Genomic DNA, 57671 nt, shown 5'->3' on the forward strand with positions numbered 1-57671 from the left:
CATGCTGGCTCGCCTGGAGCGCAGACTCGGCGTCGAACTGTTCGACCGCAAGGGGCGGCGCATCACGCTCAATGCTTTCGGGCGCGTCTACTACGACCATGTACGGCGAGCGCAGGCCGAATTAGACGTCGCTGAAAGAGAATTGGCGATGATGGCGCACCCGGCGGGTGGTGCGGTGCGTCTGGCCTTCGGGCATTCTTTCGGAAGTTGGCCGGTACCGCAGCTGATCGCCGACTTCCAGCGCACGGCGGGACGGATCAGCTTCACTCTGCAGCAGGGATCAGCGGAGGACATCACCGCGCTGGTCATCGAGCACGACGCGGACTTGGCGATCGTCTCGCCGCGCCCGGTCACGCCGGGTCTGGGCTGGCGTCCGTTGGCGTGGCAGCGGCTCGCACTGGCTGTCGCGCCGCAACATCGGCTGGCCGGGCGTAGGCAGGTGCGCCTATCGGAGTTGGCCGGGTCGGAGTTCGTGGCCCTTCATCCAGGATTCGGTATGCGTCGAATCTTCGACGAGTTGTGCGCCGCAGCGGATTTCCGGCCGCACATCGCTTTCGAGGTCGGTGAGCTGGACACGATGGCGGCCCTGGTCGCGGCGGGCCTCGGCATCGCGGTGCTGCCTTACGGCGGCGCGCCCGGATGCGCCACGGTGTCACCGCCACTGGTCATGGTCCCCCTGGCCGATGAGGGGGTGGTTCGTGAGGTCGGCATCGTGTGGGCGGCAACGGCGGTGCCCTCGGGCGCGGCTCTTCGGTTCCGGGATTTCGCGGCCGAGTGGGCGGGGCACATCGCGGGGATATCTACACAACCGCCCCAGGATTGAGGATGCCGTTCGGGTCGATGGCTTCTTTGATGCGGCGGGTCAGCCCCATCACCTCGGGGCCGACCTGGTTGGGCAGCCAGGCCTTCTTCAACCGGCCGACGCCGTGCTCACCGGTGATGGTGCCGCCGAGACTGATCGCGAGATCCATGATCTCGCCGAAAGCCTGGTTGGCGCGCGCGGTTTCGTCGGGGTTGTTCGGGTCGTGGACGATGAGTGGGTGCGTGTTGCCGTCGCCCGCGTGCGCGATGACCGAGACCAGCACCCGGCGTCGGGCGGCGATGGCGGCGATGCCGGTGACGAGATCACCCAATCGTGGCAGCGGGACACCGACATCCTCGAGCAGCAGCGGACCTTTGCGTTCGACGGCGGGGATGGCGAATCGCCGTGCCGCGCAGAAGGCTTCGCCCTCGTCGGGGTCGTCGGTGCGGAAAGCCTCGGTGGCTCCGGCTATTTCGCAGGCGGCGAGCATGAGGTCGGCCTCGTGGCCTGCGTGTTCGCCCGGGGCGTCGGATCTGGCGACCAGGAGTCCGGCGGCATCGCGATCCAGACCCATGCGCAGTTCGTCCTCCACGGCGTTGATGGCGACGGCGTCCATGAATTCGAGCATGGACGGCCGCAGGGTCCCGGTGATGGCGAGGATGGCCTCGGTAGCGGCGGCGAGGGTGGAAAAGGTGGCGACCACGGTGGATTGCGGTGGCTGCGCGGGCAGCAGCCGCAAGGTGAGTTCGGTGATGACGCCGAGGGTGCCTTCGCTGCCGACGAACAGTTTGGTCAGTGACAGTCCGGCAGAGTCCTTCAGACGTGGTCCGCCCAGCCTTGCGATGGTGCCGTCGGCGAGGACGACCTCCATGCCGAGCACATAGTCGCCGGTGACGCCGTACTTTACGCAGCACAGCCCGCCCGCGTTGGTGGCGGCGTTGCCGCCGATGGAGCAGATCTCGAACGAGGACGGGTCCGGTGGGTACCAGAGCCCCTGTTCGGAGGCGGCACGTTTGACTTCGGCGTTGAGCAATCCCGGCTGGACGACGGCGGTGCGGGTGACCGGATCGACGGTGATCTCGCGCATGCGCTCGGTGCTCAGCAGCAGGGCCCCGTTCTGCGCGGTCGCCCCGCCGGAGAGCCCTGTTCCGGCGCCGCGCGGTACTACCGGCACCCGATTCTCGTGCGCCCACTTCAGAACTGTCGCAACTTGTTCGGTCGCGGTCGGGCGGACGAGCGCGAGCGCGATTCCGGCATCGGGATCCAGTGCCCGGTCCTGTCGATAGCCGCCGAGTATATCGGGATCGGTCACGACAATGCCGTCGGGCAATTGGGCGCGGAGCGAGTCGAGATTCACACGGCTTCTCTTTCACAAGATTCTACGAGGATCAGGTTCGTGCCAGCGGCGTTACGCCGTCAGTCGTGATACCCGGCGTTCGGCCGTGGTGACGAAATCGGGGTCGAGACTCACACCCCAGCCCGGCCCGGTCGGTGCGGCGACCCTGCCGTCGACGACTGTTGGTAGTGGGTGATAAATGTTCCGCGACCATGGAGTTTCTTCGATGCTCCACTCCTGAGCCTGGCTGCAGGCGGGCATCGCGACCGCCAGATGGAGTGTGAATACCTGGAGCAGCGAGTCGTTGGCACAGTGCGGTGTGCACGGAATGCCGGCTGCCTCCGCGAGCACGGCAACCTTGCGGGCACGGGAAATACCGCCGAGGTAGCCGATGTCGGGCTGGACGATATCGACTACCCGCCCAGCGATCATGCGATTGAATTGGGACAGCGAGTTGTCCTGTTCGCCACCGGATACCGCGATATCGAGAGCGGCTGTCACCTGCGCCGTCTGCTCGAGCTGCGCGTAGGGACAGGGTTCCTCGAAATGGTGATAGGCGTAGTCCTCCAGCATCCTGCCGACGCGGATGGCCCGTGCGGCGGTGAAGCCGCCGTTGGCATCGGCCGAGATGGCGATGTTCTCGCCGAGCTTGTCTCTGACGCGGGCGATGATGCGCTCGGTTCGCCGCACTGCGACGTCGCGGTCACGCCCCATGGCCGAACCGACGCGGATCTTCACGGCCTCGAATCCGTCGGTCTCGATGTGTTCGAGGAGTCGAGCAGCCTCCTCGTCGGGACCGATGTCGCGCCGCATACTCGAGGCGTACACCGGGATCGAGTCCCTGACGTGACCTCCCAGCAGTTTGCTCACCGGCTGACCGGTGGCGCGCCCCAGGATGTCCCACACAGCTGTATCGAGGCCCGCCAGCGCTCGATACAGGAAGGTGCTGGGAAACTTGTAGTAGGTCTGGAGGCAGTTCTCGACCAGGGTTTCGACGTCCCAGGGATCGCGACCGAGAAAGAAGCGCGCGACCATGCTGTGCAGGACCTGCGACGTCATCTCGGCTGCGTAGGGCGCGGTCTGGCCGATACCCTCCACGCCGTCGTCGGTACGAACCCGGACAACTGCGACCGGCTCGCGGACCAGTGTCTCGATGGAAACGATCTTCACAGGGAGCCTCGCAGGGTTCGGATCGGAGGTTGTGCAGGGCCACGGCCGGGCATCGAGTCCGCCGGTCGCAGGTGCATGCCAGCGAAACAGTTGGGTGGCGTCGCGAGCAAACGGTTGCGATCAGTTGCCTCACCGGCGCCCCACCGGCGGCGGCAGCTCACTGTCGGGCCGGTCGTTCGGCGCCGATCACGAAATACGGCTGATTCGCGAGGGTCTCGTCGAAGCCGGGCACGATCCAGGCCGCTCGGCTTTCGGTATCCCGGGCGAGCAGGAAGAACTGGATATCGTAGGGGCTCGCGGTGTAGTCAGCCGGTAGCTGGGCCGTGTAGTGGTCACCGGCGGACGACCGCAGGGGGATCACCGAATACCGGTCGGACTGATCGAGGTGACGCGCGTGAAGGGTCAGTTCGATATTCGCCGGAGCTTCCGCCTGGATGGTGAGTGGGCGCCCCGGGGTGAAATCCTGTGGGGGAGTGCATCGTATCTCGGCAGTCGGCGAGTGTGGAGCACGCTGCGGCAGGTGCACTGGCACAGCGCTTTCCGTCGCATTCGCACTCGCCACTTCGCGCGTGAGCTCGGCGAGGTCGGCGTCGACCTGCTGCAACCGGTCGGACCAATGTCCGTGTTCGGTCGGGCGCTTACCGAACCCCAGATCCGAGACATAGACGTTGCTGGTAATCGCGATCAAGTCCGCCAAAGCCTCCCGCCCTCGGCGGTATCGGTCGATGCCGTCGAGGAGGTACTGTGGGTCATCGGTGAGCTGGAACAGCGCGTATCCCACACCGGCGCTGAACTTCCCGGCGAAGAACCGGCCGAGCAGAGCTTGCGCCCGGACATCCACTTCGATCCGCCGGAACGCGGGTGCGTCGCGATCTGGCGTCGTATCGCGCGCGGCCGCGAGCGCGGCGTCGGCACGGTCGGCGAGCCGGAGTAGCCAGGAAGCGACCTGTTCGGGCGTATACCGCCCGCTGGGCCGACCGTCCAGCAGTCCCCGCGCGTAGTCGTCGGCGGACTCGAACAGCGCGGGGTCGAGCGGGCTCATGGTGCCCCAGGTGCGCGGGGGAACGAGATCCCACGCGTATGCCTTGGCCATCGCCCCGTGCGCGATGGGATGATCGGTGAAAACTTCTGGCCAGAAGAAATTGTTGGACGCACTGGCTGATCCCGTGATGGTTACCAACGGCAGAATTTTCCCGGCGGCACCGAGAGCCTGCTCGACGTACTCGGCCGCGGTATCGAAATGCGCTCGGAGGAACCGCAGCCAGGATTCACGGTCGGCATCCGGATCGAATAGCAGCCGCCCCCACAGCCGATACGTGTAGGCGTATTTCTCCCAATCGCCGAGACCGAGGGTGAGTCGCGGATCGGCGTAGAGATCCCGGGCGTCACCAGTGTTCCCGCTGTCCTTACGACCGCGGAAGGTCAGTGGTTCGCACAGTTCCACCCCGACCGCGCCGCCGATCGTGCTCATTCGCCCGTAGCCTGCGAAGAGCTCCGGGTCCGCCCACAACAGAAAACGTTGAGTGCCGGGCCAGATCCGGAAGAGCAGATCGAATTCGCGGTCGGCGCGCAGGAAGTCGGCGTACCCGTAGCGCGTGAATCTGCGCGCGTTCTGAGTGACTCCACGCAATTCGTCGCCGGCGTCCGCGCGCGCGGACTCGTGTGGTCGAATCGCGGCCTGGTGGTAGGGCAGACCCTGGTGCTCGGCCCAGTACTTCGCCGAGACGATGACGCGGCCGCCGGTTTCCGTAGCTGTCTCGACCAATTCCTGGTCGACGCCTTTGGCGTGCATATCGATCTCGAGTTCGCGGTCGATACCGCGCAGGCCACCCATCACCGTGCGCCAGAAGTCGGCCCGCCCCGCCTCGGGTATTCCGCCCTCGTAGTGGACGCGGAAGGTCAGGCCCGCGATGGCGGGGCATTCCCGCAGCAGCACACCGAGTGCGGCGGAGCTGTATTCGGCGGCGTCGCACTCGGCCAATCCGGTGATGCGGTAGCGCAGGTTCGGGCTGTCCTCGAGTTCCGGGCGCACGGCATGATTCCAGAGCCCGAGCTGGAAATGGATGCCGCGGCGCGCGGCTTCCTCGCTGGCGAATCTCAGCGCCGCAAGATTGGCCGAGCGTTGGGTGGCGGAAAGACCGGCGACAGCGACGTTGTCCCACTGCGGGACGTCCACGAGAAAGGGGTAGGCGAAACACAGGTAGTTGTCGCGCACATCGGTATCGTGCGAGAAGTTGTACTGCATGCCGAACGCGAGGTGCAGCCGGTTGATCCGCTGGGTGGCCAATTCGTCGAGGTAGGCGGTCCAGAAATCGCGGTCGAGTAGCCACGGGAGATCGAGGACATCGCTGGAGAAGGAGCGCAGCACACCCCGAATCGGCACCGCGGGAGACCGCGGCTCGGCGCGGGCGGAGCGGATCGTGTCGATCGGATCGCCGCCGTACCGGACCCGGTCGGCGAGCTCGGACAATCCATAGGCCACGCCGCGTGCGTCGGCACCCCGGACCACCACCTCATCAATGCTCCTTCCCGCCTCGATCAAGAAGGTCTCAGCACTGCCGAGGGTGTCGTCGACCCGCAGACGAACTACGGTGATCTCCGACGAGATCGCGTCGACGGTGCCGGTATCGGTCCGTACACCGCGCCGGCGCAGTTCCTGCGTCAGTTTCGAGATCGCCCATGGCACGGGAGTTCCGAAATACTCAGGGAGAGCGATGAATACAGTCGACATGGGGGAAAGCATCGGTTCCGCTCTTGCTGTGTTCGAGTTCGTCCTCCCGATCATCGTGGGCGATCGGCGAGTAGCGGCGTGAGGTTGCCGAGGTCGGCATCGAGTTCGGCCAGCACCTCGCGAACCACCGCGACATCCTTGGTGAGGAAATCGTCGACCGCGGTGACGAATTCGGTGACGGATCCGCGGGCTGCCGCGCCGGTGAGAGCTCGGCTGGTCGCGCTCCCGTGCGGCAGCGCGCGCAACAGGGTGGATTCCTCGATGCCCAATTGGTTTGCGAGGCGCATGGTCTCGGCGAGAACGCCGATCTGGGCCGCGAAAGCGGCGTTGTTGAGCAACTTCACTCGTTGGCCGTTACCGAGTGGGCCGACGGGCAGAATCGGGTCGGCGTAGCTGGCCAGTACCGGGCTAACACGATCCACCGCAGCATCGGCGCCGCCGACGAAGAGAGTGAGTCGCCCGTCGGCGATATCGTGCGGTCCGCCGCTGACCGCGGCGTCGACGACCTCGACACCGCGTGCGGCCGCGTGTTCGGCGACGGCTTCGACCGTCCGAGGGCTGCCGGTGGTATGGACGACGAGGGTGGCACCCGGTGACATGGCCGGAATCAGGTACGTACCGAGGCACACCCGGCGGACCTGCTCGTCGGTGAGGACACACACGATCACGACATCCGCGCCGACACCGGTCTCGGCGATGCTCGGCAACGGGTATGCGCCGGATTCGGCCAGTGCGCGGCGTTTGTCACCGGTTCGTCCGAGTGCGTGGACTCGGTGGCCGGCGGCGACCAACCGCCGAACCATGGGGCCACCCATGCGTCCGGCGCCGATGAAGCCGATATTGCTCGGATCGTTCATCGCTCGAGCAGCCGGTCCATGGTGGCCAAGGTGGTCACGGCGGCGTCGAACACCACGCCGTCGCCCGCGTCTACCTGGTTCGCGAGATCGGCCGCGAGGTGGACGTCCTTGCGCAAGAGGCCACCGGCGTGCGTGGCGATACTCTGTAGCGTCCCGCCCGCGGCGACCATCCGGCCGAGGGCGAAACTGGCGGCGCTGCCGTTGTTGAGCAACTCGGCGAGGCGGACCGGATCCAACCCCAGGTCTCGACCGAGGGACAGGGCGCTGTCGGCGGTGGCGAGGTTCGCGGTGAACAGCAGATTGTTGAGAATCTTGGCGACCTGACCCGAACCGACCGGGCCGAGGTGGAAAACCTGCGCGGCATAGGTATCGAATACCGGTCGGCAGCTTTGCAGGGTCGGCGCCGCGCCGCCCGCGAGCACCGTCAGGTGCCCTGCGGCGGCGGCCGGTCCACCACCGGTGACAGGCGCATCCACGAGCAAAATACCCTGACGGGCAACATCATCGGCTAGTTCTCGGCAGGTGCGGGGATGCACGGTGCTGTGTACGGCGACGATACCGCCCGGCCGCAGGCCTGCCAGTACGCCCTCGGGCCCGGTGAGTACCTCGCGCACATCGGCATCGGAGACCACACACAGGCAGACCAGGTCACTGGCCGCGGCGAGTTCGGCGGGCGAATCGGCGAATACCGCGCCGGTGTCGGCGAATTCCCGCAGCGCTTCGGGACGGCGTGCCCACAGGGTCGTGGGGAAACCGGCGGCCGCGATCCGACGCGCCATCGGGCCGCCCTGGATACCGAGTCCGATGAAACCGACGCGCATCAGTGCGCCTCCACTTGTTCGCACTCCTGGCGGTCGGCTTCGCGCCGCAGGCACACAGCGAGCAGCCCTCCGGTGCAGACCACGGCGACGACGAGAGCCGTTGCGCCACCGGCCCATCCGGTGACTGTGATACCGGCCGCATGGTCGACGGAGAACGCACCCGGCCCGAGCATCGCCGCAGCGAGCGAGACCACCGCGAGGACGAGCGCGTACTCGTATCCGTCCCGGAAGACGAAGAATCCGTTCGGTCGGTGCGCGAGCAGCGCGGCGACCAGCATGACCGAGACGACCGCTGCGCACGCCAGCGGTGTGAACAGGCCGAGGACCAGCGCGAGACCGGCCCCGATCTCGGTGACCACGCTGACCCACGCCTGGACGGTGGGGAAACGCAGACCCAATCCCGCGAACCAGCGGGCTGTCCCCGGGATCTTGCCGCCCCCGATCCAGTGGTTCACCCCGTGCGCGATCATGGTGCCACCAAGGACAACGCGTATCAGCAGCAGTGCGACGTCAGTAGCCTGCATTGCCTCACCTCCTGTGCCGAGCCGGCGCGGGGCCGTTCGATTGTTGTGTCAGAGAACGGCCCTGCGCGTGGGCGAGGACGCATTCTTCGGCGAAGGCGAGAACGCGCAGATGGTAGGCCGCCGCGGAGTATCCGATGCTCAGGCCGTGACCGCCGGCGGGCAGCTGTTCGGCGATCACGCGTGGCGCCGCGGTGAACAGTGCGGCGATCTGGGCCAGTGATTCGGTGTCGTTGCGCCACACGTTCTCGTATTCGCCCGCACTGAAGTGCACCGGAACACGCACGCGGGCGGCGAGCTCGGGGAAGTCGCGGTCCGGCCACCGCCGTAGCACCGTTCCCTCGTACCGTGGGGTCCTGGCCGCGATCGGGGTGCCGCCCAGCATCTCCGGCGGATAGAGCCACGACGGCTGCCACAGGAGTTCGCGCACAGCGTCGGCGTCGGCGCGTTCTTGCGTGCCGAGCACCGCCGCGGCGGTCGCATGGTGTTCGCGCCCGGTGCCCGCCAGTTCGAGGCCGAGCAGGTTGGCGCCGTGTTGGCCTGCCGCGAATCGGACGGCGTGTGGGCAGCCCGCCGAGTGCGCCATGAGGAACACCCCCGCCCCACGTTCTCGCCCGTCCAGGTGTGCGTCGAGCGCACCCTGGATCAGGTCGATGACCCGGTCGGGCTCGGTCAGTTCGCTCGCACGGTCATGTGACGCGCCGTAACCGGGCCGATCCAGTGCCAGGACGGTGAAACCCAGCCGCGGCGCGAGGCGCAGCAGTGACAGCCGGGGATGGCCCGGACAGTCGAAGTACGCCGACGTGGTCGCGCCGCCGTGGAGCGCGAGGATGACGGCGCGTGGTTTCGGCGCTTCGGCGAGGCGCGCCGAGATCGCAAAGCCGTCCACCTCGGCGACGAGTTCGCTGACCCGTGGTCGGCCTGCGGGCGAGTTCGCCATGGCGAAGTCGAGTTCGGTGATGGTCATCTCTCGGTCCTCAGCAGTAGCGCGCCACTCGGGGTGAGCCCGCCGCTGGTGGCGACGGCGACGCGGGCATCGGGGATCTGGCGAGCCCCGGCCTCGCCCCGCAACTGGACGATGGCCTCGTGGAGTAGACCCATGCCGTGGGTGCGTCCGTGCGAAAGTTGTCCGCCATGAGTGTTGAGGGGTAGCAGGCCGTCGCGGGCGATGTTCGTGCCGCCATCGAGGAAGTCCTTGGCCTCGCCGATCTCGCAGAAGCCCAAACCCTCCAGCCAGGACAGACAATTGAAGGTGAAACCGTCGTAGAGCTGTGCCACGTCGACGTCGCTCGGGCGCAACGAAGTGCGTGACCAGAGGTGGGCGGATTGGCCGAGCACCTGCGGTTCGTGGGTGAGGGTGCTCTGATCCCACTCGATGCGCTCGAGGATCTGGGTGCCCACCGCCTCGACCCGGATGGGTGGTTTGGCGAGATCGTGGGCGGTATCGAGGGCGGAGACGATCACGGCTACCGCGCCGTCGCACGGGACGTCGCAGTCGTAGAGGCCGAACGGGGTGGTGATCGGCCGCGCGGACAGATAGTCGTCCATGGTCAGTGGCTCGCGGTAGATGGCGGTCGGGGTGAGCGCGGCATTGGCCCGCTGGTTCAGCGCGATCCAGCCGAGGGTCTCGCGGGTGGTGCCGTAGCGGTGGAAGTGTCGCTGCGCGTTCTGCGCCAGCGTGTGCGCCGCCGACACCGCCCCGAACGGCGTCATCCAGCTCGCGGTACGGCCGCCGGGCGGGGTGATGCGGCCTTGTTTGAGCATTTCGTTGTAGGTGGACTCCCACACGGTGCGAAAGCACAGCACGTGGCGAGCCAAGCCGCTCGCGACGGCGAGCATCGCGGCGATGACCGATCCGCCGGGACCGAAGGTCTCGATTCCGCCGTTGTGCCACGTGGGTCGCAGGCCCATGGCCGCTTCGACCGCGGTGACGCCGCCGCCTTCGCCGAATCCACCGACATTGCCGGCACCCGGGTAGCTGGACAGGCCGTCGATATCGGCGGCGGTGAGGCCGGCGTCGGCGATGGCGCGTTCACAGGCCTGAATCGTCAGTGACAGTGGTGACTTCATCAATCGGCGGCCCAGATCCGACACGCCGGTCCCGGTGAGCGCGACCCGGTCTTCGAACTTGTCCCGCGTGGCCATCGGCCGCACGTGCCGGTGATAGTCGGCGGGCTCGATCTCGTCGGTGTGCAGCGGCGCGGGTTCGGGCTGTTCGGCGGTGGGCCGGAACAGCGGCAGCCAGACGTCGTCGAATTGTTCGAAGACGACCTCGACGCGCATACCGAGCGTCAGTTCGCCGGGGTCGCACTCGATGATGTTGGTGGTCAATCGGATTCGCTGATCCTCGACCAGCGCGACCTGCCCCACCACATACGGCGCGGGCAGGCCCGGCAACCCGAATCGGTGGTTGACGGTGAATCCGATGAGAATGGCGACGCCGGACACGACCCGCGTCCCCAGCTGTTGGCCGTGGCAATAGCGGCACACCGGCTGCGGTGGGTGGATCAGTGCCGCGCAGGCTGTGCACTCCTGCACACGCAGCAGCCCTTCGGCGCCCGATGCCCAGAAGAACTCATTGTCCGGGGTGATCATCGGTAGGGGACGGCCCGGTACTTCGGCCACATCGCCTCCTCGTTCGACACGGAACCGCGCGCGGACGCTCGTCGCGAACGGCCGGGCGCAGTAACTACTGTGGGCTCGACTACGTCAGTCGTCGATTCGTGCCTGTTCCTTGTTGACCGTCACCGATTCGGCGAGCTGCTGCTCGTCACAGATCCGTTGGAGCTTGTCGAGCGTCTCGTCGAGTCCGGCCCCGAGCCGCGGCCCCGGCGTGAAGGTCGCCGGAAGATGGCGCATGCCCTGGATGACGCCGATGGAGTCGTAATGCACCGTGCCCTCGGGATCGCACTGGTAGTCCGGCATGCGGTCGAGCACGGCGACCAGCATGCGCTTGAACACCATGCGTGCCATGTTCGAGCCGATGCAGCGGTGGATGCCGAGTCCGAAGCTGAAGTGCCGGTTGCCTTTACGGTCCAGCACGACGGTATCGGGATCGGCGAAGACCTGCGGATCCCGATTGGCCATCGCCCACGACAGCCACAATCGGTCGCCCTCTGCGAACTGGGCGCCCACGGTTTCGTTGTCCTCGGAGATCGTTCGGCCGTCGCCCGGCGCGGGGGTGAAGAAGCGCAGGAATTCTTCGGTGGCTGGGTTCAGCAGCAGATCCCGATCCTCGCTGAGGGTTCGGCGCTCACCGGGATTCTGAGCCAGCCATTCGAGCGAGTGCGCGGTGAGCGCGGTGGTGGTGTCGAAACCGCCGCCGATGAGTAGGCTGAGAATGCCGAGTAGTTCGAGGTCGCCGACCTTTTCGCCGTCGTACTCGAGATCGGCTACGGCGTTGATCAAGCCCGGCCTTGGATTCTGGCGGATTTCCGCGAGGTTTGTCAGCAGGTCCAGGCCCATCGCTCGGTGCAGTTCCCCGACCCGCGCGATGTCCGGGGAATCCGGCGGCGTGTACACGGCGGCGTGCACGGGCTCGTTGTAGACCTCCCATTTCGCGATCGGGATGCCGAGCATCGCCAGCGTCAGCACCGCCGGGACGATATTGGCCAGCTCGTCGACGAAATCGATGCGCCCGCTTTCGATCTTCTCGTCGAGACAGGCGCGCACCACCTCGTCGACGAACGGGATCCATCGGTTCACCGCGGCGGGGGACAGGTAGGGATTGAGGACGCCGCGGAAGAACCGGTGCTCGGGTTCGTCCATCTCGAGGATGCCGCCGCGGATGCCCGTCGCGCGTTGGGCGGTGGGGATGTTGATGCCCTTGTACCCCTTACGGGTACCGCTGACATCGTGGTCGTTGGAGACGTGTGGGCAGCGGGAGAGAGCGAAGACCTCGTTGGCCCCCGCGGCGACCCAGTGCCCGCCGTGGGTGTCGGACCACGCGATCGGGCACTTCTCGTGCATCTCGTGCGTGATCGAGTCGAACTGTTCGCGGTATTGCGGTGCGTGACGGTCGAAATGAAAATTGGGTTGCTTGCGCTCGTCCGTCTCGACGTTGTCGGCGCTCATGATTCCTCTGTCGTTCGGGCGGTCAGCGGATGGTGATAGCACGTTCCGGGCAGGAGTGCGCCGCTTCGCGGACCTGCTCCTGATGCTCGGCGGGCACGTCCTCGTCGACCGGGGCGGAGTGGCCGTCGATGTCGCTCAATTCGAACGACTGCGGTGCGATCATTGCGCAGAGCGTGTGACCCTGGCAGCGTTGTGAATCAACCTGGACCTTCACTGTCGATATCTTCCTGTCGCGGTGGTGTTTTCGGTGATTCAGACCTTGAAGTCGTACCACTTGAGGTAGCCGCCGCCGTCGATCCGCAGCTGCGCGCCGGTGATGTAGCGGGACTCGTCGGAAGCGAGGAAGAGCACGGCATTGCTGATATCGAGCGGCTCGACGAACGGGATCGGCATCGCCTGCTGAACGAAGAACGCCGGCTCGGCGTCGGCGCGGGTCGGGCTTTCCAGATCCGGCCGGAACGAGCGATACATCGGGTCGCTCTGCAGCATGTCGGTATCGCAGTTGGTGGGGTGTACGACATTGGCACGGATATTGCGGGGCGCGATATGGGTCGCGAGGAAGTGGATGTATTGCGAGAGCGCACGTTTGGCGAAGACATAGGCGACGCCGCCGAGGTCCTTGCCGGGCGTGACATCGACCTTCTCCAGGTTCATCAGGGCGGCCGTGGAGCCGGTGGCGATGATGGAAGCGCCCTCGCTCAGATGCGGGAGCGCGGCCTGGACCGTATTGATCACGCCGACCAGGTTGGTATCGACGACATCACTCCACGCCTGGATCGGCGGCTCGCCCTTCATACCGGCGATGCCAGCGTTGGCGACCACGATATCGAGGCGGCCGAGCTCCGCGATGCCGTGCTCGAGCGCGGCCTGCAACCCGGCGTTGTCGCGCACGTCGGCCTGTGCGGTGATGATGCGTCGACCGGTCTTCTCGACGAGTCGCGCGGTTTCGTCGAGATCCGCGGCCCTGGACATCGGATAGCCGATCGAGGTGATGTCCTCGCACAGATCGACGGCGATGATGTCGGCGCCCTCTTCGGCCAGGCGTATCGCGTGACTGCGGCCCTGGCCGCGCGCGGCACCGGTGATGAAGGCGACTTTGCCTTGCACGCGTCCCATAACGTTGTCCTGCTCTCTCTGCTGTGTTGCTGTGCTCGTCCGCGGTGCGGAACTAGGTGTTGCGTCCACCGTTGACCCCGATGATCTGGCCGGTGACGTACCCGGCTTCCTCGGAGATGAGGAATGCGCACATGGCCGCGATGTCATCGGGGCGGCCTACTCGCCGCACGGGGGTGCGTTGGATGTGTTCCTCGACCGTTCCGCCGAGCCGCCGGTTGGTCTCGGCGGAACGCAGCATCGGTGTGTCGATGAACCCCGGTGGCACGGCGTTGACGGTGATGCCGTTCGGTCCGAGTTCCAGGGCAAGGGCTTTGGTCAGACCGTTGACCGCGGATTTGGCTGCGACGTAGTGCGCCATGAACGGCTGACCGGAATGCGCGCTGGACGAGGAGATATTGACGATGCGGCCCCACCCGGCGTCGAGCATCCCCGGCAGCACTGCCTGGACGCAGTGGTAGATGCCGTGGAGGTTGACGTCGATGACCTTGCGCCACTCGTCGAAGTCGATATTGATGAATCTCTTGAAGCCGTCGAGTCCGGCGGCGTTCACCAGAATGGTTGCCGGGCCCATCGTTTCGCGAATCCCGGCCAGCGCCGCCGCGATCTGGACAGGATCGGTGACATCGGCGGCGTAGGAGTCCTCAGCGTCGCCGGGGCGCAGGTCGAGGGCGGCGACGCGATACCCATCGGCCCGTAGCCGGTCTACAACAGCTTTGCCGATACCGGATCCGCCACCGGTCACTACAGCGGTCTTCACGTCCACGTCTCCTCGGCGCTGTGGGTGGTGTGGTGCGTTGGCTCAACCGGGCTGTGGCTGATCACTCGCGACTCACTCACAAGAATCTCCCTTCCTGCTTGTGAGAACCGTACTCTCACGCGGGAGCTACGGCAAGGCTTTCGCGGCTACCGCAGGCGGAGATCCATTTTCACGCGGAGATGTGGTGAATTTCGGGTCCATTGCGGGGTTCTACCGAGGCGGATTCCTGATACAGTCACCCGTTGACGACCATATGATTCTCGTTGGGGGAGAATCATATTTTCATCTCGACGAGGAGACACGATGCAATCTCAGGGCCACGCGCCAGTGGATGTCGACACCGAGCGTCCCGGCACCACGCCGCCGGACAGGCGGTTGCTGATCGACGGGCAGTTGGTCGCCACCTCGGGGAGTTTCCCTTCGGTGAATCCGGCGACCACCGCTGTCATCGGTCACGCACCGGACGCGACCGTCGCCGATGCCGAAGCCGCCGTCGCCGCCGCCCGCCGCGCTTTCGACGACAGCGACTGGTCGACGAATGTGGACTTGCGCGTCCGATGCCTGGAGCAGCTGCACCGAGCGCTCGACGAGCACCGTGAAGAGCTGCGCGAGCTGACCATCGCCGAGGTGGGTGCCACCAGGACGCTCACCTTCGGCAATCAGCTCGACATCCCGATCGGCATCGTGGCGTACTACGCCGATCTGCTGAAGAACTATTCGATGACCGAGGAACTGCCGGAGATCGAATCACGCGGCCAGCGGCACCGTCGCTGGATCGACAAGGAGCCGGCAGGCGTCGTCGCCGCCATCGTCGCCTACAACTACCCTCATCAGCTCGCGCTGGCCAAGCTCGCTCCGGCACTCGCCGCCGGCTGCACCGTCGTACTCAAAGGCGCGCCGGACACGCCGCTGGTCACCCAGGCGCTCGGTGAACTGATCGCCGAACATACCGACATCCCCGCCGGTGTCGTGAACGTGCTGTCCTCGTCCGAGGTGGCGGTCGGCGAGGTGCTGAGCACTCATCCCGACGTGGACGTCATCACTTTCACCGGTTCGACGATGGTCGGGCGCCGCATCATGGCCGCCGCCAGTGACAGCCTCAAGCGAGTGTTCCTGGAACTCGGCGGCAAGTCCGCGATGATCCTGCTCGACGACTCCGACTTCACCACCGCGGCCATGTTCGCCGCCTTCAGCATCTGCACCCATGCGGGCCAGGGGTGCGCGCTGACTTCGCGGCTGCTGGTGCCCCGCGCCCACCACGACGAGATCGTCGCGCAGGTGGCCGCCAATATGGCCAGGGTGAGCATCGGTGACCCCGGTGACCCCAAAACCTATATGGGACCGCTCATCAGCGAACGCCAGCGCGAGAAGGTCGACGGCATGGTGCAGCGCGCTGTCGCGGCAGGGGCAACGCTGGTCACCGGCGGCGAGCGGGTCGATCCCGGCTTCTTCTATCGGCCGACCCTGCTCGCGAACGTCGCACCGGACAGCGAGATCGCGCAGGAAGAGGTCTTCGGCCCGGTGCTCGCGGTGATCCCCTTCGATGATGACGACGACGCGGTGCGCATTGCCAACAATTCGATCTATGGTCTTTCCGGCGGCGTGTTCAGCGCGAGCGAGGAGCGCGCGCTCGCGGTGGCGCGGCGCATTCGCACCGGAACCATGAGCATCAACGGCGGCAACTACTTCGCTGCCGACGCACCGTTCGGCGGGTACAAGCAATCCGGTATCGGCCGTGAATCCGGTGTGGCCGGACTCGAGGAGTTCTTGGAGCGCAAGACCTACGCCGCGGTGATCTCGTGAAGCCGCTCGAGGGAATCCGGATCCTCGAGGTCGCCATGTACGGATTCGTGCCCTCGGCGGGCGCGGTTCTGAGCGACTGGGGCGCGGACGTGGTCAAGGTGGAGCACGCCGTGACCGGGGATCCGCAGCGCGGTCTTCGGCAGACCGGCACCTTCAAGGTCGAGGGCGACCCGAATCCCAATGTGGAGCACGCCAATCGGGGCAAGCGCAGCATCGGGCTGGATATGTCCACCCCCGAGGGGCGGGAAGTGCTCTACGACCTCGTTCGGCGAGCCGATGTCTTTCTGACCAGCTTTCTGCCGTCGGCGCGCGCGAAATTCGGCATCGACGTCGACGACATCCGCGCGGTCAATCCCTCGATCGTCTACGCCCGCGGCAGCGCGCTCGGCCCCCGTGGTCAGGAGGCAGAGAAGGGCGGATACGACATGACCGCGTTCTGGGCGCGTGCCGGGATCGCCGCCACGCTCACCCCGGCGGGGGTGGAGGGGATGATCAGCCCGCCGGGGCCTGCCTTCGGTGACACGATCTCGGGAACCAATCTGGCGGGCGGGATCGCGGCGGCGCTACTGAAACGTGAACGGACGGGCGAATCCTCGGTCGTCGACGTCTCACTGCTCGGCAGCGGACTGTGGTCCATGGGGCACACCGTGGCACTGTCACTGCATCTGGACAAGCCGATGCTCGCGGGTCCGGCCGGGGCGCACGGTTCGCCGACCAATCCGCTGTCGGGGCTGTACGCCACCGCCGACGGCCGCTACCTGGCCTTCGTCATGTTGCAGCCGGGCAAGTTCTGGGCCGATGTATGTCGCCATATCGACCGACCGGAGCTGGCAGAGGACCCCCGATTCGCCACCGGTGAACTGATCGCCGCCAATACCCCCGCAGCCGTGGAGATCCTGAAGCAGGTCATGGCTACGCGGACGCTGGCCGAGTGGACACAGCGATTCGCCACCCTCGCAGGACCCTGGGCCCCGGTGCAGGATTCGCGACAAGCGGGCGACGACCCGCAGATCCGCGCCAACGAGTACGTGGTGCGCGCGGGCCAGCTGGAACTGGTGGCCAATCCGGTGCAATTCGATGTCGCCGCACCGCAATTGCGGGCGGCACCCGAGTTCGCTGCGCAGACCGAGGAAATCCTGTTGGAGCTAGGACTGGACTGGGATCGCATCATCGCGCTCAAGTCCGCAGGCGCGATCACCTAGATCGGAAGGAGTGGAGATGCCATATATCGCTTCGATCGGCACGTATCTGCCGTGCTGGGGTAGTGCCGAGCGGCGGGTGATCGGCAGTGACGAGGACGCGATCACCCTCGCTGTCGAAGCCGGGCGCGCGGCCCTGAGCACTGGCGTCTCCGTGGAGTACGTGATCCTGGTCAGCCGGGATCTGCCGTTGCTCGAGGGTGGCAATGCCGCGGTGCTGCTCGCCGGACTCGGGCTCGATCCCGAAGTCGAGGTGGTCGAGCGGCTCGGCGGTGCCCCGGCGGCGCTGGACGCACTGAGTTCGGCGCGGCCGCGGGCATTGATCATCGGGGTGGACATCGCGCCTGCCGGTGCGGCCGCTGTGGTCACGGCGGTGAGCGGACTGCAGGTCCGCACAGCGGCCCGGGTGACGCGCAGTTTGCCGGTGCGTACTCGCAGCGCCACCGGCGAGGTGCACGACTACGGTGATCCCCGGCTGCTGCGCGAACGCGGTGTGCTCGCATCGCTGGCGGCCGCCTGGGTGGACAACCCGGTCGCGGTCGCCGGTGTCGACGACGAGCGAGTGGCCGAGCTCTGCGCGGGTACTCCACCACGCTTGCCGACACTGGGCGCCAGTTCCGGGCTGTTCGCGCTCGGCGCTCTCGCGGAAGCGGGCAGGACCGGGCGGATCATCGGCATGGAGCAGGCGAGCCTGTCCGGGGTCACCGTGGCCGATGGCTCCGCCGCCGTGGTCCGGTGTGAACTCCCTCCGCACGCTCCGGCGGATCACACGCTGCCGACGGACGGCGAAATCCCGATCTCCCTGGCCGCCTACGAGCGGGCGTTCGAAGCCAAGGTGCGCTGGGAGGCCGGAAGATTCCCCGGAACTCTGGAGCTGGACTTCCCGCCGCGCTACCGCGTGGCCGAGGACGGGACGCTGAGCACGGCCTATGAACTCGTGCCACTCCCGCGCACCGGAACCGTCTACACCGAGACCACCGTGCATCTTCCGGTGCCGGGGCTGGAGACACCGTACTCGCTGGTCATCGTGCAACTCGACGACGTCGGGGTACGGGCGTTGGCGCGGGTGACCGGGGCCGACCCCGGCGCGGTGCGCATCGGCGCGCGCGGCCGAATGGTGCTGCGCCGGATAGCTGTCCGCTCCGGGGTGCCGGACTACGGCTACGCATTCGAACCTGAGATGGAGGACGCGGTATGAGAAGGGTTGCCATCGTCGGGGCCGGAATGACCCCGTTCGCGGAACATTTCGCCCTCGGCATCAAGGATCTACTGCCGATGGCGTACGCCGACTGCGCGGGCAGCGTCGACAAGGGTCTGCCGAAGGCGGACCTGCAGGCCGCGTGGTTCGGGGAGCTGGGTACGACCGACGGATTTCCCTCCGGCATCCTCGCCGATGCGCTCGGACTGACCGACATCCCTGTGACCCGTGTCGAAAATGCCTGTGCGGCAGGCCATGATGCCATTCGCAACGCGATGTACGCGATCGCCTCCGGTGCGATCGACGTGGCGCTGGTGGTGGGTGCGGACAAGTTACGAGAATCCGCGTCCAAGGGCATGGTGTGGGAGTGGGAGGCGATGACCCGGGATATGGCCTGGGACTATCCGCTCGGACTGGTCGCGCCCGCGGGCTTTGCGCTCCACGTCGCCCGATACCTGCACGAATCCCCGGCCACTCGCGAGCACATGGCCATGGTGGCCGTGAAGAATCACCGGCACGGCATGACCAATCCCAAAGCGCGACTGCGTTTTCCGATTACCCTCGAGCAGGCACTGGAGGCGCCGACGGTGGTGACGCCCTTCGGTCTTTACGACTGTGCCCCGCAGAGCGACGGCGCGGCAGCCGTCGTGCTGGCCGCCGAGGAGGTGGTGGACCGCTACACCGATCGCCCCGTCTGGATTCGAGGCGTCGGCCTCGGGCTGGATTCGGTGATGCATCAGCACAAACGAGACATGACCACGTTTCCGGCCACTACTCGCGCGGCGGCGCAGGCGTTCGGCATGGCGGGTCTGACTCCCGGCGACGTGGATGTGGCCGAGGTGTACGACTTCTTCACCGGTGTCGAGTTGATCAGCTACGAGGACCTCGGTTTCGCCGAACGGTTCCAGGCGCACAAACTCGTCGAAGCCGAGATCACCAGTGTCGGTGGAGCGTTACCGGTGAATCCGAGTGGTGGCTTGAAATCCAAGGGCCATCCGCCAGGGGCGACCGGCGTCGCGCAGTGCGTGGAATTGTTCGAGCAGTTGCGCGGCAACGCCGTCAACCAAGTGGACGGCGCGCGGATAGGTCTGGCGCACGTCGTCGGCGGCCCGACCGCGGTCGCGGCGGTGACGCTGCTGGAAGGCCCGGCGCGATAACTCGCGGACCCGGTGGTGCCGGGGCGCCGGCCGCCGTCCGTCAGGTAAGCATTCCCGGTCCGATTGGATCGGGAACGCTTACATACCAACGTATTTCCGCTAGGCGCGGAGTTCGGCGCCGCACCCCTTCGCCTGTCGGCGGCGGCGGTACAGGATCGGTTCGGTGTAGCCGTTGGGCTGATCGGCGCCATCGATCACGAGTTCCCTGGCGGCCTGGAAGGCGATGCTGGACGCGAAGTCCGGGGCCATCGGGCGGTAGCCGGGATCGCCGGCATTCTGGCTGTCGACGACCGCGGCCATGCGTTCGAGCGAGGCGATGACCTCATCGTGGGAGACGACGCCGTGGTGCAGCCAGTTGGCCATCGACTGGGAGGAGATGCGCAGGGTGGCACGGTCTTCCATGAGACCGACGTCGTTGATGTCAGGGACTTTGGAACAGCCGATGCCCTGATCGATCCAGCGCACGACATAGCCGAGGATGCTCTGGGAGTTGTTGTCGAGTTGGTGTCGCTTTTCCTCGGCGGTCCAGTCGGTGTTCGGGGCCAGCGGAATCTCGAGGATGTCGTCGAGGGTGGCGCGTGGGCCGCCGTCGGCGATTTCGGCCTGCCGCATGCCCACGTCCACCAGGTGGTAGTGAGTGGCGTGCAGGGTGGCCGCGGTCGGAGACGGCACCCACGCGGTCGCGGCACCGGCCTTCGGATGAACTGACTTCTGCTCGAGCATGGCGGCCATCAGATCAGGCATGGGCCACATGCCCTTGCCGATCTGGGCCTTGCCGGGCAGACCTGCGGCCAGGCCGTGGTCGACATTCCAATCCTCATAGGAGAGAAACCACCGCAGGCCTTTCATCTGTGCTTTGTCGACCATCGGGCCGGCCTCCATGGAGGTGTGGATCTCGTCGCCGGTGCGATCCAGAAAGCCGGTGTTGACGAAGACCACGCGATCAGCGGCGGCACGCAGGCACGCCTTCAGGTTCACTGTGGTGCGACGTTCCTCGTCCATCAGCCCGATCTTCAGCGTATTGCGGGGGAGCTCGAGGACATCCTCGATGCGGCCGAAAAGTTCATTCGTGAAGGCCACCTCGTCGGGACCGTGCATTTTCGGCTTCACGATATAGACGGAGCCGGTGCGGGAGTTGCGCACCGGCGACGGCCCGCCACTCGACGGCGTATCGGCGCGCAGCGAATGTTTGGCGATGAGGGCGGTGACGAGTCCGTCCATAATGCCCTCGGGGATCTCGTTGCCGTTGGAGTCGAGGATGGCGTCGGAAGTCATCAAATGGCCGACATTGCGCACGAACAACAGTGAACGACCGTGTAGCACCAGGTCGCTGTTGTCGAGCGCGGTGTAGACGCGGTCGGGGTTCATGGTGCGAGTGAAGGTAGTGCCGCCCTTGGTCACCGTTTCGGCCAGATCGCCTTTCATCAGGCCCAACCAGTTGCGATAGCAGAGGGTCTTGTCCTCGGCGTCCACGGCCGCGACCGAATCCTCGAAGTCCACGATGGTGGTGACGGCGGACTCCAGGATCAGGTCCTTGACGCCCGCGGTGTCGGTGGAGCCGACCGGGGACTCCGGATCGATCTGGATCTCGATGTGTAGACCGTTGTGCTGGAGCAGGATCGACGTCGGGTCGCCGGGGTCGCCCCGGTAGCCGACGAGGGCCGAGGTATCGACCGGGCCGGTGCGGGTGCCGTCGCCGAGACCGACCTCGAGCGCGCCGTCCACGATCTTGTAGCTGGTCGTGCCGACGTGCGATCCGGTGATCAGCGGTACGGCGTTGTCGAGGAACCCCCGGGTCCACTCGATCACCCGGTCGCCGCGGACCTTGTTGTAGATTCGGCCTTTCTCCGCGCCACCGGTCTCGGCGATGGCATCGGTGCCGTACAGCGCGTCGTAGAGCGAACCCCAGCGCGCGTTCGCGGCATTGATGGCGAAGCGGGCGTTCATGACCGGCACCACGAGCTGTGGGCCCGCCTGCGCGGCGATCTCGGTGTCCACGTTCTGCGTACCGATCGTGAAATCCGCCGGTTCGGGGCGCAGATAGCCGATCTCGGTCAGGAACTGCTTGTAGGCAGCTTTGTCGTAGCCCGGTCCGCGGTGGGCGCGGTGCCACTGGTCGATTCTGTCCCCGATATCGGCGCGTTCCGCGAGCAGAGCCCTGTTGCGGGGAGCGAGGCTGTCGATAACGGCCTCGGCGCCCGACCAGAACACAGCGGGGTTCACACCGGTTCCGGGAATGGCCTCGTTCTCGACGAAATCATGGAGAATACGTGCGACGTGGAGGCCGCCGACCTGAATTCGCTCTGTCATCCGCTGCCTCATTTCTCTTCGGCTACCGCCGATTCGGCATTCTGGCCGCGACGCGGACACTGCGGCAATCGTTTGTCATGAGTTGCCGCGGGCACCTGGAAGGCAGTGGCCGATTATGAGACTCTGATCCGGCACCTTTGTCCCGACAGTTTGCTCGTGGTCTGCGGTGCGGACAGCGACCGGCAAGGAAGAACGTGACAGTAATCGTCGTGATGGGCGTGGCAGGTTCGGGTAAAACCACCGTCGGCACTCTCTTGGCCGAACGCCTGGGATGGGAGTACGCAGAAGCGGATTCCTTTCATTCGCCGGCGAATATCGACAAGATGGCCTCGGGTATCCCACTCGGCGACGCGGACCGAGCGCCATGGCTGCGGGCCATCGCGGGCTGGATCGGTGAGCACGCCGACGGCGCAGTGGTGTCGTCGTCCGCGCTCAAGCGGCGCTACCGAGACATTCTGCGGACCGGCGGGCCGGTCTGGTATCTGCACCTGCACGGGTCGCGTGAACTCATCGCCGCCAGGATGTCGACGCGCTCCGGCCATTTCATGCCGACCTCGCTATTGGACTCTCAATTCGCCGACCTGGAGCCGCTGTCCGGCGAAGAAGCAGGCTTGGTGGCCGATGTGGCCGACCCGGTGGAACGGATTGTCGAGGTCGCGGTGCGTGCCTTCGCGAGTTCGAACCAGGGGAGCGAAGGATGAGAGTGGCCTGGATCGATGCCTCGGCCGGTGTGGCTGGGGACATGCTGCTCGGCGCCCTGGTGGATGCCGGGGCGCCGCTCGAGGTGCTACAGGCCGCCGTCGATGCCGTTGTCCCCGGCGCGGTGGAGTTGGTCCGCACCGAGGTGATGCGATGCGGGATGCGGGCATGCAAGATGGACCCGGCTGTCCGCACCGATGATCTGCCGCACCGGCACTGGTCCGACATTCGGAGCATGCTGGCGGACGCGGCGCTGCCCGACGCTGTCCGGACCCGTGCCCTGCGGGTGTTCGGCCGGCTGGCGGAGGCGGAGGCAGGCGTTCACGGCGTCGACGTCGACGAGGTGCACTTCCACGAGGTCGGCGCACTGGATTCGATCGCCGACGTGGTGGGAGCGTGTGCGGCACTGCATCATCTTGCTGTCGACCGGGTCGTGGCGAGCCCTATTGCCCTCGGCTCGGGGACGGTCGAGGGGGCGCACGGCACCATTCCCGTTCCCGTTCCCGCCGTGCTGTCCATGACCGGTGGCTGGCAGGTACTCGCAGGCGGTATCGGCGAACGGGCGACGCCGACCGGGGTGGCGTGGGTGACCGCGTTGGCCGATGAGTGTTCGGCACTGCCGCAGATGCGCCTCGACTGTGTGGGAATCGGTGCCGGTACCAAGGATTTCCGTGATCGAGCCAACGTTGTTCGGGTGGTGATCGGTACGAGCGAAGAGCTGGTGTCGAGCGCTGAGGATGTGGTCGTGGAGGCCAATGTCGATGATCTCGACCCCCGGGTGTGGCCACATGTTCTGCGCAGTCTGCTCGATTCCGGGGCCGACGACGCCTGGCTGACTCCGATCCTCATGAAGAAGGGCCGCCCCGCGCACACCGTGCACGCGCTTGCCCACGCGCGCTACGCGGATTCGGTGTCGTCGGTTCTGCTGGCCGAGACCAGCACCATCGGCCTGCGCCGGATCGCGGTGCACAAGACAGCGCTGCCACGCACCTGGATCGAGGTCGCGGTGGGCAGTGGCCGGGTTCGGATCAAAGTCGCGCTCCAGAACGACCGAATCGCCCAAGCCACCCCGGAATTCGAGGATGTCGCCGAGCTGGCCCGGTCGACCGGACGCCCACTGCGTGCCGTACTGAGCGAGGCCGCGGCCGCGGCCGTCGCCCACGGTTTGGTGGTGGGTGCACCGCTGCGGGCTCCGAGCTGAGCACAGCACGGCGCCGCCGATCAGGGGAACGGCGCGGCGATCTGCGCCGCGAGATGGCCCGCACCGTAACCATTGTCGATATTGACCACCGACACCCCGGGCGCGCAGGAATTGAGCATCGACAGCAGCGGCGCGAGCCCACCGAATGCCGCCCCGTAGCCCACGGAGGTGGGTACGGCCACCACGGGAGCGCTGATCAGCCCGGCGACCACGCTGGGTAGCGCGCCGTCCATACCTGCGACAACCACAACGACCCGGGCGGAGCGGAGCAGTTCGAGATGTCCCAGGACGCGATGCAGCCCCGCCACACCGACATCGCTCACCAGTTCACAGCTGCGACCGAGATGAGTCGCCGTCGTCCACGCTTCTCGCGCTACCGGCAGATCCGTGGTCCCGGCCGTGACGACGACGATCCGGCCGCCCCTGGGTGCGGGTGGATCCGGCGGCCAGACAACCATCCGCGCAACGGCATCGTAGCGAGCATCGGGCAGCACCCGTGCAATGGCCGCGGCCTGACCGGGTTCGACGCGGGTGAACAGGGTGACCGCCTCGCGCGCACGCATCTCGGCGGCGATCGACTGCAACTGCTCGGTGGTCTTGCCCTGGCAGAAGATCGCCTCGGGATACCCGCGCCGGGCGGTGCGATCGTGGTCGAGTTCGGTGAAAACCGCAGGTTCGGTCCATGATTCGGTCATCGCACCGACACCAGCGGTAGCGTGAAGGCGCCGGACTGTAGACCGGCCAGATCGAGGGCGACGAACCGGAAACCGGCTGCCCGCACCGCCGCCTGGATCTGCTCGCGCAGCGGGGCGACGGCCGCCCGCGCGATGTCGGCGTCGGCCACTTCGATGCGGGCCACCTCACCGTGATGACGGACGCGAAACTCACCCAATCCCATACTCCGCAAGGCGTTCTCGGCGCGTTCGATCTGGCTCAGCTTCTCCGGGGTCACCTCGGAGAAATGCGGTATCCGCGATGCCAGGCAGGGTGCGGCGGGCTTGTCGGCATTGGGCAGCGCCAGCGCGCGGGCGATGCGGCGGACCATGGCCTTGTCGATGCCCGCGTCGGCCAGCGGACGCAACACCGCGAACTCGGTCGCCGCTCGGGCGCCGGGCCGGTCGCGCCGTTGGGCATCGTCGGCATTCTCACCGTAGGCGATCGAGGACAAACCCTCGCGCTCGAGCAGATCCCGCGAAATACCCTCGAACAGTGCGTGTTTGCAGTGGTAGCAGCGGTCCGGGCCATTGGCGCGGTAGTCGGCGCGCTCACCCTCCCCGGTTGTCAGCTCCACCACCCGCACACCGATCGCGGCGGCCACCTCGTGGGCGGCTCGCAGCTCGGACTCGGGCAAGCTGGGAGAGATGCCGATAATGGCGCACACTCGATCGGAGCCGAGGGCGCGCGCGGCGAGGGCGAGCACGACCGAGGAATCCACGCCACCGGAGAAGGCGACCCCCAGCGGTGCGTGATCACGCACGAGTTCCGCGACTTGGCCTGCCGCGCGTTCGAGTTCACCGGATAGCGGCGTCGTCTCGATGCCAGTCATTGACGTACTCCTGTCGTGCGGCGATCGGTGATCCGGTCGCCTCGGTGTGTCGTAACGTGCGGTCGGCGGCTCATCGCACGCCTGTGACCCGGAACCGGATCACGAAGCCGCCGAGCAGTACCAGCGATCCGGCGAGCAGATAGAGCAGGGTGTAGTTGTCGCCGCCGCCGACGGCCAGGACCAGCGGCGCGATCAGCGGCGCGGTCGACCTGGACACCGTGTGCGCCAGCCCCGCGATGGCCATGAATCGACCCGCTTCCCGCAGATCCGGCAGAATGTCGAGGGTCATGGCCTGGTCGACGGCGGCGAAGGCGCCGATGCCGAAATTGCACAGGCACGCTGCCGCCATGAACATCGCGAGATTCGGCGCGAAGGCGTACGTCGTCGCACCGCAGGCATAGACGATCACCGCGACCAGGATGAACACCCGCCGACTGCCGAGGCGGTCGGAGAGGTATCCGGCGCCGATGGACCCGAACGTCGCCGCTGTCACTCCGGTCAGGCTGATCCACGCGACAGTGTGGGCAACCTCGACCACTTCCAGCTCGAGGCGGTGTGCGAGGAAGAAGGTTTGAAAGGTGGTGGCGAGCGCCAATCCGCTGTAGAAGCAGAACTTTCCGAGCCATTGCCAGGAGAAGTCGGGATAGCGCCGAGGGTTGTACCGATACTTGCGCGCGATTGTTCGCATCGACAGTGGATCGTCGAATACCGCTGAGCGCGTGTCGGTCTCGGCGGCGAACAGCACCAGTGGCAACAACAGCACCAGCCCGATCAAGCCCGGTACCAGGGTGAGTAGTACACCGTGATGAGCCAAGAGCCCGGCGACCACCACGCCGAGCACCGGAGCGCCCTGCTGGGCGAATCCGGTGAAGCCGGCGACGGTGCCACGTTGGTTGCCCGGCAGCTTGTCGGCCTGTAGGGCCGTGATGGAGCTCATCGCGGCGCTCCAGCCGAGGACGGTCAGCACCCATCCGGCCGCCAGCACACCGAGATTCGGTGCCAGGCCGACCACTGCCAACGCCGCAGTGCCGACCACCGCGCCGGTGACCAATACCGGGCGGCGGCGCCCGAACCGAGTCCGCACCCGGTCACTGATCACGCCGACCACCGGCCCTGAGATCAGCGACACCGCGCCGCCCAGACCTGCCAGGTAGCCGAGGTATTCGGGGCGGTCGGGCGCGAGCGCGTCGACCCGAACAGCCAGCGAGAAGGCCAGCACGGTGATGTAGGCCATGAAGGCTCCGCAGCCGCCGAGCATGAGCATGGCGATGTAGCCCGCTCCGACCTTGGGCCTGTCCGTCACGGCAGTCGGAGGGTGCGCTGCGGGCTCGGTCTTCGGCTGCACTGATCTCCTCTCCGCCCGCGACAGCTGCGGGGTCGTTCACCGACCATTCAGCTGATCGGGCGCACCCGACGGCAAGCGGTTGCCGTCACTTGCCCACGGAAGTGGCAAACGGTTGCCAAGTAGCCGACCGGTGGCTAATCTCGCGGCCACGATGAATGAAGTTCCACGCGCGCCCACCATCTACGACGTCGCCGAGGCGGCGGGTGTGGCGCCGTCGACAGTCTCGCGCGCCTTCTCTCGGCCAGGACGGGTGCGCGCGGAGACCGCGACCCGTATCCACGAGGTCGCCGCCGAGCTGGGGTATCGAGCGAATCCGCTCGCCCGAGCACTACAGAACGGCAGAACGTCCACCATCGCGCTGGTGGTTTCCGATGTGACGAATCCGGTCTTCTTCGGCATCATCCGTGGCGTCGAAGCGGCGGCAGCGGGTGCGGGGTATGCCATGTTGCTGGCCGATACCCAGGAATCGGAGACCCTGGAGCGGACGCTGCTCGACCGACTACTCCAAGGAGTCGACGGAGTGGTCCTGGCCAGTTCACGGCTGTCGGACCGAACCATCCGCACGGTGGCCACGCAGCGCCCCGTGGTGGTGCTGAATCGGATCGTGCCGGGGACTCGGTGTGTCATCCCCGATACCGAGTCCGGGGTAACCGCCGCGCTCCGGCACCTGTCGGACTTCGGCCACCGCTCGGTGACCTACCTTGCGGGCCCCGAGGCATCCTGGGCCGATGGCATCCGCTGGCGTTCGGTGCTCGACACCGCCGGTGAGATCGGCCTGAAGGCCAACCGTCTCGGCCCCTATGTACCGACGATGGCCGCCGGTGTCGCGGCCGCGGACGAAGTATTGCGGCAGGCGCCGACAGCCGTGCTCGCCTACAACGATCTGCTCGCCATCGGTCTCATCCGTGGCCTCGGCCAACTGGGGGTGAGCGTACCCGACCAGGTGAACGTCATCGGGTTCGACAATGTCTTCGGTTCGGATTTCTGCACCCCGCCGTTGACGACCGTGGCCGCGCCGTTGCGCGGTATGGGCACCACCGCGTTCCGGGAACTGCACCGGGCGATCCGCGGCGAGCCGATCCGCACGCAGGCGATCGTGTCGCTGAGTACTCAACTCGTCGTGCGTGGCTCGACGGGGCCGCGTAAGCGAAAGAGCACTTCGCCGGCATCGGGGACGACGAGGGTCGCCGGGTCGGCACGCCAGGCGTCGACATCGATTGTCGCGGGGTCGAGATAATCCAGTCCGGCCGCACGTACTCGGTGCTCGGGTATTCCGGTGGCGAGCGTGACGGTGACCCGGGGATGTTCGCCGGTCACCTCGTCGAAGGTGCCCGCCCCGCGCAGGTGGGTCGAATGGGCCAGTACTCCCCAGTGCAGGTGGCTGAATCGGTCCCACTGGCGGACGAAATAGTCGCGGGTGTGGTAGCCGATGTCTTCGATTTCGGGGTGCATCTCGGAGATCGAGGTGATGTTCGGTGCGTAGATGACCACCTGGCCGCCGTCGGCGGTGATCGGTTCCACCTTGTAGAAGCCCTTCGCCGCGGTCCACATGTCGTCGTACTTGGCGGGCATGAGCGAGAGCACCCGCCTGACCGGGGCGTCGAGGTATCTGACGTGCACCTGGGCCGACACCGCTGCGGCCGCCGCCCATGCCGAAATCGGATCCCCGAAAGCGGCGCTGTGCAAGGCGTCGCTGCCCGATCGCACCACCAGGCACAGGGCGTGGCGCTCGCCGGGGACCAGCGTCGCGGCCTCGTGGATGAGCGCGCGCACCGGAGTGATGCCGGTGGTCCCGATGATGTCGCGGCTGGTGAGGAGCGCGCCCAGCCAGTGGGATACATCGATGACTTCGGGACCGGACAGGCCGGGGAACAGGTACTTGTTTCCCCCGGAGAAGCCCACCACCTCGTGCGGGAAAACCGGGCCGATGATAATCGTCACGTCGTGCTCGACGACCGCACGGTTGACGCGCACGTCGACACCGGTGGTCAAGAGTCCATCCGACAGTTCGGCGATCCGATCACCCGTAATCCGACCCGCCATGAAATACGTTGCCGGATCCGACCATTCGTGATTGAGCACAGTCAGATCCGGATACTTCTCGCCCAGTTCGCCGGGGGGATAGCCCAGCCAGTGCGCCAGTCGGTCCTCGCTCATCGCGGCGTGGGTGCCCAGCGCGATGAGGACCGTCATCCGGGTGGCGCGGCCGTGCAGTTCCCCGTGCAGGATCGACAGCAGCAGCGGCAGCGGACAGCTGCGGGTGGCATCGGGGACGACCAGACAGACGCTGCGCCCGTCCAGATCGAGGGACCCCAACTGTTCGGCGACGAAGGCACGCAGTCGGTGCGCGCTCAATTCCTCGTCCGGGCCACCGATGATGGCGGCACGCGGTTCCGGCATGGTCGTCTCCCTCCGCACGTATCACCGAACCATGGCGTCGGTGCGATCGAGTCGGCAAGGCCCGATGACAACTCGGGGCAACCGATTGCCGATACTCCGGGCAACCGCAGAGCATGACGGGTATGTCTACCGTTTCCGCGCCGTACCCGGCACCCCACCCCGACCGGCTGTTCCCGGCCGATCCCGGGGTGCGGTCCGTCGCGCAGCGTATTCACCGCACAGTGCGCGACGAGCGGATCATCTCGCCGCACGGTCACGTCGACGCGCGCGTGCTGGCTGACGACGAGGCGTTCCCGGACCCGGTCGGCCTGTTGGTCACCCCGGACCATTACGTGACCCGGCTGCTGCACGCCAATGGCATCGGCTTGGACCAGCTCGGTATCGGCCGGTGCGAGCTGTCGGAGGTCGAGGCGCGTTCGGTGTGGCGGGTCGTCTGCGCGAACTGGGACGTCTTCCGTGGCACGCCGGTGCGGTACTGGTTCGACGTGGAACTGGCCGGCATCTTCGGCATCACCGAGCAGCCAAGCGTGGACAACGCCGACGCGCTCTACGACCGGATCGCGGACTGCCTGAGCCGCCACGAATTCCGCCCTCGCCGCCTGTACGAGCGCTTCGGGATCGATGTGCTCGCGACTACCGACGACCCCTGCGACGATCTGAGCGCCCACGCGCGCCTCGCCGCGGACCCGTCGTGGTCCGGCCGGGTGGTGCCGACATTTCGGCCCGACCGGTACCTGGAACCCGCATTGCCGGGATGGCGGCAGGCCGTCGACCGGCTGGCGGTCGCATCCGACATCGATACCGGTGACTACGAGGGGTTCCTGCGGGCACTGCGCGAGCGCCGCCGGTATTTCGTCGACCACGGCGCGACGGCAGCCGATCACAGCCACGAAGATGTCGGCACCCACCCGCTCGATGCGGACGAGGCGCGGCGCATCTATCGCGCCGCCCTGGCCGGGTCGGCGACGCCGTCGGAGGCAGTGGCGTTCCGTCGGCACATGCTGTTCGAGATGGCGCGGATGTCCACCGACGACGGGCTGGTGATGATGCTGCACCCGGCCATTCGGCGCAACCACCACCGGCCGACCGAGACCGCCTTCGGACCCGACACCGGGCACGACCTACCGCTGCGCGTGGAATTCACCGACGCCCTGCGCCCGCTCCTGGAGAACTTCGGCACTCATCCGAACCTCAATCTCGTGCTGTTCACCGTCGACGAGACGACCTACTCCCGCGACATCGCCCCACTCGCTGGTTTCTACCCCACGGTGTACGTCGGTGCGCCGTGGTGGTTCCTGGACGCACCCGACGCCATCCGCCGCTTCCACGGCGCGGTCACCGAAACCGCGGGCTATCGCAAGCTCGCCGGATTCGTCGACGACACCCGGGGGTTCTGCTCGATTCCGGCGCGTCACGATATGGCGCGACGCCTGGACGCGGCCGGGCTCGCCCACCTCGTGGCCGAACATCGCCTCACCGAGGACGAAGCCGTGGTCATCGCCCGCGAACTCGTCTGTGACCAGCCGCGCCGGGTGTTCAAGCTGTAGCCGCCCGCGGACGAGCAGTTCATGAATGTGCCTGGTGAACAACGCGATGCAGCACCTGACGTAGATCCCGGAGGATTGTATGCAGCCCGATGAGCCCGCACCCGTGCAACGACTGTCACGGGTGCAGGACGGACCGGCGACAGCGATGATCGACGCGCCCTCGGTGACCAAGAGGAGCGATCTCGCGCCGGTCGGTCGCGGCTTCATCACACGGCTGGTGCTGGCGATCGTCGGAACCGGGGTCGCCTACATCGCTGCGATGGCGTACTCGCTGGCGCTGCGGGTGGATCAACTCGCGCCAGGCCACGAAGAGTACCTCGGATATCTCACCGCCCTCGGCGGCGTGTTGTCGATAGCGCTGCAACCGATTCTCGGTGTGTTCAGTGACCGCACTCGATCCCGCTTCGGTCGTCGTCGGCCGTACCTCGCGGGTGGTGCGCTGGTCGGGACGCTGGGGCTGCTGATCCTCGCGACCGCGCCCGATATGGCTGTGCTGACGGTCGGATGGCTGGTCACGGTTCTCGGTTGGTCGATGGCAGCGCAGACAGCGACGGGCAGTCTGCAGGCCGATCTCGTTCCGGAGGAGCAGCGTGGCCGTATCGCCGGTCTGGCCGGTTTCGCGACGCTCGTGGCTCCGGCGCTGGGTGTCGGTATCGCCTCGCTCGGCACCGGCAATTCGATGGCCCTGCTGTTGGGCCCTGGGTTGATCGGTGCGCTGCTGGTCCTCCCGCTCGTGCTCATGGGGAACGAGGACAAGCCCGCCGCCGAACCGCCCGAGCCGATGCCTCTGCGCGCGTTGTTCGCCAAGCTGCTGTTCGACCCTCGCCGTTTTCCGGACTTCTCGTGGAACTGGCTGGGTCGCTTCCTGTTCTTCGTCGGACTCACGTTCAACACCACCTTCACGACCTTCCTGTTCGCCCAGCGCCTCGGCAAGACCGTGAGCGAGGTCGGCGCGCTGGTGACCATGGTCGCCGGCGCAGGCATCATCGCCACCACCATCGGCGCGCTGGGCGGCGGATTTTTGTCCGACCGGTTGCGTCGTCGTCGCGTGCTCGTGCTGATCGCCGGGTGCGTCTTCGCCCTCGGCGCCGTCGTCATGGCACTGTCCGGCGGTATGGCGGGTCTGATCGTGGGTGCTGCTCTGTCCAACCTGGGAATGGGCGCGTTCTCCGCCGTGGATCAAGCGGTGCTGCTGGATGTACTGCCGGACCGTCGAGAGGCGGGGCGGTTTCTCGGAATCATGAACTACGCGACCCAGATTCCGCACGGCATCGCGCCCTTGGCGGCCTCGGTGCTGCTCGCGCTCGGCGCGTCCGGGGAGAAGAACTACACGGCCCTCTACCTGGCCGGTGGTGTGTGCACCGTGCTCGGCGGAGCCGTGATTCACCTGCGGGTCAAAGGCAGTCGCTGACGGCTGTTCGCCGACCGACTCGAAAACCTCGAAACAAGGATTCCTATGACGACCGAACTCCCCTCCGGATTCCTGTGGGGCGCCTCGACCGCCGCCCACCAGATCGAGGGCAACAACGTCAACAGCGATTGGTGGCAGCGCGAACACGCCTCGCCACACCTGCAGCACAGCGGTGACGCGGTGGACAGCTACCACCGCTATCCGGAGGACATGCGCCTGCTCGCCGAAGCCGGGCTCATTGCCTACCGGTTCAGCATCGAATGGGCGCGGATCGAACCGGCGGAAGCCCACATTTCGCGCGCCGAACTGGCCCACTACCGCCGAATGATCGACACCGCGCGCGATCTCGGCCTGGAGCCGGTTGTCACCCTCCAGCACTTCACTGTCCCGCGCTGGTTCGCCGAGGACGGCGGCTGGATGGACGATCGCGCGATCGCGCGATTCGGGCGCTATGTCGAAGCGGCCGCGACCATCCTCGGTGATGTCGCCTGGGTGTGCACGATCAACGAGCCCAACATGCTGTCGATGATGATCGCCCTGCAGCAGGCGACGAGGGATGCCGGGGACGGTCCGACAATGGAACGGCGTCGCGCTCGTCGTCTGCCCGATCCGGATCCGCGGGCAGGTGAGCGGTTGGCGCAGGCGCACCACACCGCGAGGGCGATTCTGAAGCGGCACACCGATGCCGCGGTCGGCTGGACTGTCGCCGCCGGGGCGCTCACCGCGGCCCCGGGCAACGAGGAGACGTTGCGTGCGATCCGCCACGTCCGCGAGGACCAGTACTGGGAAGCCGCTCGCGGCGACGACTTCGTCGGCGTGCAGTCGTATTCGAGCCAGGCCGTGGACGAGAACGGAGTGGTCGCGCATCCGGACAGTCCCGACAACACACTGACCGGAGCCGCCTACCGGCCCGACGCGTTGGGTATGGCGGTCCGCCACGCGTGGGAGGTGACCGGCGGGGTCCCGATTCTGGTCACCGAGAACGGCATCCCCACCGCCGACGACCAGCGTCGCATCGCCTACACCGAGGCAGCGCTGCGTGGCCTGTTCGCCGCCGTGGACGCGGGCGTCGATGTCCGGGGCTACCTGCACTGGTCGGCCATCGACAGTTTCGAATGGGGTCACTGGGAGCCGACTTTCGGCCTCATCGCGGTGAATCGGGAAACCTTCGAGCGCACTCCGAAGCCGAGCCTGGCATGGCTGGGCGCGACCGCACGCAGAGGTGGCCTCGGTTGAGCGGCGATCACATCCGGACAGCTGTCACTGCCATGCCCTTCGACGATTCCGGATTTCACGCGGTCGGTCGATTGCCCATGCACGGACTGCGGCGCGAACCAGAATTCGTCATGGACGGTGCGTGGGACTTCCAGCTGCTGGAGACGCCGACGCAGCCACTGGGCGACCAGTGGAAGCAGGTGACGGTGCCCGAGCTGTGGACCATGCGCGAGGACTCGGATCGCCCGCACTACACCAATATTCCGATGCCCTTCGAGGACATGCCGCCGCGGATTCCGGACCGCAATCCGACCGGGGTCTACCGTCGCGAGGTCGACTTGCCCGCGCTCGACGATCGGCGGGTGATTCTGCACGTCGGTGCGGCCGAGGGTCTCCTCCGCGCGTTCGTCAACGATCAGCCCGTCGGGGTGAGCACCGATTCGCATCTGGCGGCGGAGTTCGACATCACCGACGCCACTGTGCGCGGAGCCAACACGGTGGTACTGGTGGTGTCGAAATGGTCGTCGATGTCCTATCTCGAGGACCAGGACCAGTGGTGGCAGTCGGGTCTGAGCCGCCCGGTGTACCTGTACACCGTGCCCCGCCGACGGATCGCTGATCTGCGCGTACGCGCCGACTACGTGCCCGCGACCGGACACGGTGCGCTGCACGCCGAAATCACCACGGCGGGGCTGGACCATCTCGTTGAATCCGAATGGACCGTCGAGGTCCAGGTGCTGGGCCGGACCGAAACAGTGCCGGTCGCGCCACGGCGCCCGGCCCCCGCCCTGCCCGCGCCGGTCGAAGATCGCGCGACCCGGCCTCAGCCGAGCCTTCCCGCGGACATGCTGGATCTGCTGTCACTGCGGGCGGCGGACGCGCCGATTCCGGAGCGGCTGGCCCCCTTCGCCCCCCGGTTCGGCAGCTCACTCGAGCCCGTGACGGCCGCCGGAAATGCGGTAGTCGAGTACGACGATCTGCAAGTGCGGGCGTGGACCGCCGAGACGCCACGACTCTACGATCTTCAGGTCCGATTGCGCGCACCGGATGGGACAGTCGTCGACAGTACTTCGATCCGGATCGGATTCCGGCGGGTGGAGATTCAGGGCCGCGATCTGCTCGTGAACGGGCAACGCATTCTCATCCAAGGCGTGAACCGCCACGATGTGGATCCCCGGACCGGCCGCGTGATCACTCGGGCCGATCTGCTGGCGGAGCTGTCGCTGCTGAAAAGATGCAATGTCAACGCGATTCGCACCGCGCACTACCCGAACTCGCCGGATTTCACACAGCTGTGCGACGAACTCGGCTTCTATGTCGTGGCCGAGGCCGATATCGAGGGCCACGCCTTCGCTGCCACGCTCTGCGACGATCCGCGCTACCTGCCCGCCTTCGTCGAGCGGGTCTCCCGGATGGTGCTGCGCGACCGCAACCACCCGTCGGTGATCATGTGGTCGCTGGGTAACGAAACCGGCTACGGAGCCAACCACGACGCCTCGGCGGCCTGGCTGCGCCGCTTCGACTCCAGGCCGGTGCACTACGAGGGCGCGATCGCCCTCGACTGGCACGGCGGGCACGCCGCGACCGATGTGGTGTGCCCGATGTATCCGTCCTTCGACGCGGTGCGCGCCTACGCGAACGACCCGCGTGCCGATCGCCCGTTCATCATGTGCGAATACGCGTACTCCCAGGGCAATGCCACCGGCGGCCTGGCCGAGTACTGGCGGATGATCGAGACACTGCCCGGCTTACAGGGCGGCTTCATCTGGGGATTCAAGGATCATGCCCTCGACCCCGACGGTGACGGAAAGTACCGCTACGGCGGCGATTTCGGCGACGGCCCGAACAGCGGACCCGTACTGCTGTATGGCATCGTCTACGCCGACGGTACGCCCAAACCGGCCTGGTACGAGGCTCGCGGGCTGTTCGCCCCGGTGCGCGTCGTCTCCACCGCGGATCAGGCGCTGGCCGGTGCGCTCACGTTGCGCAATCGGCACAGCTTCGCGGATCTGAGTCGCTACCTGGTCGAGGTTCAGGTCGAGACCGACGAAGGCCCCGTCGGTGCTACCTCGCTCGATGTGGGCGCGCTGGCGGCCGGGGCGGAGACGACCGTCGAGCTGCCGGCAGGCATCCGCGCACTCTTGACCGGGCGCCCACTGGCGTTGACGGTGACCGTGCGGACGAGGGACGCGGCGGTATGGGCCCCAGCAGGAACAGTTCTCGCGCACGAACAGGTGCGGTTCGCGCGGCCCGAGGTGACATTCCCCGCCACCGGGGCGACTGTCGAGGTCGATGCGGACGGTGCGCTGTGGCACCCGCTGTTGCGTCGAGCACCGCGGCTGTGTCTGTGGCGTGCTCTCACCGATACCGACCGCGCCGTGAAGATGGACCAGCGATTCGTTCGTTCCGGATTCTTCCAGCTCACCCCGAAGACCGTCGAGATCGAGCGCGCGGACGACGCGGTGACAATTCGAACGAGGTTCCTCACCGCATTCGGCGACGAGGTACAACACACGCGAACGGTGCGCGCGGTCGCCGTCGCCGACTACGTCATCACCGAAGCGGTCCAGTTGCCCGAGGGAACCCGGGACGGCTTGCGGGTGGGCGTCGAATTGGAGCTCGTCGACGGTTTCACCGACGCGCACTGGGTGGGGCTCGGTCCGTGGGAGAACTACCCGGACCGCCGCAGTTCGGCTCAGCTGGGCAGCTGGCACAGCGTTGTCGACGACCTGTCGGAGCCGTACCTGCGCCCCCAGGAGAACGGCGGCCGCGGCGAGGTGACCGAGCTGGTCCTCACCGGCCCGGCCGGGACGGTCAGTACGACCCATCAGCCGTTGCACATGACCGTCGGCCGGTATACGACGGAGCAGTTGGAAGCGGCGGCGCACTGGTGGGAACTACCGCCCTCGGATGCCACCGTCGTCCACCTCGATGTCGCGCATCGTGGGCTCGGGGAGATTCTCGGACCGGATACCTTGCCCGAGTTCCGGCTGGACCGTACCGACTACACGTGGCAGTGGCGGCTGCGGCTGGAGTCGGGGATATCGTGAGGAACACCTTGTTTCGCAGTCGACCGGCTCCGCCGGTACGCATCCTGCACCTCGGTCTCGGCAACTTCTTCCGCGCCCATCAGGCGTGGTACACCGCGCACGCCTGCGACGCGGACGCCTGGGGCATCGCGGCATTCACCGGCCGTGGCCCCATCATGGCCGATACCCTGAGCGCGCAGGATGGCCTGTACACCCTCGTCACTCGGGCTCGCGAGGGGGACGAGTTCGAAACCGTCCCGGTGCTGAGCGAGGGTCACAGCGCCGGTGACCATGGCGTCTGGCTGGGCCGTTTCGCCTCCCCGGAGGTAGCGATGGCGACACTGACGATCACCGAGGCCGGGTACACCCGCACCGGCGACGGTGCGCTGGATCTCGAGAATCGCACTGTGGCAGAAGATCTCGTCGCACTGCGCGCTGATGCGCGAGCGGTCGGCGTGACCGCGGTGGCGCGCTTGGTGGCGGGACTCGCCGCCCGGCAGGCCGCCGGGGCAGGCCCGATCGCGCTCGTACCCTGCGACAACCTGCCCGACAACGGCGCCGTCCTTTCCCGAATCGTCCGAGAGTTTGCCGACTCCGCACTTCCGGCGCTGGGTGGGTGGATCGACTCCCATGTCAGCTTCGTCACCTCGGCCGTGGACCGCATCACGCCCGCCACCACCGCCGATGATGTGGCGGCTGTCGAAAGCGCGCTCGGCTACCGGGACGCGGCTCCGGTGGTCACCGAGCCGTTCCGCGAATGGGTGCTGTGCGGTGATTTTCCCGCGGGCCGCCCGCGGTGGGAGACAGCGGGTGCCGTGTTCACCGGCGACATCACGCCCTACGAACAGCGAAAACTGTGGCTGCTCAACGGGGCTCATTCGATGCTGGCCTACACCGCCCCGCTGCGGGGGCACCGCACCGTAGGAGAGGCGGTCCAGGATCCGGTGTGCCGGGACTGGCTGGAGCAATGGTGGCGGGAAGCGGGCCGGTACATCGGCCTGCCCGCCGTGGAGCTCAGCGCATATCAGCGAGCACTGATGGACCGGTTCTCGAATCGCCGCATGCACCATCAGCTGGCACAGATCGCGATGGACGGTTCACAGAAACTTCCGGTGCGCGTGCTGCCGGTCCTGAAAGGCGAACGCGCGGCCGGGCGGATACCCCGGGCGGCCGTCCGAACGATCGCCGGATGGGTCTGTCATCTGACCGGTAGCGGTGTACCCGTCGTTGATTCGCGCGCCACCGGTGTGCGTGATGCGGACTCGGCGCTGGCACTGCTCGACTCGACGCTCGTGACAGACCGGGAACTGCGCGTGGCAGTCGACGAACAAGCGCGGCTGCTCCTGCGGCAATGAGCGAATGCGCCCAGCAGCGAACAGCGGGAAACCCCGCCCGGGATGAGGGGGTCAAGAACCGGGCGGGGTTTCGGGACTGGAGACTTCCGCTCAGCCGAGGCTGAAGGGCCGCCCCCAGAGTGTGACGTCCTCGATCGCGTTCTCGGTCTCGATTTCCACCCGCACGAACGCGCGAGCTTGAGCGTAACCGGCGCAACCGGACAGACCGATGGTCGAGTTCTTCCAGGTAACTCCGCCCTTACCGCTTCGGAAGGGATTGAAATTGGTGTGGCTGCTGTTTCCGAACGGGTCTTCGCGCTCTTGATCGAGGATGTAGAACGACTGAGCCTGGCCGGGACCCAGGCTCAGGTTGCCACCGGCGTTACTGCTCGGGTTGGGCCGGTTGCCCTCCCAATCGGAGCTGTACCCGGCACCGCCGCTGACGCCACCGCCGTCGATGTTGACCTGGCAGCCCACGACGTAGCCGGGCCGAATCTTACCCAACTTGAGGGGGTTTCCGGTCGCCACCACCTCAGCGGTGCCCGACACCCACGCATTGCGATGCAGTGGTGTCGAGCCCATCGACGGACTGATATTCGCCGATTCACCGACCAGCTTGACGTTGACGACGGTGCCGTCGCCCAGGGTTTCGGTGATCTCTCCGCCGGGGAGCGGGACGAAAGTGTCGCCACTGGCGGTCCCGGTTGTCAGCAGCCCCATGGCGGTGGCTGCGGCAACGCACAAGCCGGCGGCCCGTGCGAACTTGTTGTGGTCAGTCATTATCTCAGAACCTCTTCGGGTTGGAAGTCGCCTCGGCGAGAAAGGGATCGGCATTTCCGGACCGCATCAGCCGATGCTGAAAGGTTGCCCATAGAGGGTGGCCTTGGAGTGATGCTCGCCGATGATTTCGATGACGGTGTACGAGCGCGCCTGCGCGTAGCCTGCGCAACCCTGAATTTCGATTTCGAAATCTCGGTATCCGACGGAGTAATGCCCTGGCTTGAGGATGTCCTTGCCGCTGACGCCAACGAATTCCACATCGCCGGGCCCGAGTTTCACGCCGCCGGTGGCATTGACTCCGAATCCGCTTGCGCTGACGTTCGCGGACAGGCCGGCCGAAATGGCATTGTCGGCGATATTGACCTGGCAACCGACGATGTACCCGGTATTGATCCGGGAAGCGCCGTGCGTGTAGGAGTTGTCCGAACCGGGTCGGTTGCTGGGCGCCGTGCCCGGCCCTGCCTTCTCGACGATTCGTGTTTCGGTCACCTCCGCGGTGATATTCGCCGACACCCACACCACGCGGCCAACTCCGTTGGCGGCCATGGACGACGACACCACCGCGTGTTCACCGGTACGGGCGATCGACGCGCCGTTCGTCGACTCTGCGCCATCAGGAAGTGGAACGAAGACGTCCGCGCTGGCAGCGCCGGTGGACAGCAAGCCGAAGACCGCTACTGCGGCGCAGCCCAGTCCGGCCAGACGGGCTGCGGTGACCGCCCCGGTGGCGACCGGATTAGTTGAATTCATCAGGTTGACCCTCATCTCGATCGAAATAGTGCAGGCATTCGGAAATGCCCTCCCGTGCGGTCGGAGAACTCGCCGGAAGTTTTCGGAGGTCGGCGTTCTGCGCGCTTTGTCGGAAGCGCGTTCTGTGAAAGCCGTGTGTGGCTGTCGACCTTGAGCGCATTGCCAGTGATCGACCCGGGAGGTTGACAGTGGCCCCGATCACACGGTGTGGTCATACTTTATTACCGAACAAATTGTCCGCAACCTGTTGCCATGAGTTGCCGTTGTCGGCGAAATCTCGATTCCAGGATGGACAAAAGGGGCATCGGGTCGGTTGCTTCCGTCTGGGTGCCCGGCAGTCCCGGGCGCCGCCCGCTGGTGGGTCTCGCTGAGGTGGGTGTAATGCCACGCCGGGGAGGCCTGTCGGTCGAACGGGGAGATCTCGCGGAGAAGGCATGGTCGAAGTGCTCCTGTCGGCGGCTCGGCGCTGGGCGGTTACCCGCCACCGATGGGCCTTGTGCAATGCGGAAATAGCGTTATCGTGTAGGAGAATAGCATTTTCATCTGTGACGGATCCTCGATTCGGGAGTTGCCATGAGCGAGAACATCCTCGATGAGATCGACACCGCCCAGCCCCTGGTGGGCCGTTTCCGGCGAGGGTTCGACACCCCTGTGCGTCTGAGATGGGAACTGACCCGCGCGGTGGACCTGGCTGCGCGCAGTCCGTCGAGACCGGCACCGCGCGACCCTGGGGAACTGAGCGCCGTCGAGTGCCTTGCCCTCATCGACGAGTTCGAGCGGATACCCGTTTCCCACGTCGAGATCGGCGGCGGGGAACCGACGGTGCGCGACGACTTCTGGGACCTGCTGGACTACGCCACCGGCAGGCACCTGTCGGTCGAATTCCGCACCAGCGGCGCTCGGATCACTCCTGCCGCAGCATCCAGAATCGCCACGAACGGCCATGTGAACGTGCAGATCTCGCTGGACGGTGCCACCGAGGCCGTGAACGACGCGGTGCGCGGACGAGGCTCGTACCGGACCGCGGTGCGGGCGATGGAGCTACTGGCCTCATCGGGGGTCTACGACTTCGAGATCTCGGTGGGGGTGACGCGGCACAATGTCGCGCAACTCGACGGCTTCCTGGTGATCGCCGATCTCTTCGGTGCGCAACTACGGCTGAATCTCTCGCACTGGTCCGGACGCGGCACGGTCGCGAAGGGCGACCCGCACGTGCGGCCGCCGCAGGAACCCGACCTCTACCGCTGGTTGCGCGAACATGCCGAGCAGGTACGCACCGATGACTCGTTCCTCCCGTCGGTGGGAGACAGCGAGACACCGCCCGGCTCGATCATGGGCGATATGGGCGGGGCGGTCTGTCTGGTCGACTCGATCGGCGACGTGTACGCCCGTCGACTTGTCGGCTACGACGACTCCAGTGCGGGAAACATCCGTGCGCCAGGCGGTTTCGAACGAATCTGGCGAAGCTCGGGCCTGCTCACCGGGCCACCGGGAGGCCAGGTCGTGGTAGCGGCCGACCATGGTGGTGCCCTGCGATCGCCGGTGGATCACTCCCGCCGGGTGTACGCCGCGACGACCATCTCCGCGCGTGCTCAGCACGAGACGCCGCGTGCCGACTTCACTGCACCCGAGAGGAACGCGTGATGCGCAGATCGCGTCGACTGGCCGACCTTTCCTGGACCGATGCCCGTGACCTGGCACTGTCCGGCGCGATGCTCGCCGTCCCGTTGGGTTCGACCGAACAGCACGGCCTGCATCTGCCGCTGTCCACCGACACCGACGTGGCCGTGGCGCTGTGCAACGAACTCGCCTACACTCGCTCCGACTTGGTGGTGGCGCCGGCGGTGACCTACGGGTCCAGCGGAGCGCACGCCGGATTCGCTGGCACCCTGTCCATCAGCCAGGAAGCGATCGAGCTGCTGGTCACCGAGTTGGGACGATCTGCCTGCCGGACTTTCGACCATGTGCTGTTCGTGTCTGCCCACGGCGGCAACGCGGACCCGGTCGGCCGGGCGATCAGCCGACTGTGCGCGGAATCGTTGGACGCGCGTGCATTCACGCCGCGCTGGGTCGGCGAATCCCACGCCGGTCATACCGAAACCGCTCTGATGCTGGCCATTCGGCCGGTGTCCGTGCGGATGCACCGCGCTGTTACCAGCAGTGCCGAACCGGTGCGCGCGCCCAGGCGTGAACTGCGGTGCAGCAGTGTCGCGGCGGTGAGCGAGACAGGAATTCTCGGTGATCCCGTCGGCGCCACCGGACTGCACGGCGGCCTGCTGATGGACTGCATGGTCACCGAACTGACCATGCAGGTGGCGCAGTGGCGCGGCGAACGTGCGGCGTGAGGATTCACCGATCTGTGTGTGCCCCGGATCAGTGAGCGCGACGGTATCGATGTCTGCCACCGAAACCGAGCACGACGCTTTCGCCGAACGGGAGGCGATTCCCGTCCAGTCGGTGCTCGGTGAGCCGCGCCGCTACCGAGCCGGTGAGGCGGCCGCCGCGGCCGGGATCTCGCTGACCCGGGCACGACGGTATTGGCGGGCACTCGGGTACCCGACGGTCGCCGACGGGACTGTCGAGTACACCGCTTCCGATGTCGACATTCTGCGCTTCATGGCTCGTTTCGTCACCGACGGAGTGGTGGACGAGACGGAATCCCTGCGCTTGATCCGGGTGCTCAGCAGCTGTATCGCGAGTCTGGTGCAGGTGCAGGTGGAAATCGTCACCGGCCGGTCCGAGGGCGTGGCCGATGTGACCCTGGATGGTCTGGCCAACCGGGTGCCGGAGATCCAGCAGCTGTTCGGTCAGATCTGGCGTCGTCAACTGGACGGAGTGATGTACACAACCGCACCGGCGAGTGCCCGCGACGAGCGTGCCCCGACCGGCGTAGGTTTCGTCGACATCGTCGGCTTCACCGAACTGAGTCGACACCGCTCCGATCTCGAGTTGAGCCGTATCGTCGCCCGCTTCGAATACCGCACGACCGCCGTGGTGGCCGAATGCGGTGGCGCGGTGGTGAAGACGCTCGGTGACGAGGTGCTGTTCACCGCCGACGGCGCGGCCCCGTTAGCCGATATCGCGACCCGGTTGCTGGCCGGTTTCGACGGCGACCCCGATATCCGCGGTCTGCGAGTGGGATTGGCACTGGGTCCGGTCGTCCGGCAGCTCGGCGACGTCTTCGGCACGACGGTCAACCTCGCCAGCCGGCTCACCCGGCTGGCCGAGCCGAACACGATCGTGGCCGATCCCGCCATGGCCGAGTCCCTCGCCGGACACCCGAATTTCGGTCTCCAGACGCTCCCGGACACCGACATCCGTGGCATCGGTCGTATCGTCCCGGTACTGCTGCGGCGGTGCTGAAGGCCGTGACGGTCATCTCGCGCGATAGACGCATTCGCCGTCGACGATCGTGGCCGCGACCAGCTCCGCGCTCGGTGTGCCTGCGACATCGGCGGGTGGCACCGACAGCAGTGTGAGATCGGCGAGTTCTCCCCGATCCACTGTGCGCGCCTGCGCCGGTCGGTCGGGTCGGCCGCAGAACAGGGAGATCGCGGTTGGCAGGTCGACGCTCTCGGACCGGCTCCGTCGATCGGCGCCGACGAACTGCCCCGTGGCGGCACGAATCACCGACCAGGGGTCCGAACTCCCGAATGGTGCGTCGGTGCCTGCCGCCACGTCGACGCCCGCCGCGAGCAGTGAACCGAGCCGCCACAGGTCAGCGTGATCCGCTCTCGAGACCTCCTGTGTGTACTGCTCGGCGCGTTCGACGGCGAAGTGCGGTTGGGTCACGACGGTAATCCCTCGCTCCCGCAACCACTCTCGCGCCCGCGCAGGAATGATCGCACCGTGTTCGATGCGATCCCCGGTGAACCTGCCCGCCTGATCCATCGCCGCCATGGTGAGCGCCAGCTGTACCCGGGTGACGCAATGGACCGCGACGGCGCGCCCTGCGGCGTGCGCGTCCCGGATGCGGTCGACGAAGGTGTCGAACGTGGGCAGCGTGTGGTCGTCGAGCAGAATCTTGGTCGGCCCGCCGGTGAATCGCCGCACCGGCGGTGCGGTGACCCAGGGCGGCGTCATGCAGTGCACCCGCTGCGCAATTCGCCCCGCGGCGACCTCGCGTGCCAGTTCGTCGACCTCGCGTTGCGTCAGGTCCGGTGTCGCCTCGGTGAAGCCGGTGATTCCCCAGCTCGCGGCGCGGCGACTCATCGCGGCCGAATCCAGTGTTCGCCGGCGCAGTCGCTCCCGCAGCCAGGAGTCCATGCGCCAGAGCCGCCCGGTCGCCCGGCCCTCGGCGTCGCGTTCCACTCCGGGTAGCGGGCAATCATCGACCCCCACCTCGGCGCAGGCGCGCGAATTGAGCATCCACAGGGCTCCGGAGCGGTGCTGGACGCGCACCGGGCGTTGGTTCACGATGGTGTCCAGAACCTCGCGATCGAGCTGTCCGGCAACGGATTCGTGATAGCCGACCCCGCGAATCGACTGCTCGGCGGGAAGTTCGATGTCGGCACGGCGCAGCCGCGCGACCAAGACATCCGGGCCGAGGATATCCGGCGGCCCGAGGCGGACCGATTCGTCGGTGGCGGCCAGTGCGCGCAGATGCACGTGGTGGTCGTGGAGACCGGGCAGCAGCCACCCGCCGCCGGCCTCGATCACCTCTTCGCCCGAAAGCGGACGCAGGCCGGTCCCGCAGTCGATAATGCGTCGTCCCGACCATCGGACATCGGTGTACTCGGCCCCGAACACCGTCGACCCCCGGATCAGCACGGCGTCCCGATCATAGCGACCGGCGGGGGACCCGACACCGCGCGTGCGCCGCCGTGGTGCGCGCAGTCGACGAACCACTCACCATCCTCGGACCGGACGTGATGCGGTCCGTGCGAAAGGGGCGGTGCCGCAGCGAAAGCCGCCGCCACCGCCCGCATGGACAGATCGAGAAGAACTCCACCGCCATCGCGCACCGCGCACGCCACCGCCAGCGCGCCGCACAGGCCGGTCAGCGGATCGGCGACGGCATCGCCACAGAACACCGGCTCGTCACCATCCCACCCGACCAGCCCACCGGCCGCGGCGGCGTCGTCGCCGAAAGCCACGGACAACGGTCGGTCCCGGCCGTAGCCGGTGAGGCTCAGCCACACCCGACCCGGGCGGTGCGGGCGATCGTGCGGCGCCAGGCCGAGCTGAGCGAGGGCTCGCGGTCGCGAAGCCTCGATGACGATGTCGGCCGCGTCGAGAAGCGCCGCCAACTCCGTTCGGCCGGAATCGGATCGGAAATCGATGACGCGCACCTCGTGACCCGCGTGCAGCGATTCGAAGAATCGGGGGTCGCCCACTCGGGCGCCGTCACGTCGCCGCGTGCTCTCCACCTTGACGACCCTGGCGCCCGCCGCGCCGAGTATCCGGGCGCACAACGGTCCGGCCCACAGCGACGACAGGTCGACCACCAGGCGGCCATGGAGGGAATCGGTGGGTGCGGGCGCGGCGATTCGCGTGGTTCGCCACGGTGGGACCTTCGCGGACAGTGTGGTTCGGCCGGGCAGCGCCGCCGCGGGCACACCGAGCAGCTGCGCCCGCTCCGCCAAGGCCGCGGCGGACCATCGCGGGGCCGCGGATTCCAGTGCCGCCCACGGTTCATCGACCTGCCGGGTTGCCAAGAGCGCCGAGACGGAATCGAAGTCGTCGGCTCGCGCGAGCGTTATCGCACACCAGCCGTCCGCGGTGCGCAGCAGTCGACTCGCACCACCCGCGGACCGCTGCCCGCTGCGACGGTAGCCGAGCAGTCCCGCACGGCCGAACAATGCCGCTGCCGGATCGACGTCGACGGCCGTGCCCACCTCGCCGGTCACCCGGCCCAGCATGTGCGTGACCTCGCGGGCCAGCCCGAAGGCTGGGGCGGGGGAGAGCAGTGGGGCCGCGTCGGCGTACCCGGTCAGTGCCATCCCACCCGATGCCGCCCACGCCAGCGCTGCGCAGCGATCGTCGTCGGCGTGCCAGGTCAGTGCCGTCTGACCGGGCGCTGACCTGGCCGGTGCCGGGCGTTGATCGGCGCACTCGACGGCGTGCACGGCCGCTGGGGCAAGGCTTGTCACCCAGGCTTCGGCGGTCGGCCGCGGGGCGCCGAGACGCCGGCCGGGTGCGCGATACGTCAGCTTGCTCATCGGCCCGGTTCCTCGATGCGGTCCACCAATCCCCAGCGGAGCGCCGTGGTAGCGGACAACCGATGCCCGGTGAGCATCAGCCAGGCGGCACGCCAGCGGCCGATCCGGCGCGGAATGCTCACGGTGCCACCAGCGCCCGGTACGAGGCCCATCCGGACCTCGGGGAGCAGGAAATAGGTGCCCGGCGCGGCGACAACCGTGTCGGCGAAGGTCGCGAACTCGGCTCCCGCGCCCACGCACGCGCCGTGTACGCGCGCGGTGATCCGGTCGCGGACCCTGTCCATGATCCGCCACGGCGCGCGGTCGAGCCGGACCAGGTAGGCCGATACCGGGTCGGTGGCCGTGCCGAATTCGTCGAGATCCCCGCCGCTGCAGAAGGCCGTCCCCGCACCGCCGAGTTCGATATGGGTGATCCCCGGATCGGCCGCGGCGACGTGCATGGCGTCGAGCAGCTCCTCACGCATGCGCACGCTGAACGCGTTGCGTCGCTCCGGATGATCGAGCACGATCGACAGGCGATCTGCCGCACGGTGCACTCGCACCAGTGCCGATGGTCGCGGTCGCGCCGGGCGGGCCGGGCCACGTTCGGCCAGCCATCGCGCGAACTCGTTGCCGCCCAACAGCATCGAGTACACTGCAGCCTCGTCGGCGAGGGCGCCGATGGTGTCCGGCGGGCCGGTCCGGCGTAGCAGCTGCCCGCACGCGAGCGCCGCCTGCGGCGAGTGCGCCACCGCGCGACGCAGCTGATCCAGTCCGGCCTCCAGATCATCCACTCGAACGAGCTGGGGGAATGGATTCGGGTCGGGCAGATCGGTCAGTGTGCAGGTGGTGGCGGCGAGTACCGGAGCCAGAGCCATGGTCGGCGGACGTCGCAGCACCCCGATCACGAGTGGGAGCGCGTTGTCTGCGGCCTCGGCGATCCGGGAGATCGTCGTCGGATCGGCGTCGTGGAGGTCATCGAGTTCGATGACGAACAGCGGCCGGCGCGGCGCGCCCGTGCTCGAAAGTTCGAGATCAGCGTAGGTCAGACCGTCGTGCACCCTGAGATCGGCGCGCCGGGGCACCGCGACATTTCCGGACAGGTGCGGAGTTACTGTCATGGCGCACAACGCCTTTCGTCGTGTTCGCGGCTAACGGAGATAGCGCACGAGATGTTCGGCCACACAGGCGGGGCGCGATGCTCCCGCCGCGGTGATGGTGATCGTGCGTGTCGCCTGCACCCCGTCCGCGACATCGGTCACCGCCGTCAGATCCACGGTGCCGCGTACCCGGCTGCCGGACAGCACCGGGGTAATGAAGCGAACCCGGTCGAGTCCGTAATTGATCGCCATTCGTGCCGAGGTCACGGACATGACCTGCTGGCTGATCGGCGCCAGCAGCGACAGGGTGAGGAAGCCGTGCGCGATCGTGCTCCCATACGGCCCACTTGCCGCACGATCCGGGTCGGTGTGGATCCATTGATGATCGCCTGTCGCCGCGGCGAACAGGTTGATCATGTTCTGATCGACGGTGATCCAGTCGCTGGTACCGAGCTGGTTGCCCACGGCGGCGCGCAGAGCATCGAAATCGGTGAAGGCAGTGTTCATGGGTAATGCACCAATTGCTCTTTCATCACCTTGCCGGTCGCGTTGAGCGGCAGTTCGTCCAGGAATCGCACCGAGCGAGGCACCTTGTATCCAGCCAGGTGCTCACGGCTCCATGCGATCAGTTCCGCTTCGGTAATCCGAGCTCGGGCCACCACGAAGGCCCGGCCCACCTCACCCAGCCGTGCGTCGGCGACACCGATCACCGCGACCTGGGCGATGGCCGGATGCCGCAGCAGCACGGCCTCGATCTCGGCGGGATAGGCGTTGAACCCACCGACGATGAAGATGTCCTTCTTGCGCCCGTCGATCCGTAGCCTGCCGTCCTCGGCGAGACTGCCCAGATCGCCGGTGTGCAGCCAGCCTTCGGCGTCGAAGGTCTGCGCCGTCGACTCGGGATCGTCGAGATAGCCTCGCATCACGCTGTAGCCGCGGACAAGCACTTCGCCGTCGGCGGCGATGCGCACCTCCAGTCCCTCAGAGGGTGTTCCGACGGTGTTCGCGAGCTGTTCGAAGGAATCTCCGGGCCGCGAGGCGGTGACCGTGCCCGCCTCCGTGAGTCCGTACCCCGTCATGATGGAGCGGAACGGCAGCTCGTCGCGCATCCGGCGGAGGAGTTCCACCGGTATGTCTGCCGACCCGGTCACCGCTGCCCGCAGCGAGGAGAGCTTCTCAGAGCCCGCCACTTTCAGCAGTTCGTGATACAGCGTCGGCGGTCCGGGCAGCATCGTCACCTGCTCCCGGGATACCAGTTCCACGACATGGTCGATGTCGAAAACGGGCAGCGGCAGGATAGTCGCACCGCGGATGAGCGAGGCGACGACACCGGCCTTGTATCCGAAGGTGTGGAAGAACGGGTTGGCGATCAGATAGCGATCGCCGGTCCGCAGGTCCGCGAGATCGCACCACTCGGCGTACATACGCAGCGTCTGGCTGTGATCCATCATCACGCCCTTGGGTTTTCCCGTGGTACCCGAGGTGAAGACGATATCGGCGATGTCGGTGCCGGCGACCTCCCTTTCGAACGGCGAACCGCTCGACAGGAAGCCGGACCCGATATCGATCGTCGGCACCCCGGGTCGTGTCGAGTACTCCCGGCCGAGGAAACCGTGTTGCACCACGACGAGTTTCGCGCCGCTACGGCCGATGATGTCGTCGGCTTCGGCCGCGGTGAACCGGGTGTTGATCGGAACCAGTACTCCGCCCGCAGCCAACAGGCCGAAGGCCGCGACGATCCATTCGACCGAGTTGGGTGCCCAGATCGCCGCGCGGTCGCCCTTGTCGAGCCCCGCCTCGGCGAAGGCCCCCGCGGCCCGCCGGATCCGATCGGCGAGCTCGACAAAGGTGACCCGTTGCGAACCGTCGACGACCGCTTCGGCATCACCGAAGCGGTCGGCCGCACTCAGGACCATCTCGGGGATGGTCTTCCACTCCATACTGTTCGACCTCAGACCGACAGCAGTCTGGCGAGGTTGCCACCCATGATCTTGGCCTGATCCTCGACCGTCAGGTGCTCGAGTCCCTGGGCGAAGGTGGTCGGCTGCGACAGACCCTCGGGATGTGGGTAGTCGGATCCGAACAGCACCTGGTCCACGCCGATCAGGTCGATCAGGTCGTTGACACCTTCCTCGTAGAAGGGGCTGAGGAAGATCTGCCGTTTGATGGTATCGATCGGGTTCTGCATGCCGAACCCCTCGGGAGCCTTCTTGAAGGTATCGGCGAGGCGCTTCATCAGCGGGCCTAGCCAGGCAGCGCCGCTCTCGATGATGGCGACCTTCAGGTCGGGATGACGGTGCAGAGCGCCATGGCACAGCAGCGATGTCAGCGCGTCCTCGACCGGTCGCCACTCGTTGACCATGCTGAAGGTGTTGGTGACGAACGGCAGCATCTCGGCATTGCTGCCGTCCCACTCCTGGGTGTAGCGGGCGTAGCCGCTATCGGAGGTGTGCATGGTCACCGCGACACCGAGCTCGACCACGCGCTTCCAGAAAGGATCGAACTCCGGCAGCGCGAACGAGCGCGGGCCCCGGAAACCTGGGACCGGTGCCGGGCGGATCAGGACGGCCTTCGCGCCGCGCTCGACCACCCACTCCAGTTCCTTGATCGCCTCGTCGACGATCGGCAGGGTGATCACCGGGACAGCGAAAATGCGGTCCTTGTAGTTGAACGACCATTCTTCGTGCATCCACTGGTTGAGCGCGTGGACGATGGCGTGGATGGCCTCCGGATCGTCGCGCAGGCGCTCCTCCACCAGGCTGGTCAGGGTGGGGAACATCAGGCTGCGATCGACCTTCAGCTCATCCATCAGTGCCAGCCGGGGCCCCGGTTCCCGGAAGGCGTCGATGGCCTTCATCGGCTTGCCGAAGATCTCCCGGCGGCTCTTGCCCTCCGGGTTGCCGTGCTTGAAGTAGTCCTCCATGGCGCCCGGCCGGGCCACCACCTCGAAGGTGGGGTTCGGGATGTACTGGCTGATCTGACCACGTATCGCGATCTTCGTCCTGCCGTCGACCTCGACGTACTGAATGATTCCCTGGTAGCGCTCGGGCAGGTGCCTGGTGAGCGCGTCCTTGGTCTCGTAGAGGTGATTGTCGGCGTCGAAGAGCGGATATGGCAGTGTGCGGGCCGTCATGAAATCCTCCTTTGCGATTTGTGAGAATGATATTCTCACATGGCGCGTGCCGCAATGTCCCCGCGCACCATGAACTTCTGGACCTTGCCGCTGGCGGTGCGCGGGAAGTCGTCGACCAGGTGCAACTCCTCCGGCCATTTCTGCTTGGCGGTCCCTGCCTGGGCGAAGTGGTCGCGTAGTTGGTCCAGGGTGGGCATCGGGTGCTCCGGCAGCAGGCGCAGCACCGCCGCGGCACGCTCGCCGTAGCGTGGGTCGGGGACCGCGATGACGGCCGCCTCCGCGACGCCGGGCATGGTCAGCAGCACCTCTTCGACCTCGAGGGCGCTGATGTTCTCGCCACCGCGAATGATGATGTCGGACTTGCGATCTGTGATGGTGAGGTAGCCGTCCTCGTCGAGAACGCCGATGTCGCCGGTGTGGTACCAGCCGTCGCTGTCGAAGGCGGCAGCGGTGAGTTCGGGATCGGTATAGCCGAGGCACAGATCCGGTCCGCGACTGAGGATTTCGCCGTCCTCGGCCAGCTGGATCTCCACTCCGGATGTCGCTTCGCCGTCGGTGAACAGGCGTTTGTCCTCTGGCGCGGTATAGCGCGAACACGTGACCGACGGGTGCTCGGTGCTGCCATAGGAGCGAAATGCCGTGATGCCGAGGCGCGCCAGCCGGGTCGTGACCGCGGCGGGCACCGAAGACCCGCCGAGGCCCACGTATTTCAGGGCAGGCAGGTGATCGGCGGTGAAGTCGGGATGGTCGAGCAGGCTGGTGACGAAATACGTCGCGCCGCCACCCATGGTCAGGGCGTACTGCTGCAGCAACTCCAGCACGCGACCCGGATTCCACACATCCAGCAGGTTGACGGGCAGGCCGTCCGATACCGGGATCAGGAACGCGTTCACCATCCCGATGAAATGGCCGACCGGTGAGCCGGTGAGCTGGTTGCCCCGATCGGGGGGGAGGAGCTCGGCGAGCTGCCTGGTTTCATGTCCGAGGGTCTGGTGGCTGTGGATGACACCCTTGGGCTTGCTCGTGGTGCCGGAGGTGAAGGCGATCAACGCGGCGCCTGCCGGGTCGGCGGCGAGCAGGCCCGCCATCGGCTCAGCGTCGAGCAGGTCGTCGAAGTCGCGGCCGACGACACCGACGATCGGGACATCACGGCACAGTTCGTCGTGGAAGCCCGCGCTCCCGAACCGGTCCGCGCCGATGAACACCCGAGGTTCGGTGACCTCGATGATGAAGCCGACCTCCTTTCGGCCATAGAAGTGCACGATGGGTACCACCGTCGCGCCGAGGAACGCCGAGGCCCAGAAAACCGCGGCCGCTTCCATCCAGTTGGGCAGCTGAAAGGCCACCACGTCGCCGGGGCCGACGCCGCGCCGGCGCAGTCCGCCCGCCAGGCGCCTGGCGATCAGTTCCACCTCGCCGAAGGTGCCGTCCCATGGCCGGACCTCGGAGTGGACCCGGAACGGGGTGTCCGGCGCCGCGCTCAGCCCCTGCGACAGCAGTTCGCCGATGGTGTCGCGGGTCCACCACCCGCCCGCTTCGTATCGCTGGACCAGCTCGTGGGGAATGGTTCGCATGAAGGGCTCCAATGCCTCGGCGCGTCATCGGCGCGCGGGCTGTGTCAGATCGTTCCGAACAGGGTTTTCGTTGGTGGATATGATATTCTCGCAGTGCAAGAATGCAAATGCCATGTTTGGAGAATATTGTATGGTCGACCTCGAGCTGGACCAGGGATTGGCGGTCATCACCATCGACCGCCCACACGCCCGCAACGCCATCGCGCCGGAAACTATGGATCAGTTGGACAAGGCCATCGATGCGGCTGGCGGTGCGCGGGCCCTGGTCATTCGCGGGGCGGGTGACCAGGCGTTCGTCTCCGGGGGAGACCTCAAGCAGCTCAGCGAGATTCGGACCATGGCCGACGCGGTGGCGATGGCCTGGCGCATGCGACTCATCTGTGACCGGCTGGCCGCTTTTCCTGCCCCGGTGATCGCGGCGTTGAACGGTCACGCCTTCGGTGGCGGCGCGGAGGTGGCGGTGGCTGCTGATATTCGGATCGCCGCCGCCGATGTCAAGATCGCGTTCAATCAGGTGTCGCTCGCGATCATGCCCGCGTGGGGCGGTGCCGAGCGCCTCGCTGCGCTGGTCGGTCGCGGTCGCGCGCTCATGCTCGCCGGTTCCGGTACCGCACTCGACATGGTCGAGGCGCAGCGGCTCGGCGTCATCGACCGTGTGCTGCCTCGTGAGGACTTCGAGCAGGGGTGGCGCAGCCTGGGCCGCTCGCTCGCCAATCGCCCGGCGGGGGAGATCAAGCGGGTGCTGGCGGGGGCTTCGCCGCAGGAGGCCGTCACGGCCTTCGCTCAGCTGTGGATCGATGACGAGCACTGGGTCGCGGCGGACCGGGTTCTGAACCGCCGCAGGTGATTTTCTGAGCGCAGACCACTGTGACCCGTGGTCAAGCCTCGCCGGCAGTCATGATGGATCAGTCCTTGCGTCCCGTCGCGGCGACGGTGACACCGAGGCCGATCATGGTGAGCCCACCGATCCCACCGACCAGGGAAATTCTCTGCGGTGAGCGCGCGAACCAGTCCCGGGCAGTGGACGCGACCAGCCCCCACACCACGTCCGACGCAACGGCGATCATGTTGAAGACCAAACCCAGCAGCAGCATCTGCACCGCGACATGACCCTGACCCCGGTCGACGAACTGCGGCAACACCGCGGCGAAGAACACAATGGTCTTGGGATTGGTCACACCGACCGCGAACCCTTCCCAGAACGTCCGCGAACCACCCTGTGCGCCGCTCACTCGGGTGACCGCGGCGTGCAGGGCTCCACGTTCACGCCACGCCTTCACGCCGAGAAAAACCAGGTAAGCGGCACCCGCCAGCTTGAGCAGCGTGAAGACGAGACTCGAGCGCTCCACGACCGTCCCGACCCCGAATGCCACGGCCGCAACCAGCACGTAGGCGCCGAGCGTGTTCCCCGCAACCGTGGTCAACGCGGCGCGGCGTCCCTGCGCCAGTGCCCGCCCGATCACGAATAGCACGCTGGGACCGGGAATCACGATCAGCAAGAACGACATGGCTGCGAAGGCGAGTAGGCGGTCGGCAGACATCATGACACTCATGTAACCACTGAGACGGACCACACTTCCAGCCCAATTCGCCATCCGGGATCTGAACACCGAGGCCGGGAGTCTCGCCTTCGTGCGCGTACTACCAGGGATTGCACTGGCGTTATAGCGGTACAATGTGTACCGTTATAACCATGATGACGACAACGGAATGGCCAGCCGGACTACACGTGGCACAGGTGCGCATCGCCCGGCCGACGGACAACCTGCCGGAAGTGGAAGCGTTCTATACACGGATTCTTGGGCTGCGGGTCCTCTACCGATTCGATGATCACGCGGGTTATGGCGGTGTGATGCTCGGCCTGCCCGGCACTGACTACCACCTGGAATTCACGACGCACACCGACGGAAGCCCCGGACCTGCGCCGACCGCCGAGAATCTGCTCGTCCTGTACTTCCACGGCGACGCGCGGATGTATGAGGTGGTGGAGCGACTGGCCGCCGCTGGGCATGAACCGGTCGTGGCCGAGAATCCATACTGGGCCGGTGTTGGCGCGCTGACCTTCGAAGATCCTGATGGCTGGCGTGTCGTGCTGGTGCCCAAGCCGGTCTTCTAGAGTTGGTGTGTGGTACGGACTAGGGACGCCCGGATCGACGAAGCGGTCATGGCCGCTGTGCTCGAACTGTTGAGCACGACTGGATATCAGCGGCTCACCATGGGGGCGGTGGCTGTCGCAGCCGGTGTCCACCGTCCGGCCGTGTATCGCCGTTGGCCGTCGAAACGGCACCTGGTCGTTGATGCTCTAGCCCGTCAGATGGGCGTCTCGCCAACCCCTGATACCGGAGATCTCCGCGCGGATCTGGTCGCGGGGCTGACAACCTTGGTGCGTTCGCTGTCGGGGACTGCATTGGGGCGTGCCCTGCCTGCCGTGGTCGGCGATCTCGCCGCCGACCCCGAACTATCCGCCGAATTTCGCCGCCGCATTTTCGATGCGCGGCGCGAAACCACGGCCGCAACATTGTGTTCCGCGATTGAACGGGGCGAGGTGCGGCCAGATATCGACATGGATTTCGTCCTCGATGCGTTGGCCGCACCGCTCTACTACCGCGTGCTGTTCGGTCACCGGCCCCTCAGTGACCAGGTGGCCGAACAGTCCGTCGACAGCGTGCTGGCCTCGATCCGCTGCTGAGCACCTAGTGGGCGTGGCGGAGCTTGCCTGGCGGACCGTTCTCATGGCACCTACGGAGCTTGCCGTGAGTACGACGGTGTCGTGGCGAGGAAGGGCGCCGAGACTTCGGCCGAGGACCGGCCGCGGCGGTTGTGCCATGATCACCGGTCCGGCCGGGGCCCGGGGATGTCATTGCTCCCGGTGCCGACGGGGTGGGCCGGATGCAGGACGTAGCCGGCGTATCGGTAGTCGGCTCCGTATTCGCGGCGCAGGGCGATCTCTTCTCGCTGGGTGGAGATGGCCTCGGCCATGCCCGGTCGGGTCGGGTCGGCGGTGTCGAGGCGTTCGCTCAGCAGCGTGTAGTACTCGTCCCACCAGTCGCTTTCGGGTAGCGGATAGTGGGCGCTCACCCGATACCCGGCGGACTGTGCCGCGGCCCTGTTTTCCTCGGTTGTTCGCAGCGGGTAAGAGCCCGCCCAGAAGGTTTTCGTCGGTGGCGCTGGAGTGGCGGTCGACCACTCGATCTCGGTAACGACCAGAACCCCGTTGGGGGCCAGTAGCCGACGCCATGCCTGCAGGGCAGTGCCGAAACCGATGTTGTAGACCGCGCCTTCTGCCCAGATGATGTCGAAGCTGTGGTCGGGGAACGGGAGCCGGTCCATCGAGCAGTTGACGGTTGAGATTCGTTCGCTCAGGTCTTGCTCGGCCGCGGTGCCTGCGAGCTCGTCGAGAAACGGCTGATGCAGATCCACGGCGACAACATGCGCATCGGCTTCGGCGGCGAGTAGCAGCGCGGCCCGCCCTGGCCCGCAACCAACGTCGAGCACCCGCGGGCGGGGCCGGCCGTGGTTTGCCAGGCGAAGCAGGTGGCGGGTGGTCTCGTCGGATCCGGGACCTTGCCGGGGCAGGTTGTGGTGCAGCGCGAAAATGGCGTCGATGACGGGTTGGGATGGGGGATGTGTCATGCGGGAATCTCTCGGAGGCAGGGGACGCGCCCTGGGCTGGCGGCTGCCCGTACGTCTGCAGGCCAGCCCAGGGCAACGAGATGGGCGGAGCGGAGTGTCTCTGCTCGGGTTAGATGCCGAAGGGTGCTGCGTAGCGGACGGTGCCGCTGGGCAGCTGTTCGGAGTCGAAGCCCAGTGCCATCAATGCCTCGTCGGGGACATCGATACTGATCCGGATGCCGTACTCCGAGGCGCGGGTGAACCCGAACCGCGGGTAGTAGGTCGGATGCCCGAGAACGACCACGAAGTGCTCGCCCGCCTGCTCAGCGGCCTCGAGCGCGGCACGGATCGCGGCGGATCCTGCCCCGGTCTTCTGGTATTCGGGCAGAACAGCGCACGGTCCCAGGCATAGCGCCGGGGTGTCATCGACGTGACAGCGCGTCAGCAGTGCGTAGCCGACGGGCTGGCCGTCGGGGCTTGCGCTGAGGATGGAAAGGCCGTCTATCCACGCCGGGTCGGAGCGCAGAGCGTCGACGAGGTCGGCCTCCTCGGCGGTGTCGAACGCGGCGAGGTTGATCTCGCGGATCACGGGGATATCGCCGTCGGTCTCGGCGCGAGTGATCCAGTTGGTGTGGGTGCGCAAAACAGTTTTCTCCGTTTCGGGGGGTGAGTTACTCGACGAGCAGTGCTGCAGATCTGCGGGCTGAAGTGCCAGCCGCGGCCAGACGGCGCAGCCGGGCGGTCCCCGGATGCGTGCTGCCACAATCGGCGTCAGCGTTCGCGCTGGCGGTCGCGGAATCGATAGGTCGCGCGCAGATCCCGCGTGATCGCCTTCTTGGTTCTAGTGCGCTTGCTCGACTCGCGGGCGCTGCCGCGGGCCGCGGCCCGTTCGCTTTCGCGTAGCAGCTTGCGGTACCGGTCGAGCCTGTCCACATCCAACATGCCGGCGACTACGGCTTCTTGTACGGCGCAGCTTGGTTCACTGCGATGTTCGCAATCGCCGAAGGCACAGTCGCGGGCGTAGGCCTCGATTTCGGCGAAGACCCGCTCCACGCCGTCCGTGGCATCCTGCAAACCGATACCCCGCAGGCCCGGAGTGTCGATGAGCACCCCGCCGCCGGGTAACGGCAGCAACTCGCGATGCACGGTGGTGTGCCGGCCTTTGCCGTCGCCAGCCCGAACTGCGTTGGTGCCCATGTGTTCTCGACCGAGCAGGGCGTTTGCCAGGGTGGACTTTCCCGCACCCGAGGGGCCGAGCAGGACCGTGGTCCCCGTGACCGCCTCCGACAGTAGGGCCAGACCCGTACCTGTCGTGGCGCTGGTGGTGACGATGTCCACGCCGGGTGCCAGCGAGGTGAGAGCGAGCAAGGCTGCGTCGGGCTCGTTGGTGCGGTCGGCTTTGGTGAGAACGACGACCGGTTGCGCGCCGCTGTCCCAGGCCAGCGCCAGTAGCCGCTCGACCCGCCCCGCGTTCAGCGGTACTGCGAGCGAGACAGCGATGGCGACGGTGTCGACGTTGGCCGCCAAGACCTGCTGGTGGGATGTTCGATCCGCCGAGGCCCGGGTGATCGCGCTGCGCCGCGGCAGCAGTGCCACCAGTTCCGGCTCCGGCTCCATGCGCAGCGCCGCCCAGTCGCCTGTGCACACGGCGTGGGCGGGGTCGAGGGAGGTCACGGCCGTGCTGACCGCGCGGACGGGACCCGATGCGGTCAATGTGTCACAGCGGCCGCGGTCGACCCGCACGATGCGAGCCGGAACCAGACCATCGACGGCATGGGCTGCGAACAGCGCGGCGAACGAGTCGTCCCAACCGAGCGCGGATAAATCGAATGAGGACAGAGAAGAGGAATACATAGTGAGACCCTTGGAAAAAGGGAGCTCCGGCTCGAACGCCGAATCCATCGCGGCTACGAGCCGCACGGCTCGCGCTATCAGCGATGGAAATCGGTCAGACCGGAACCCGGGACGTGAGGATGGTCCGGGCGCTGCACAGGGCAGCGGTCATCACCGCGATCATCAACTCACCTCCCAATCTCTCGCACCACGTCGAACTCGGACGCATCACACTAACATCAGACCGGCAATACACGCAATTGATTGTGCGACCATTCTCCTCCACGCCACCCAATCGAGCAGCCGGCGATTGCAGGAGCGTATTCACGTGCCAGAACTGGGCTAAATCCTTGCTGCAGCGAGGATTTGCGGCAGCCGGGGCATTGCCCCGGTGAAGCTGCGACTCGGCTGGCGCCGGTGATGCCAAGACCGCGAAGTCGGTTTCGGGCTGCACGTGCGTGCTTCACGTGGCACGCACCGGCGAGAATCGGCTACTCGCCTGGCGTTTCGGGGTGTAACAGATGCTGCGGGCCTGGGCCGCTCTCGGCGAGACCGTCACTCGGGTCCAGGACGTAGCAGCGGCGCAGTGACAGGCAGCCGCAGCCGATGCAGTCGGTGAGTTCGCGTTGCACCTGCTCGATTTCGCGGCGGCGCGATTCGCGGTGGTCGTGCCCCCGCCTGGAGATGCGATTCCAGTCGCGCTTGCTGGGCATGTGGTCCTCGGGCAGGCTCTCGAACACCTATGCGGTGAGCGCGGCGATCGCCGGCACGCTGATCCGGATCGGCGAGGACTCGATGGTCGATTCGGCGCGCTGGATGGCCCTGGGCATCGCGGTACTCACCGCGGTGGGCGTGGCGACCGCCGTCGTGGCGACGCGAAAGCGAAGTTGACCGGGCCAGTCCCGTCGTGTCGTCAGAGGCTTGGAGCTGCGTTGGTTGAAGACCGTCGCGGCGACGGTGACACCGAGCCCGATCATGGTGAGCCCACCGATCCCACCGACCACCGAAAGCCTGTGCGGTGAGCGCACGAACCAGTCCCGGGCAGTGGCCGCGAGCAGCCCCCACACCATGTCAGAGGCAACAGCAATGATACCGAAGACCAAGCCCAACAGCAGCATCTGCACCGCGACTTGACCCTGACCGCGGTCGACGAACTGCGGCGACACGGCG

49 protein-coding genes and 2 pseudogenes (2 of these 51 cut by a window edge) are annotated in these 57671 nt (G+C 66.8%); 19 read left to right on the forward strand and 32 right to left on the reverse strand.

Annotated features, from left to right (window positions below):
- A protein-coding gene (locus Q7X29_RS14500; protein WP_316574370.1) for a LysR family transcriptional regulator crosses the window boundary here: on the forward strand, nt 1-823 show its 3' portion. It extends 101 nt beyond the left edge of the window; only the last 823 of its 924 coding nucleotides appear in the window; the start codon falls outside the window, past its left edge; its stop codon occupies nt 821-823.
- On the opposite strand, the gene Q7X29_RS14505 is transcribed toward Q7X29_RS14500, so the two are convergent.
- The 12 genes from Q7X29_RS14505 to Q7X29_RS14560 all read right to left on the reverse strand — a co-directional run bounded on the left by Q7X29_RS14505 (nt 801) and on the right by Q7X29_RS14560 (nt 14185).
- Nucleotides 801-2159 carry an FAD-binding oxidoreductase gene (locus Q7X29_RS14505; RefSeq protein ID WP_316574371.1) on the reverse strand — a complete coding sequence of 453 codons (1359 nt, stop codon included), beginning with the start codon at nt 2157-2159 and terminating at the stop codon, nt 801-803. The genes Q7X29_RS14500 and Q7X29_RS14505 overlap by 23 nt on opposite strands.
- A 51-nt stretch (nt 2160-2210) precedes the next feature.
- The gene (locus tag Q7X29_RS14510; RefSeq protein WP_316575356.1) at nt 2211-3398 is read right to left on the reverse strand and encodes a mandelate racemase/muconate lactonizing enzyme family protein; all 1188 of its coding nucleotides are present in this window, start codon (nt 3396-3398) and stop codon (nt 2211-2213) included.
- A 67-nt stretch (nt 3399-3465) separates the two neighbouring features.
- Nucleotides 3466-6039, reverse strand: coding sequence for a hypothetical protein (locus tag Q7X29_RS14515; protein WP_316574372.1), 2574 nt, complete (start codon nt 6037-6039; stop codon nt 3466-3468).
- Nucleotides 6040-6089: 50 nt separating this feature from the next.
- A complete protein-coding gene (locus tag Q7X29_RS14520) occupies nt 6090-6896 on the reverse strand; it encodes an NAD(P)-dependent oxidoreductase (RefSeq protein WP_316574373.1) in 807 nt (268 codons plus the stop codon).
- Complete coding sequence (locus Q7X29_RS14525; protein WP_316574374.1) at nt 6893-7717, reverse strand: NAD(P)-dependent oxidoreductase; 825 nt, start codon at nt 7715-7717, stop codon at nt 6893-6895. The genes Q7X29_RS14520 and Q7X29_RS14525 overlap by 4 nt, the downstream gene beginning before the upstream one ends.
- Nucleotides 7717-8241, reverse strand: coding sequence for a DoxX family protein (locus Q7X29_RS14530; protein WP_316574375.1), 525 nt, complete (start codon nt 8239-8241; stop codon nt 7717-7719). The genes Q7X29_RS14525 and Q7X29_RS14530 overlap by 1 nt, the downstream gene beginning before the upstream one ends.
- 4 nt (nt 8242-8245) lie before the next feature.
- Nucleotides 8246-9205: an alpha/beta fold hydrolase gene (locus Q7X29_RS14535; protein WP_316574376.1), complete on the reverse strand. Its 960-nt coding sequence runs from the start codon at nt 9203-9205 to the stop codon at nt 8246-8248.
- Complete coding sequence (locus Q7X29_RS14540; protein ID WP_316575357.1) at nt 9202-10833, reverse strand: thiolase C-terminal domain-containing protein; 1632 nt, start codon at nt 10831-10833, stop codon at nt 9202-9204. Before Q7X29_RS14540 ends, Q7X29_RS14535 begins: the two co-directional genes overlap by 4 nt.
- Nucleotides 10834-10947: 114 nt before the next feature.
- The gene (locus Q7X29_RS14545; protein ID WP_316574377.1) at nt 10948-12312 is read right to left on the reverse strand and encodes a cytochrome P450; all 1365 of its coding nucleotides are present in this window, start codon (nt 12310-12312) and stop codon (nt 10948-10950) included.
- Between the two features lie 22 nt (nt 12313-12334).
- Nucleotides 12335-12526 carry a ferredoxin gene (locus tag Q7X29_RS14550; protein WP_316574378.1) on the reverse strand — a complete coding sequence of 64 codons (192 nt, stop codon included), beginning with the start codon at nt 12524-12526 and terminating at the stop codon, nt 12335-12337.
- A 38-nt stretch (nt 12527-12564) separates the two neighbouring features.
- Nucleotides 12565-13428, reverse strand: a complete 864-nt coding sequence (locus Q7X29_RS14555) for a mycofactocin-coupled SDR family oxidoreductase (protein WP_316575358.1) — start codon at nt 13426-13428, stop codon at nt 12565-12567.
- A 52-nt stretch (nt 13429-13480) separates the two neighbouring features.
- Nucleotides 13481-14185 carry an SDR family NAD(P)-dependent oxidoreductase gene (locus tag Q7X29_RS14560; protein WP_316574379.1) on the reverse strand — a complete coding sequence of 235 codons (705 nt, stop codon included), beginning with the start codon at nt 14183-14185 and terminating at the stop codon, nt 13481-13483.
- 303 nt (nt 14186-14488) lie between these two features.
- Between Q7X29_RS14560 and Q7X29_RS14565 the strand changes: the two genes are divergently transcribed.
- The 4 genes from Q7X29_RS14565 to Q7X29_RS14580 are packed head-to-tail and all read left to right on the forward strand — an operon-like array spanning nt 14489 to nt 19542.
- Nucleotides 14489-15988: an aldehyde dehydrogenase family protein gene (locus tag Q7X29_RS14565; RefSeq protein ID WP_316574380.1), complete on the forward strand. Its 1500-nt coding sequence runs from the start codon at nt 14489-14491 to the stop codon at nt 15986-15988.
- Nucleotides 15985-17190, forward strand: coding sequence for a CaiB/BaiF CoA transferase family protein (locus tag Q7X29_RS14570; RefSeq protein ID WP_316574381.1), 1206 nt, complete (start codon nt 15985-15987; stop codon nt 17188-17190). The genes Q7X29_RS14565 and Q7X29_RS14570 overlap by 4 nt, the downstream gene beginning before the upstream one ends.
- A 16-nt stretch (nt 17191-17206) precedes the next feature.
- Nucleotides 17207-18385 carry an OB-fold domain-containing protein gene (locus Q7X29_RS14575; RefSeq protein ID WP_316574382.1) on the forward strand — a complete coding sequence of 393 codons (1179 nt, stop codon included), beginning with the start codon at nt 17207-17209 and terminating at the stop codon, nt 18383-18385.
- Nucleotides 18382-19542, forward strand: coding sequence for a thiolase C-terminal domain-containing protein (locus tag Q7X29_RS14580; protein WP_316574383.1), 1161 nt, complete (start codon nt 18382-18384; stop codon nt 19540-19542). The genes Q7X29_RS14575 and Q7X29_RS14580 overlap by 4 nt, the downstream gene beginning before the upstream one ends.
- A gap of 99 nt (nt 19543-19641) precedes the next feature.
- On the opposite strand, the gene Q7X29_RS14585 is transcribed toward Q7X29_RS14580, so the two are convergent.
- Nucleotides 19642-21852, reverse strand: coding sequence for a malate synthase G (locus Q7X29_RS14585; RefSeq protein WP_316574384.1), 2211 nt, complete (start codon nt 21850-21852; stop codon nt 19642-19644).
- Nucleotides 21853-22064: 212 nt separating this feature from the next.
- On the opposite strand from Q7X29_RS14585, the gene Q7X29_RS14590 reads away from it, so the two are divergent.
- Both Q7X29_RS14590 and larC read left to right on the forward strand, forming a co-directional pair.
- The gene (locus tag Q7X29_RS14590; protein ID WP_316575359.1) at nt 22065-22553 is read left to right on the forward strand and encodes a gluconokinase; all 489 of its coding nucleotides are present in this window, start codon (nt 22065-22067) and stop codon (nt 22551-22553) included.
- Nucleotides 22550-23752: a nickel pincer cofactor biosynthesis protein LarC gene (gene larC / locus Q7X29_RS14595; RefSeq protein ID WP_316574385.1), complete on the forward strand. Its 1203-nt coding sequence runs from the start codon at nt 22550-22552 to the stop codon at nt 23750-23752. The genes Q7X29_RS14590 and larC overlap by 4 nt, the downstream gene beginning before the upstream one ends.
- A gap of 20 nt (nt 23753-23772) precedes the next feature.
- On the opposite strand, the gene larB is transcribed toward larC, so the two are convergent.
- The 3 genes from larB to Q7X29_RS14610 all read right to left on the reverse strand — a co-directional run bounded on the left by larB (nt 23773) and on the right by Q7X29_RS14610 (nt 26601).
- Nucleotides 23773-24447, reverse strand: a complete 675-nt coding sequence (gene larB, locus Q7X29_RS14600; protein WP_316574386.1) for a nickel pincer cofactor biosynthesis protein LarB — start codon at nt 24445-24447, stop codon at nt 23773-23775.
- Nucleotides 24444-25298, reverse strand: a complete 855-nt coding sequence (gene larE / locus Q7X29_RS14605) for an ATP-dependent sacrificial sulfur transferase LarE (RefSeq protein WP_316574387.1) — start codon at nt 25296-25298, stop codon at nt 24444-24446. Before larE ends, larB begins: the two co-directional genes overlap by 4 nt.
- A gap of 70 nt (nt 25299-25368) precedes the next feature.
- The gene (locus Q7X29_RS14610) at nt 25369-26601 is read right to left on the reverse strand and encodes an MFS transporter (protein ID WP_316574388.1); all 1233 of its coding nucleotides are present in this window, start codon (nt 26599-26601) and stop codon (nt 25369-25371) included.
- Between the two features lie 193 nt (nt 26602-26794).
- Here Q7X29_RS14610 and Q7X29_RS14615 point away from each other — a divergent pair.
- Nucleotides 26795-27718 (forward strand): annotated as a pseudogene (locus Q7X29_RS14615) (LacI family DNA-binding transcriptional regulator); the annotation flags it as partial.
- Between the two features lie 35 nt (nt 27719-27753).
- Here Q7X29_RS14615 and Q7X29_RS14620 read toward each other — a convergent pair.
- Nucleotides 27754-29043 carry a lactate racemase domain-containing protein gene (locus Q7X29_RS14620; protein ID WP_316574389.1) on the reverse strand — a complete coding sequence of 430 codons (1290 nt, stop codon included), beginning with the start codon at nt 29041-29043 and terminating at the stop codon, nt 27754-27756.
- 122 nt (nt 29044-29165) lie between these two features.
- Between Q7X29_RS14620 and uxaC the strand changes: the two genes are divergently transcribed.
- The 5 genes from uxaC (at nt 29166) to Q7X29_RS14645 (ending at nt 37600) form a co-directional block, all read left to right on the forward strand.
- Nucleotides 29166-30590 carry a glucuronate isomerase gene (uxaC, locus tag Q7X29_RS14625; protein WP_316574390.1) on the forward strand — a complete coding sequence of 475 codons (1425 nt, stop codon included), beginning with the start codon at nt 29166-29168 and terminating at the stop codon, nt 30588-30590.
- Between the two features lie 79 nt (nt 30591-30669).
- Nucleotides 30670-32001: an MFS transporter gene (locus tag Q7X29_RS14630; RefSeq protein ID WP_316574391.1), complete on the forward strand. Its 1332-nt coding sequence runs from the start codon at nt 30670-30672 to the stop codon at nt 31999-32001.
- 45 nt (nt 32002-32046) lie between these two features.
- On the forward strand, nt 32047-33237 hold the full coding sequence (locus Q7X29_RS14635; protein ID WP_316574392.1) for a family 1 glycosylhydrolase: 1191 nt from the start codon (nt 32047-32049) through the stop codon (nt 33235-33237).
- Between the two features lie 77 nt (nt 33238-33314).
- Nucleotides 33315-36266 (forward strand): glycoside hydrolase family 2 TIM barrel-domain containing protein, encoded by a 2952-nt coding sequence (locus Q7X29_RS14640; RefSeq protein ID WP_316574393.1) that lies wholly within the window; start codon nt 33315-33317, stop codon nt 36264-36266.
- Entirely contained in the window at nt 36263-37600 is a 1338-nt protein-coding gene (locus Q7X29_RS14645) for a mannitol dehydrogenase family protein (protein WP_316574394.1), read from the forward strand. Before Q7X29_RS14640 ends, Q7X29_RS14645 begins: the two co-directional genes overlap by 4 nt.
- Nucleotides 37601-37690: 90 nt before the next feature.
- Here the strand turns inward: Q7X29_RS14645 and Q7X29_RS14650 are convergent, their stop codons facing one another.
- Together Q7X29_RS14650 and Q7X29_RS14655 are read right to left on the reverse strand one after the other, a co-directional pair.
- Nucleotides 37691-38359, reverse strand: a complete 669-nt coding sequence (locus Q7X29_RS14650) for an MspA family porin (RefSeq protein WP_316574395.1) — start codon at nt 38357-38359, stop codon at nt 37691-37693.
- 66 nt (nt 38360-38425) lie between these two features.
- A complete protein-coding gene (locus Q7X29_RS14655) occupies nt 38426-39124 on the reverse strand; it encodes an MspA family porin (protein WP_316574396.1) in 699 nt (232 codons plus the stop codon).
- A gap of 558 nt (nt 39125-39682) precedes the next feature.
- On the opposite strand from Q7X29_RS14655, the gene mftC reads away from it, so the two are divergent.
- The 3 genes from mftC to Q7X29_RS14670 are packed head-to-tail and all read left to right on the forward strand — an operon-like array spanning nt 39683 to nt 42472.
- Nucleotides 39683-40753 carry a mycofactocin radical SAM maturase gene (gene mftC / locus Q7X29_RS14660; RefSeq protein ID WP_316574397.1) on the forward strand — a complete coding sequence of 357 codons (1071 nt, stop codon included), beginning with the start codon at nt 39683-39685 and terminating at the stop codon, nt 40751-40753.
- Nucleotides 40753-41454, forward strand: coding sequence for a mycofactocin biosynthesis peptidyl-dipeptidase MftE (mftE, locus tag Q7X29_RS14665; RefSeq protein ID WP_316574398.1), 702 nt, complete (start codon nt 40753-40755; stop codon nt 41452-41454). The genes mftC and mftE overlap by 1 nt, the downstream gene beginning before the upstream one ends.
- A gap of 49 nt (nt 41455-41503) precedes the next feature.
- A complete protein-coding gene (locus Q7X29_RS14670) occupies nt 41504-42472 on the forward strand; it encodes an adenylate/guanylate cyclase domain-containing protein (protein WP_316574399.1) in 969 nt (322 codons plus the stop codon).
- A gap of 12 nt (nt 42473-42484) precedes the next feature.
- On the opposite strand, the gene Q7X29_RS14675 is transcribed toward Q7X29_RS14670, so the two are convergent.
- The 7 genes from Q7X29_RS14675 to Q7X29_RS14705 are packed head-to-tail and all read right to left on the reverse strand — an operon-like array spanning nt 42485 to nt 51056.
- Nucleotides 42485-43879, reverse strand: a complete 1395-nt coding sequence (locus Q7X29_RS14675) for an amidohydrolase family protein (protein ID WP_316574400.1) — start codon at nt 43877-43879, stop codon at nt 42485-42487.
- Nucleotides 43873-45270 carry a CoA transferase gene (locus tag Q7X29_RS14680; protein ID WP_316574401.1) on the reverse strand — a complete coding sequence of 466 codons (1398 nt, stop codon included), beginning with the start codon at nt 45268-45270 and terminating at the stop codon, nt 43873-43875. Before Q7X29_RS14680 ends, Q7X29_RS14675 begins: the two co-directional genes overlap by 7 nt.
- The gene (locus Q7X29_RS14685) at nt 45267-46370 is read right to left on the reverse strand and encodes an enoyl-CoA hydratase/isomerase family protein (protein WP_316574402.1); all 1104 of its coding nucleotides are present in this window, start codon (nt 46368-46370) and stop codon (nt 45267-45269) included. The genes Q7X29_RS14680 and Q7X29_RS14685 overlap by 4 nt, the downstream gene beginning before the upstream one ends.
- 30 nt (nt 46371-46400) lie before the next feature.
- A complete protein-coding gene (locus Q7X29_RS14690; protein WP_316574403.1) occupies nt 46401-46856 on the reverse strand; it encodes a MaoC family dehydratase in 456 nt (151 codons plus the stop codon).
- Nucleotides 46853-48289: a FadD3 family acyl-CoA ligase gene (locus Q7X29_RS14695; RefSeq protein WP_316574404.1), complete on the reverse strand. Its 1437-nt coding sequence runs from the start codon at nt 48287-48289 to the stop codon at nt 46853-46855. The genes Q7X29_RS14690 and Q7X29_RS14695 overlap by 4 nt, the downstream gene beginning before the upstream one ends.
- Before the next feature lie 11 nt (nt 48290-48300).
- A complete protein-coding gene (locus Q7X29_RS14700; RefSeq protein WP_316574405.1) occupies nt 48301-49482 on the reverse strand; it encodes an amidohydrolase family protein in 1182 nt (393 codons plus the stop codon).
- Between the two features lie 35 nt (nt 49483-49517).
- Nucleotides 49518-51056, reverse strand: a complete 1539-nt coding sequence (locus Q7X29_RS14705; RefSeq protein ID WP_316574406.1) for an AMP-binding protein — start codon at nt 51054-51056, stop codon at nt 49518-49520.
- 130 nt (nt 51057-51186) lie between these two features.
- Here Q7X29_RS14705 and Q7X29_RS14710 point away from each other — a divergent pair, with 130 nt between their 5' ends.
- Nucleotides 51187-51903 (forward strand): enoyl-CoA hydratase/isomerase family protein, encoded by a 717-nt coding sequence (locus Q7X29_RS14710; protein ID WP_316574407.1) that lies wholly within the window; start codon nt 51187-51189, stop codon nt 51901-51903.
- A gap of 58 nt (nt 51904-51961) precedes the next feature.
- On the opposite strand, the gene Q7X29_RS14715 is transcribed toward Q7X29_RS14710, so the two are convergent.
- Nucleotides 51962-52600: a LysE family translocator gene (locus Q7X29_RS14715; protein WP_316574408.1), complete on the reverse strand. Its 639-nt coding sequence runs from the start codon at nt 52598-52600 to the stop codon at nt 51962-51964.
- A 149-nt stretch (nt 52601-52749) separates the two neighbouring features.
- Between Q7X29_RS14715 and Q7X29_RS14720 the strand changes: the two genes are divergently transcribed.
- Together Q7X29_RS14720 and Q7X29_RS14725 are read left to right on the forward strand one after the other, a co-directional pair.
- Nucleotides 52750-53172 (forward strand): VOC family protein, encoded by a 423-nt coding sequence (locus Q7X29_RS14720; protein WP_316574409.1) that lies wholly within the window; start codon nt 52750-52752, stop codon nt 53170-53172.
- A 48-nt stretch (nt 53173-53220) separates the two neighbouring features.
- Nucleotides 53221-53745 (forward strand): TetR/AcrR family transcriptional regulator, encoded by a 525-nt coding sequence (locus Q7X29_RS14725; RefSeq protein ID WP_316574410.1) that lies wholly within the window; start codon nt 53221-53223, stop codon nt 53743-53745.
- A gap of 140 nt (nt 53746-53885) precedes the next feature.
- Here Q7X29_RS14725 and Q7X29_RS14730 read toward each other — a convergent pair whose 3' ends face one another.
- The 5 genes and pseudogenes from Q7X29_RS14730 to Q7X29_RS14750 form a co-directional block, all read right to left on the reverse strand.
- The gene (locus tag Q7X29_RS14730; protein ID WP_316574411.1) at nt 53886-54689 is read right to left on the reverse strand and encodes a class I SAM-dependent methyltransferase; all 804 of its coding nucleotides are present in this window, start codon (nt 54687-54689) and stop codon (nt 53886-53888) included.
- Nucleotides 54690-54798: 109 nt separating this feature from the next.
- Nucleotides 54799-55311, reverse strand: a complete 513-nt coding sequence (locus Q7X29_RS14735) for a GNAT family N-acetyltransferase (RefSeq protein ID WP_218718978.1) — start codon at nt 55309-55311, stop codon at nt 54799-54801.
- Nucleotides 55312-55439: 128 nt separating this feature from the next.
- Entirely contained in the window at nt 55440-56522 is a 1083-nt protein-coding gene (rsgA, locus tag Q7X29_RS14740) for a ribosome small subunit-dependent GTPase A (protein ID WP_218719069.1), read from the reverse strand.
- Between the two features lie 470 nt (nt 56523-56992).
- A complete protein-coding gene (locus tag Q7X29_RS14745) occupies nt 56993-57214 on the reverse strand; it encodes a MerR family transcriptional regulator (protein WP_316574412.1) in 222 nt (73 codons plus the stop codon).
- 231 nt (nt 57215-57445) lie between these two features.
- Nucleotides 57446-57671: pseudogene (locus Q7X29_RS14750) on the reverse strand (LysE family translocator) (its annotated part continues 392 nt past the right edge of the window); the annotation flags it as partial.

This window comes from Nocardia canadensis, from assembly GCF_032656385.1.
In the GTDB taxonomy this organism is placed as follows: Bacteria; Actinomycetota; Actinomycetes; order Mycobacteriales; family Mycobacteriaceae; genus Nocardia; species Nocardia canadensis.

Bases quoted from the DNA above. Each gene is read 5' to 3' on its own strand.
- Q7X29_RS14515 (WP_316574372.1), bottom strand. From the start codon at position 6,039: ATGTCGACTGTATTCATCGCTCTCCCTGAGTATTTCGGAACTCCCGTG.
- Q7X29_RS14520 (WP_316574373.1), bottom strand. From the start codon at position 6,896: ATGAACGATCCGAGCAATATCGGCTTCATCGGCGCCGGACGCATGGGT.
- Q7X29_RS14525 (WP_316574374.1), bottom strand. From the start codon at position 7,717: ATGCGCGTCGGTTTCATCGGACTCGGTATCCAGGGCGGCCCGATGGCG.
- Q7X29_RS14530 (WP_316574375.1), bottom strand. From the start codon at position 8,241: ATGCAGGCTACTGACGTCGCACTGCTGCTGATACGCGTTGTCCTTGGT.
- Q7X29_RS14535 (WP_316574376.1), bottom strand. From the start codon at position 9,205: ATGACCATCACCGAACTCGACTTCGCCATGGCGAACTCGCCCGCAGGC.
- Q7X29_RS14540 (WP_316575357.1), bottom strand. From the start codon at position 10,833: ATGATCACCCCGGACAATGAGTTCTTCTGGGCATCGGGCGCCGAAGGG.
- Q7X29_RS14545 (WP_316574377.1), bottom strand. From the start codon at position 12,312: ATGAGCGCCGACAACGTCGAGACGGACGAGCGCAAGCAACCCAATTTT.
- Q7X29_RS14555 (WP_316575358.1), bottom strand. From the start codon at position 13,428: ATGGGACGCGTGCAAGGCAAAGTCGCCTTCATCACCGGTGCCGCGCGC.
- Q7X29_RS14565 (WP_316574380.1), top strand. From the start codon at position 14,489: ATGCAATCTCAGGGCCACGCGCCAGTGGATGTCGACACCGAGCGTCCC.
- Q7X29_RS14575 (WP_316574382.1), top strand. From the start codon at position 17,207: ATGCCATATATCGCTTCGATCGGCACGTATCTGCCGTGCTGGGGTAGT.
- Q7X29_RS14580 (WP_316574383.1), top strand. From the start codon at position 18,382: ATGAGAAGGGTTGCCATCGTCGGGGCCGGAATGACCCCGTTCGCGGAA.
- Q7X29_RS14585 (WP_316574384.1), bottom strand. From the start codon at position 21,852: ATGACAGAGCGAATTCAGGTCGGCGGCCTCCACGTCGCACGTATTCTC.
- Q7X29_RS14590 (WP_316575359.1), top strand. From the start codon at position 22,065: ATGGGCGTGGCAGGTTCGGGTAAAACCACCGTCGGCACTCTCTTGGCC.
- larC (WP_316574385.1), top strand. From the start codon at position 22,550: ATGAGAGTGGCCTGGATCGATGCCTCGGCCGGTGTGGCTGGGGACATG.
- larB (WP_316574386.1), bottom strand. From the start codon at position 24,447: ATGACCGAATCATGGACCGAACCTGCGGTTTTCACCGAACTCGACCAC.
- larE (WP_316574387.1), bottom strand. From the start codon at position 25,298: ATGACTGGCATCGAGACGACGCCGCTATCCGGTGAACTCGAACGCGCG.
- Q7X29_RS14620 (WP_316574389.1), bottom strand. From the start codon at position 29,043: ATGCCGGAACCGCGTGCCGCCATCATCGGTGGCCCGGACGAGGAATTG.
- uxaC (WP_316574390.1), top strand. From the start codon at position 29,166: ATGTCTACCGTTTCCGCGCCGTACCCGGCACCCCACCCCGACCGGCTG.
- Q7X29_RS14630 (WP_316574391.1), top strand. From the start codon at position 30,670: ATGCAGCCCGATGAGCCCGCACCCGTGCAACGACTGTCACGGGTGCAG.
- Q7X29_RS14635 (WP_316574392.1), top strand. From the start codon at position 32,047: ATGACGACCGAACTCCCCTCCGGATTCCTGTGGGGCGCCTCGACCGCC.
- Q7X29_RS14640 (WP_316574393.1), top strand. From the start codon at position 33,315: ATGCACGGACTGCGGCGCGAACCAGAATTCGTCATGGACGGTGCGTGG.
- Q7X29_RS14650 (WP_316574395.1), bottom strand. From the start codon at position 38,359: ATGACTGACCACAACAAGTTCGCACGGGCCGCCGGCTTGTGCGTTGCC.
- Q7X29_RS14655 (WP_316574396.1), bottom strand. From the start codon at position 39,124: ATGAGGGTCAACCTGATGAATTCAACTAATCCGGTCGCCACCGGGGCG.
- mftC (WP_316574397.1), top strand. From the start codon at position 39,683: ATGAGCGAGAACATCCTCGATGAGATCGACACCGCCCAGCCCCTGGTG.
- mftE (WP_316574398.1), top strand. From the start codon at position 40,753: ATGCGCAGATCGCGTCGACTGGCCGACCTTTCCTGGACCGATGCCCGT.
- Q7X29_RS14670 (WP_316574399.1), top strand. From the start codon at position 41,504: ATGTCTGCCACCGAAACCGAGCACGACGCTTTCGCCGAACGGGAGGCG.
- Q7X29_RS14680 (WP_316574401.1), bottom strand. From the start codon at position 45,270: ATGAGCAAGCTGACGTATCGCGCACCCGGCCGGCGTCTCGGCGCCCCG.
- Q7X29_RS14685 (WP_316574402.1), bottom strand. From the start codon at position 46,370: ATGACAGTAACTCCGCACCTGTCCGGAAATGTCGCGGTGCCCCGGCGC.
- Q7X29_RS14690 (WP_316574403.1), bottom strand. From the start codon at position 46,856: ATGAACACTGCCTTCACCGATTTCGATGCTCTGCGCGCCGCCGTGGGC.
- Q7X29_RS14695 (WP_316574404.1), bottom strand. From the start codon at position 48,289: ATGGAGTGGAAGACCATCCCCGAGATGGTCCTGAGTGCGGCCGACCGC.
- Q7X29_RS14700 (WP_316574405.1), bottom strand. From the start codon at position 49,482: ATGACGGCCCGCACACTGCCATATCCGCTCTTCGACGCCGACAATCAC.
- Q7X29_RS14705 (WP_316574406.1), bottom strand. From the start codon at position 51,056: ATGCGAACCATTCCCCACGAGCTGGTCCAGCGATACGAAGCGGGCGGG.
- Q7X29_RS14710 (WP_316574407.1), top strand. From the start codon at position 51,187: ATGGTCGACCTCGAGCTGGACCAGGGATTGGCGGTCATCACCATCGAC.
- Q7X29_RS14715 (WP_316574408.1), bottom strand. From the start codon at position 52,600: ATGATGTCTGCCGACCGCCTACTCGCCTTCGCAGCCATGTCGTTCTTG.
- Q7X29_RS14720 (WP_316574409.1), top strand. From the start codon at position 52,750: ATGATGACGACAACGGAATGGCCAGCCGGACTACACGTGGCACAGGTG.
- Q7X29_RS14725 (WP_316574410.1), top strand. From the start codon at position 53,221: ATGGCCGCTGTGCTCGAACTGTTGAGCACGACTGGATATCAGCGGCTC.
- Q7X29_RS14730 (WP_316574411.1), bottom strand. From the start codon at position 54,689: ATGACACATCCCCCATCCCAACCCGTCATCGACGCCATTTTCGCGCTG.
- rsgA (WP_218719069.1), bottom strand. From the start codon at position 56,522: ATGTATTCCTCTTCTCTGTCCTCATTCGATTTATCCGCGCTCGGTTGG.
- Q7X29_RS14745 (WP_316574412.1), bottom strand. From the start codon at position 57,214: ATGCCCAGCAAGCGCGACTGGAATCGCATCTCCAGGCGGGGGCACGAC.